53 protein-coding genes, 7 tRNA genes and 3 pseudogenes (2 of these 63 running past the window's edge) are annotated in these 57671 nt (G+C 52.4%); 22 read left to right on the top strand and 41 right to left on the bottom strand.

Going from position 1 to position 57671, the window contains the following annotated elements:
• The 5 genes from lnt to miaB form a co-directional block, all read right to left on the bottom strand.
• A protein-coding gene (gene lnt, locus OGV98_RS16215) for an apolipoprotein N-acyltransferase (RefSeq protein WP_048241389.1) crosses the window boundary here: on the bottom strand, window positions 1-834 show its 5' portion. It extends 705 nt beyond the left edge of the window; the window shows 834 of its 1539 coding nt (coding positions 1-834); it begins with the start codon at window positions 832-834; the stop codon falls past the left edge of the window.
• Window positions 835-858: 24 nt separating this feature from the next.
• Entirely contained in the window at window positions 859-1737 is an 879-nt protein-coding gene (gene corC / locus OGV98_RS16220; protein ID WP_003847383.1) for a CNNM family magnesium/cobalt transport protein CorC, read from the bottom strand.
• A gap of 157 nt (window positions 1738-1894) precedes the next feature.
• On the bottom strand, window positions 1895-2368 hold the full coding sequence (ybeY, locus tag OGV98_RS16225; RefSeq protein ID WP_003022773.1) for an rRNA maturation RNase YbeY: 474 nt from the start codon (window positions 2366-2368) through the stop codon (window positions 1895-1897).
• Window positions 2365-3411, bottom strand: coding sequence for a PhoH family protein (locus tag OGV98_RS16230; protein ID WP_003022776.1), 1047 nt, complete (start codon window positions 3409-3411; stop codon window positions 2365-2367). Before OGV98_RS16230 ends, ybeY begins: the two co-directional genes overlap by 4 nt.
• 206 nt (window positions 3412-3617) lie before the next feature.
• Window positions 3618-5048, bottom strand: a complete 1431-nt coding sequence (miaB, locus tag OGV98_RS16235; protein WP_003022779.1) for a tRNA (N6-isopentenyl adenosine(37)-C2)-methylthiotransferase MiaB — start codon at window positions 5046-5048, stop codon at window positions 3618-3620.
• Window positions 5049-5193: 145 nt separating this feature from the next.
• Between miaB and ubiF the strand changes: the two genes are divergently transcribed.
• On the top strand, window positions 5194-6369 hold the full coding sequence (gene ubiF, locus OGV98_RS16240) for a 3-demethoxyubiquinol 3-hydroxylase (protein ID WP_003022782.1): 1176 nt from the start codon (window positions 5194-5196) through the stop codon (window positions 6367-6369).
• Between the two features lie 5 nt (window positions 6370-6374).
• Here ubiF and OGV98_RS16245 read toward each other — a convergent pair whose 3' ends face one another.
• From OGV98_RS16245 to nagB, 13 genes are all read right to left on the bottom strand, one after another.
• A complete protein-coding gene (locus OGV98_RS16245) occupies window positions 6375-6947 on the bottom strand; it encodes a hypothetical protein (RefSeq protein WP_048216702.1) in 573 nt (190 codons plus the stop codon).
• 121 nt (window positions 6948-7068) lie between these two features.
• Window positions 7069-7143 (bottom strand) — tRNA-Gln (locus OGV98_RS16250).
• Window positions 7144-7179: 36 nt separating this feature from the next.
• Window positions 7180-7254: transfer RNA gene (locus OGV98_RS16255), tRNA-Gln, on the bottom strand.
• Window positions 7255-7297: 43 nt separating this feature from the next.
• Window positions 7298-7374, bottom strand: a tRNA-Met gene (locus tag OGV98_RS16260).
• A 21-nt stretch (window positions 7375-7395) separates the two neighbouring features.
• A tRNA-Gln gene (locus OGV98_RS16265) sits at window positions 7396-7470 on the bottom strand.
• A gap of 37 nt (window positions 7471-7507) precedes the next feature.
• A tRNA-Gln gene (locus tag OGV98_RS16270) sits at window positions 7508-7582 on the bottom strand.
• 23 nt (window positions 7583-7605) lie between these two features.
• Window positions 7606-7690: transfer RNA gene (locus tag OGV98_RS16275), tRNA-Leu, on the bottom strand.
• Between the two features lie 9 nt (window positions 7691-7699).
• Window positions 7700-7776: transfer RNA gene (locus tag OGV98_RS16280), tRNA-Met, on the bottom strand.
• Between the two features lie 224 nt (window positions 7777-8000).
• Window positions 8001-9665: an asparagine synthase B gene (gene asnB / locus OGV98_RS16285; RefSeq protein ID WP_003835552.1), complete on the bottom strand. Its 1665-nt coding sequence runs from the start codon at window positions 9663-9665 to the stop codon at window positions 8001-8003.
• Between the two features lie 299 nt (window positions 9666-9964).
• A complete protein-coding gene (gene nagD / locus OGV98_RS16290; RefSeq protein ID WP_003022792.1) occupies window positions 9965-10717 on the bottom strand; it encodes a ribonucleotide monophosphatase NagD in 753 nt (250 codons plus the stop codon).
• Between the two features lie 166 nt (window positions 10718-10883).
• The gene (gene nagC, locus OGV98_RS16295) at window positions 10884-12104 is read right to left on the bottom strand and encodes a DNA-binding transcriptional regulator NagC (RefSeq protein ID WP_003022796.1); all 1221 of its coding nucleotides are present in this window, start codon (window positions 12102-12104) and stop codon (window positions 10884-10886) included.
• Between the two features lie 8 nt (window positions 12105-12112).
• Window positions 12113-13261 (bottom strand): N-acetylglucosamine-6-phosphate deacetylase, encoded by a 1149-nt coding sequence (gene nagA / locus OGV98_RS16300; RefSeq protein WP_003022800.1) that lies wholly within the window; start codon window positions 13259-13261, stop codon window positions 12113-12115.
• A gap of 60 nt (window positions 13262-13321) precedes the next feature.
• A complete protein-coding gene (gene nagB / locus OGV98_RS16305) occupies window positions 13322-14122 on the bottom strand; it encodes a glucosamine-6-phosphate deaminase (RefSeq protein ID WP_003022803.1) in 801 nt (266 codons plus the stop codon).
• A 342-nt stretch (window positions 14123-14464) separates the two neighbouring features.
• Here nagB and nagE point away from each other — a divergent pair, with 342 nt between their 5' ends.
• The 4 genes from nagE to OGV98_RS16325 all read left to right on the top strand — a co-directional run bounded on the left by nagE (window position 14465) and on the right by OGV98_RS16325 (window position 20492).
• Window positions 14465-16414 (top strand): PTS N-acetyl glucosamine transporter subunit IIABC, encoded by a 1950-nt coding sequence (nagE, locus tag OGV98_RS16310; RefSeq protein ID WP_286551704.1) that lies wholly within the window; start codon window positions 14465-14467, stop codon window positions 16412-16414.
• 186 nt (window positions 16415-16600) lie between these two features.
• The gene (gene glnS / locus OGV98_RS16315; protein ID WP_003022809.1) at window positions 16601-18268 is read left to right on the top strand and encodes a glutamine--tRNA ligase; all 1668 of its coding nucleotides are present in this window, start codon (window positions 16601-16603) and stop codon (window positions 18266-18268) included.
• A gap of 435 nt (window positions 18269-18703) precedes the next feature.
• A complete protein-coding gene (gene chiP, locus OGV98_RS16320) occupies window positions 18704-20110 on the top strand; it encodes a chitoporin ChiP (RefSeq protein WP_003835544.1) in 1407 nt (468 codons plus the stop codon).
• 49 nt (window positions 20111-20159) lie between these two features.
• Window positions 20160-20492, top strand: coding sequence for a ChiQ/YbfN family lipoprotein (locus OGV98_RS16325; protein ID WP_003022817.1), 333 nt, complete (start codon window positions 20160-20162; stop codon window positions 20490-20492).
• A gap of 51 nt (window positions 20493-20543) precedes the next feature.
• Here OGV98_RS16325 and OGV98_RS16330 read toward each other — a convergent pair whose 3' ends face one another.
• The 9 genes from OGV98_RS16330 to ybfF form a co-directional block, all read right to left on the bottom strand.
• Window positions 20544-21839 carry an MFS transporter gene (locus tag OGV98_RS16330; protein WP_003847370.1) on the bottom strand — a complete coding sequence of 432 codons (1296 nt, stop codon included), beginning with the start codon at window positions 21837-21839 and terminating at the stop codon, window positions 20544-20546.
• A gap of 53 nt (window positions 21840-21892) precedes the next feature.
• On the bottom strand, window positions 21893-23032 hold the full coding sequence (gene tcuB, locus OGV98_RS16335; RefSeq protein ID WP_138828314.1) for a tricarballylate utilization 4Fe-4S protein TcuB: 1140 nt from the start codon (window positions 23030-23032) through the stop codon (window positions 21893-21895).
• Window positions 23019-24422: an FAD-dependent tricarballylate dehydrogenase TcuA gene (tcuA, locus tag OGV98_RS16340; protein WP_286551706.1), complete on the bottom strand. Its 1404-nt coding sequence runs from the start codon at window positions 24420-24422 to the stop codon at window positions 23019-23021. Before tcuA ends, tcuB begins: the two co-directional genes overlap by 14 nt.
• 97 nt (window positions 24423-24519) lie before the next feature.
• On the bottom strand, window positions 24520-25446 hold the full coding sequence (gene tcuR / locus OGV98_RS16345) for a tricarballylate utilization LysR family transcriptional regulator TcuR (RefSeq protein WP_016149789.1): 927 nt from the start codon (window positions 25444-25446) through the stop codon (window positions 24520-24522).
• Window positions 25447-25575: 129 nt separating this feature from the next.
• Window positions 25576-26022: a ferric iron uptake transcriptional regulator gene (gene fur / locus OGV98_RS16350; RefSeq protein ID WP_003022836.1), complete on the bottom strand. Its 447-nt coding sequence runs from the start codon at window positions 26020-26022 to the stop codon at window positions 25576-25578.
• Window positions 26015-26101 (bottom strand): ryhB-regulated fur leader peptide, encoded by an 87-nt coding sequence (locus tag OGV98_RS16355; protein ID WP_049259739.1) that lies wholly within the window; start codon window positions 26099-26101, stop codon window positions 26015-26017. Before OGV98_RS16355 ends, fur begins: the two co-directional genes overlap by 8 nt.
• A gap of 210 nt (window positions 26102-26311) precedes the next feature.
• Window positions 26312-26842, bottom strand: coding sequence for a flavodoxin FldA (gene fldA / locus OGV98_RS16360; protein WP_003022839.1), 531 nt, complete (start codon window positions 26840-26842; stop codon window positions 26312-26314).
• 155 nt (window positions 26843-26997) lie between these two features.
• Entirely contained in the window at window positions 26998-27285 is a 288-nt protein-coding gene (ybfE, locus tag OGV98_RS16365) for a LexA regulated protein (protein WP_003022842.1), read from the bottom strand.
• A 128-nt stretch (window positions 27286-27413) separates the two neighbouring features.
• Entirely contained in the window at window positions 27414-28187 is a 774-nt protein-coding gene (gene ybfF, locus OGV98_RS16370; protein ID WP_138828316.1) for an esterase, read from the bottom strand.
• Between the two features lie 194 nt (window positions 28188-28381).
• Here ybfF and seqA point away from each other — a divergent pair, with 194 nt between their 5' ends.
• Entirely contained in the window at window positions 28382-28924 is a 543-nt protein-coding gene (seqA, locus tag OGV98_RS16375; RefSeq protein WP_003022848.1) for a replication initiation negative regulator SeqA, read from the top strand.
• Window positions 28925-28948: 24 nt separating this feature from the next.
• The gene (gene pgm, locus OGV98_RS16380; protein ID WP_003022854.1) at window positions 28949-30589 is read left to right on the top strand and encodes a phosphoglucomutase (alpha-D-glucose-1,6-bisphosphate-dependent); all 1641 of its coding nucleotides are present in this window, start codon (window positions 28949-28951) and stop codon (window positions 30587-30589) included.
• A 100-nt stretch (window positions 30590-30689) separates the two neighbouring features.
• Here the strand turns inward: pgm and kdpE are convergent, their stop codons facing one another.
• From kdpE to kdpF, 6 genes are read right to left on the bottom strand one after another with little or no spacing between them, the layout of a single operon-like run.
• Window positions 30690-31367: a two-component system response regulator KdpE gene (gene kdpE / locus OGV98_RS16385; protein ID WP_003022856.1), complete on the bottom strand. Its 678-nt coding sequence runs from the start codon at window positions 31365-31367 to the stop codon at window positions 30690-30692.
• Complete coding sequence (kdpD, locus tag OGV98_RS16390) at window positions 31364-34048, bottom strand: two-component system sensor histidine kinase KdpD (protein WP_046669868.1); 2685 nt, start codon at window positions 34046-34048, stop codon at window positions 31364-31366. The genes kdpE and kdpD overlap by 4 nt, the downstream gene beginning before the upstream one ends.
• A gap of 10 nt (window positions 34049-34058) precedes the next feature.
• Complete coding sequence (kdpC, locus tag OGV98_RS16395) at window positions 34059-34625, bottom strand: potassium-transporting ATPase subunit KdpC (protein ID WP_003835531.1); 567 nt, start codon at window positions 34623-34625, stop codon at window positions 34059-34061.
• An 8-nt stretch (window positions 34626-34633) separates the two neighbouring features.
• Window positions 34634-36682: a potassium-transporting ATPase subunit KdpB gene (gene kdpB, locus OGV98_RS16400; RefSeq protein WP_138828318.1), complete on the bottom strand. Its 2049-nt coding sequence runs from the start codon at window positions 36680-36682 to the stop codon at window positions 34634-34636.
• Window positions 36683-36702: 20 nt separating this feature from the next.
• Complete coding sequence (gene kdpA / locus OGV98_RS16405) at window positions 36703-38382, bottom strand: potassium-transporting ATPase subunit KdpA (protein WP_102190739.1); 1680 nt, start codon at window positions 38380-38382, stop codon at window positions 36703-36705.
• On the bottom strand, window positions 38382-38471 hold the full coding sequence (kdpF, locus tag OGV98_RS16410; RefSeq protein ID WP_001670793.1) for a K(+)-transporting ATPase subunit F: 90 nt from the start codon (window positions 38469-38471) through the stop codon (window positions 38382-38384). The genes kdpA and kdpF overlap by 1 nt, the downstream gene beginning before the upstream one ends.
• A 308-nt stretch (window positions 38472-38779) precedes the next feature.
• Here kdpF and OGV98_RS16415 point away from each other — a divergent pair, with 308 nt between their 5' ends.
• The 4 genes and pseudogenes from OGV98_RS16415 to OGV98_RS16430 all read left to right on the top strand — a co-directional run.
• Entirely contained in the window at window positions 38780-38986 is a 207-nt protein-coding gene (locus OGV98_RS16415) for a YbfA family protein (protein WP_003022870.1), read from the top strand.
• 89 nt (window positions 38987-39075) lie between these two features.
• On the top strand, window positions 39076-40029 hold the full coding sequence (locus tag OGV98_RS16420) for a YbgA family protein (RefSeq protein ID WP_138828319.1): 954 nt from the start codon (window positions 39076-39078) through the stop codon (window positions 40027-40029).
• A 20-nt stretch (window positions 40030-40049) separates the two neighbouring features.
• Window positions 40050-41468, top strand: coding sequence for a deoxyribodipyrimidine photo-lyase (gene phrB / locus OGV98_RS16425; RefSeq protein WP_202580684.1), 1419 nt, complete (start codon window positions 40050-40052; stop codon window positions 41466-41468).
• Window positions 41465-41780: pseudogene (locus OGV98_RS16430) on the top strand (Rpn/YhgA-type helix-turn-helix domain-containing protein); the annotation flags it as partial. The gene phrB and the pseudogene OGV98_RS16430, both read left to right, overlap by 4 nt.
• 50 nt (window positions 41781-41830) lie before the next feature.
• On the opposite strand, the gene dtpD reads toward OGV98_RS16430, so the two are convergent.
• The gene (gene dtpD / locus OGV98_RS16435; protein ID WP_003847348.1) at window positions 41831-43312 is read right to left on the bottom strand and encodes a dipeptide permease DtpD; all 1482 of its coding nucleotides are present in this window, start codon (window positions 43310-43312) and stop codon (window positions 41831-41833) included.
• 289 nt (window positions 43313-43601) lie between these two features.
• On the opposite strand from dtpD, the gene ybgI reads away from it, so the two are divergent.
• The 8 genes from ybgI to nei are packed head-to-tail and all read left to right on the top strand — an operon-like array spanning window position 43602 to window position 49895.
• Window positions 43602-44345, top strand: a complete 744-nt coding sequence (gene ybgI / locus OGV98_RS16440) for a radiation resistance protein YbgI (RefSeq protein WP_003022887.1) — start codon at window positions 43602-43604, stop codon at window positions 44343-44345.
• Between the two features lie 15 nt (window positions 44346-44360).
• Entirely contained in the window at window positions 44361-45017 is a 657-nt protein-coding gene (pxpB, locus tag OGV98_RS16445; RefSeq protein WP_202580683.1) for a 5-oxoprolinase subunit PxpB, read from the top strand.
• On the top strand, window positions 45011-45943 hold the full coding sequence (gene pxpC / locus OGV98_RS16450) for a 5-oxoprolinase subunit PxpC (RefSeq protein WP_032938517.1): 933 nt from the start codon (window positions 45011-45013) through the stop codon (window positions 45941-45943). Before pxpB ends, pxpC begins: the two co-directional genes overlap by 7 nt.
• Complete coding sequence (gene pxpA / locus OGV98_RS16455) at window positions 45933-46667, top strand: 5-oxoprolinase subunit PxpA (protein ID WP_149912016.1); 735 nt, start codon at window positions 45933-45935, stop codon at window positions 46665-46667. The genes pxpC and pxpA overlap by 11 nt, the downstream gene beginning before the upstream one ends.
• A gap of 53 nt (window positions 46668-46720) precedes the next feature.
• Complete coding sequence (locus OGV98_RS16460) at window positions 46721-47443, top strand: DUF969 domain-containing protein (protein WP_003835449.1); 723 nt, start codon at window positions 46721-46723, stop codon at window positions 47441-47443.
• Window positions 47440-48435 carry a DUF979 domain-containing protein gene (locus OGV98_RS16465; RefSeq protein WP_202580681.1) on the top strand — a complete coding sequence of 332 codons (996 nt, stop codon included), beginning with the start codon at window positions 47440-47442 and terminating at the stop codon, window positions 48433-48435. Before OGV98_RS16460 ends, OGV98_RS16465 begins: the two co-directional genes overlap by 4 nt.
• A gap of 9 nt (window positions 48436-48444) precedes the next feature.
• Window positions 48445-49089: a pyroglutamyl-peptidase I gene (pcp, locus tag OGV98_RS16470; RefSeq protein ID WP_058842508.1), complete on the top strand. Its 645-nt coding sequence runs from the start codon at window positions 48445-48447 to the stop codon at window positions 49087-49089.
• 14 nt (window positions 49090-49103) lie between these two features.
• A complete protein-coding gene (gene nei / locus OGV98_RS16475) occupies window positions 49104-49895 on the top strand; it encodes an endonuclease VIII (RefSeq protein ID WP_049003266.1) in 792 nt (263 codons plus the stop codon).
• Here nei and OGV98_RS16480 read toward each other — a convergent pair.
• The 7 genes and pseudogenes from OGV98_RS16480 to OGV98_RS16510 form a co-directional block, all read right to left on the bottom strand.
• Window positions 49892-50938, bottom strand: a complete 1047-nt coding sequence (locus OGV98_RS16480) for an AbrB family transcriptional regulator (protein ID WP_016149800.1) — start codon at window positions 50936-50938, stop codon at window positions 49892-49894. The two genes, nei and OGV98_RS16480, sit on opposite strands and share 4 nt — an antisense overlap.
• Before the next feature lie 122 nt (window positions 50939-51060).
• Complete coding sequence (locus OGV98_RS16485) at window positions 51061-51465, bottom strand: DUF2251 domain-containing protein (RefSeq protein WP_003847328.1); 405 nt, start codon at window positions 51463-51465, stop codon at window positions 51061-51063.
• 134 nt (window positions 51466-51599) lie between these two features.
• On the bottom strand, window positions 51600-51824 hold the full coding sequence (locus OGV98_RS16490; protein ID WP_237665903.1) for a bacteriocin immunity protein: 225 nt from the start codon (window positions 51822-51824) through the stop codon (window positions 51600-51602).
• Window positions 51825-51885: 61 nt separating this feature from the next.
• Window positions 51886-52224, bottom strand: a complete 339-nt coding sequence (locus OGV98_RS16495; RefSeq protein WP_046669878.1) for a hypothetical protein — start codon at window positions 52222-52224, stop codon at window positions 51886-51888.
• Window positions 52221-53864, bottom strand: a pseudogene (gene tssD / locus OGV98_RS16500) (type VI secretion system tube protein TssD). Before tssD ends, OGV98_RS16495 begins: the two are co-directional and overlap by 4 nt.
• A gap of 220 nt (window positions 53865-54084) precedes the next feature.
• Window positions 54085-55368 carry a citrate synthase gene (locus tag OGV98_RS16505; protein ID WP_003831404.1) on the bottom strand — a complete coding sequence of 428 codons (1284 nt, stop codon included), beginning with the start codon at window positions 55366-55368 and terminating at the stop codon, window positions 54085-54087.
• 203 nt (window positions 55369-55571) lie between these two features.
• Window positions 55572-55682, bottom strand: a pseudogene (locus OGV98_RS16510) (hypothetical protein).
• Between the two features lie 383 nt (window positions 55683-56065).
• Here OGV98_RS16510 and sdhC point away from each other — a divergent pair.
• The 3 genes in view from sdhC to sdhA are tightly spaced (each overlapping or abutting the next) and all read left to right on the top strand, a layout consistent with a single transcriptional unit that may run on beyond the window.
• A complete protein-coding gene (gene sdhC / locus OGV98_RS16515; protein WP_202580679.1) occupies window positions 56066-56470 on the top strand; it encodes a succinate dehydrogenase cytochrome b556 subunit in 405 nt (134 codons plus the stop codon).
• Window positions 56464-56811, top strand: a complete 348-nt coding sequence (sdhD, locus tag OGV98_RS16520) for a succinate dehydrogenase membrane anchor subunit (RefSeq protein WP_003022916.1) — start codon at window positions 56464-56466, stop codon at window positions 56809-56811. Before sdhC ends, sdhD begins: the two co-directional genes overlap by 7 nt.
• Window positions 56811-57671, top strand: partial view of a succinate dehydrogenase flavoprotein subunit gene (gene sdhA / locus OGV98_RS16525; RefSeq protein WP_003022919.1) — the start only. Its footprint extends 906 nt past the window's final position; the window shows 861 of its 1767 coding nt (coding positions 1-861); it begins with the start codon at window positions 56811-56813; the stop codon falls past the right edge of the window. Before sdhD ends, sdhA begins: the two co-directional genes overlap by 1 nt.

Below are 57671 nucleotides of genomic sequence, written 5' to 3' on the forward strand. Positions count from 1 at the left end.
CTGCTGGTTAATTTCCAGATCCGGAATAGCGGATTCTGGCCAGATGATTAGCTGTGATTTGCCCATCTCGGGTTGGGTGGCGTCGAGATAAATCTTCAGGGTGTTGAGTAACTGACCTTCATCCCATTTAAGCGACTGCGGAATGTCGCCCTGCACCATCGAGACCTGGGTGGTTTTTTCCGGCTCAAGCGTGTACCACTGGATATAGCGCAGTGGAAAAGGCAGAGCAAAGAGCACGAATGCGAAAACCAGCGGCTTCCAGTTACGCGTCACCAGCGCCAGCGCCAACAGGCCGCTAACCATCATCAGCAGGAAGTTAATCGCCTCAACGCCCATTACCGGCGCCAGCCCCTTTAACGGACCGTCGATCTGGCTATAACCGAACTGCAGCCACGGGAAGCCGGTCAGTACCCAACCGCGCAGGAATTCCGTGATTTGCCAGACTACCGGCGCGGCAATTGCCACCCGCAGCCAGGTGGTTTTCGGCCACAAGCGCGCCAACACGCCGGCAAACAGACCGGTGTAGAGGGAAAGGTATGCGGCAAGCAGAACCACGAGGAAAATGTTAACCGGGCCGGGCATACCGCCAAACTGCGCGATACTGACGTAAACCCAGTTGATGCCTGAGCCAAATAGTCCCAGTCCCCAGAAATAGCCGATAGCGGCAGACTGGAGCGGACGGCGGTTGAAGGTGAGAGCCTGCAGGCCCATCAGCGAAACAATCGCAGCGGGCCAGATGTCATACGGTGAGAAAGCCAGTGTCCCGCAGGCACCGAATAATAACGCCAGCAGCAGGCGAATGCGCTGGCGTTCAATTAATGGGGCAAATGCCATGTAGTCTTAGATCCAGTTTCGGGTTTATTCGTCCAGTTTTGGCTGGGGTGAGTCGTCCGGAATTCTGACATGAACCTGAATAATACGGCGGCTGTCGGCCATTGCCACTTTAAACTGGTAACCATCAATGTCGATAGTTTCCCCACGCGCGGGCAGATGACCAAAGGCCTGCATGACCAGCCCGCCAATGGTATCGACTTCTTCGTCGCTAAAGTGGGTCCCGAAAGCTTCGTTGAAGTCTTCAATCGATGCCAGCGCGCGAATAGTCCAGGTGTGGCGACTGAGCTGACGGAAATCAATATCGTCTTCTTCGTCGTACTCATCTTCAATTTCACCGACAATCAGTTCAAGGATGTCCTCAATGGTCACCAGACCTGAGACACCGCCAAACTCGTCGATGACGATAGCCATATGATAACGCTGGGAGCGGAACTCTTTCAGCATGCGGTCAACCCGCTTGCTTTCAGGTACGACAACCGCCTGGCGTAACACTTTCTCCATGCTGAAGGCTTCGGCATCGCTGCGCATAAACGGCAGCAAATCTTTGGCCATCAGAATCCCTTCAATGTGATCCTTGTCTTCGCTAATCACCGGGAAACGCGAGTGAGCAGACTCGATAATGACATCGAGACATTCATCCAGGGTCTGGTTGCGTTTCAGGGTAATCATCTGAGAGCGAGGGATCATGATGTCGCGCACGCGTTGGTCCGCAATATCCATTACCCCTTCGAGCATATCGCGCGTATCTTCATCGATAAGGTCGTTTTGCCCGGAATCACGGATCAGCTCCAACAGTTCGTCGCGGTTTTTCGGTTCACCGTGGAAAAGTTGGCTCAGTAACAGGGAAAAAAATCCCTTTTTGCTGTTTAAGGTGTCACTACTGTGTGAATTGTCGTCGCTCATGGCGTCGTATGGGTTCTCATGTTAGTTAATACAAAGCGCGTCATGCGTATACTCAGCTGTTGACGGCATGTTTTGCCTGATGCGCAACGCTTATCAGGCCTACGAAAGGCATGAATGTAGGCCGGATAAGGCGCAAGCGGCGCCATCCGGCAAGCTACTATTCTGCAATCTTCTCGGCAATGTACGGATCCTCATAGCCCAGAGCAAGCATAATCTCTGTTTCGAGGGATTCCATTTCTTCCGCTTCATCGTCTTCAATATGGTCGTAGCCGAGTAAATGCAAGCTTCCGTGCACCACCATGTGCGCCCAGTGGGCCTCAAGCGGCTTACCTTGTTCCTGCGCTTCTTTCTCGACGACCTGACGGCAGATGATCAAATCACCCAGCAGCGGCATCTCAATGCCCGGCGGGGCTTCAAACGGGAAAGAGAGCACGTTGGTGGATTTATCTTTCCCGCGATAGGTCAGGTTGAGCTCATGGCTTTCCGCGTCATCGACCAGACGAATGGTTACTTCAGACTCTTCCTGAAACTGCGGGATCACCGCATCCAGCCACCCCTGAAACTGACTTTCTGTGGGTAAACCGGATTCGTCTTCACATGCCAGCTGTAAATCGAGAATAACCTGACTCATTTTTGTTCCTGCTCCTGAGCTTCGCGCTTGCGTTCTGCAGCCTGCTCGGCTTTACGTTTCTGTTCTGCTTCTTCCCAGGCTTCATACGCCGTGACGATACGAGCCACCACCGGATGGCGAACCACGTCTTCGCTATGGAAGAAATTAAAACTAATCTCGTCGACCTCAGCCAGCACTTCAATGGCATGACGCAGACCGGACTTGGTGCTACGCGGCAGGTCAATCTGGGTGATATCGCCGGTGATAACCGCTTTGGAGTTAAAGCCGATACGGGTCAGGAACATTTTCATCTGTTCGATGGTGGTGTTCTGGCTCTCATCAAGAATGATGAACGCATCGTTGAGTGTACGTCCGCGCATATAGGCCAGCGGTGCAACTTCAATGACGTTACGTTCAATCAGCTTTTCAACCTTCTCAAAACCGAGCATTTCGAACAGCGCGTCATACAGCGGTCGTAAATAGGGATCGACTTTCTGGCTGAGATCCCCCGGCAGGAATCCCAGTTTTTCGCCCGCTTCCACTGCCGGACGGGTCAGCAGAATACGACGGATCTCCTGACGCTCAAGCGCATCAACCGCAGCGGCAACAGCGAGATACGTTTTACCCGTACCCGCAGGGCCAACGCCGAAGGTGATGTCGTGATCGAGGATATTCGCAATGTACTGTGCCTGGTTCGGCGTACGCGGCTTAATTACCCCGCGCTTGGTTTTGATGTTCACCGCTTTGCCAAATTCAGGCACGCTGTCTGCGCTTTGCTCAAGCACACGCGCTTCTTTGATCGCCAGATGAATTTGTTCAGGCTCGATGTCCTGCGTCTGACCGCGCATTGGGGCGGTATCGACGTACAGACTACGTAAAATATCTGCCGCAGCGGTGACGCAAATTGGGCGGCCGGTCAGTTTAAAGTGGTTATCACGGCGGTTAATTTCGATGCCGAGGCGACGTTCCAGCTGTTTGATGTTGTCATCAAATGGGCCGCAAAGGCTCAACAGGCGGGCGTTGTCTGCGGGTTCAAGGGTGATTTCGCGAGTGTCTATGTTCAAACTGTTCCTCTTATGCATGTCTCGCCGGACGCTGAACATTTACCGGCATCTAAGGAAATTATTCACGCCATGGGGGAAAGGCGCAAGCATTGCAATAAATATGGGGATGCCAGGGAAGATTACAAGGCCTGCCGGGACAGCGAGCCCAGAAGTGTAGGCCCGATAAGTGTAGCGGTATCGGGCCTTTTTTACGTCTTTCAGCAGGATTAAGGCTGATAAATACCAACACCCAGATCGTTTTCTTTGCGGGTACGCGCAATGACCGATTCAGGGGATTCTGCGATGCGCAGGCCCATTTCGTCTTCGGTACGCACCACTTTTCCGCGCAGGGAGTTCGTCCAGACATCGGTAATTTCAACATCCACAAACTTACCGACCATATCCGGGGTACCTTCAAAGTTCACCACGCGGTTATTTTCGGTACGCCCTGACAGTTCCATAATGCTCTTACGCGATGTGCCTTCAACCAGGATGCGCTGGGTCGTACCAACCATACGACGGCTCCAGGCCATAGCTTGCTGGTTAATACGCTCCTGTAGAATGTACAGACGCTGTTTCTTCTCTTCTTCTGGTACGTCATCAACCATATCGGCGGCAGGGGTGCCAGGACGCGCAGAGAAGATAAAGCTGTAGCTCATGTCAAAATTGACGTCAGCGATCAGCTTCATGGTCTGCTCGAAATCCTGCGTGGTTTCACCTGGGAAGCCAACGATGAAGTCGGAGCTAATCTGGATATCCGGACGCGCAGCGCGCAGTTTGCGGATGATCGCTTTGTATTCCAGCGCCGTGTGGGTACGTCCCATCAGGTTCAGTACGCGGTCTGAGCCGCTCTGTACCGGCAGGTGCAGGAAGCTCACCAGCTCTGGCGTATCGCGATAAACTTCAACGATATCATCGGTGAATTCGATCGGATGGCTGGTGGTGAAGCGGATACGATCAATGCCGTCGATCGCTGCTACCAGACGCAGCAGATCGGCAAAGGATCCGATCGTGCCGTCGTAGTTTTCACCACGCCAGGCGTTCACGTTTTGCCCCAGCAGGTTCACTTCACGCACGCCTTGGGCTGCCAGTTGGGCGATTTCAAACAGAATATCATCCGCCGGACGGCTGACTTCCTCACCGCGGGTGTAGGGAACCACGCAGTAAGTACAATATTTATTACAACCTTCCATGATGGACACAAACGCGCTTGGACCTTCAGCACGCGGTTCCGGCAGGCGGTCGAACTTTTCGATCTCCGGGAAACTGATATCAACCACCGGGCTACGGGTCGTGCTTCCACGCACTTTGTTGATCATTTCCGGCAGGCGATGCAGCGTTTGCGGCCCAAAAATAATATCGACGTAATGCGCACGCTGGCGAATATGATCGCCTTCCTGAGACGCAACACAGCCACCGACCCCAATGATGAGCTTGGGATTTTTCTCTTTTAACAGTTTCCAGCGGCCCAGTTGATGGAACACTTTTTCCTGAGCCTTCTCACGGATTGAGCAGGTATTCAGCAGCAGCACATCCGCTTCTTCCGCCACGTCAGTCAGTTGATACCCATGAGTGGCATCCAGCAGATCGGCCATCTTCGATGAATCGTATTCGTTCATCTGACAGCCCCAGGTTTTAATATGGAGTTTTTTGGTCATCGACTTGCTCTTGCGAAATTGTGGCTGAAATGCAGGGCGCATAGTGTACTGCTTTGGCGCGGTTGTGACCAGTATGACGGATGTCAGCCTCAAGGGGTAAAAAATCCTGTAAACTTACACAATACATGTAACTGGAAAATTGACCATGACAAATCAACCAACGGAAATTGCCATTGTCGGCGGGGGGATGGTCGGCGGCGCGCTGGCGCTGGGACTGGCGCAGCATGGATTTTCGGTAACGGTGATTGAACATGCCGCTCCTGCGCCGTTTGTTGCTGGCGGACAGCCTGATGTCAGAATTTCGGCTATTAGCTCCGCCTCCGTGTCGTTGCTGAAAGGGCTGGGCGTCTGGGATACGGTTCAGGGAATGCGTAGCCATCCTTACCGTCGTCTGGAAACGTGGGAATGGGAAAATGCCCATGTGATGTTTGATGCCGCCGAGCTTAAGCTGCCTCTGTTGGGCTATATGGTGGAGAACACGGTCCTGCAACAGGCGCTCTGGCAGGCGCTGGAAGTTCACCCTAAAGTTACGCTGCGCGTGCCGGCGTCGCTTCTCTCTTTGCATCAACATCACGATCGGCATGAACTTGAACTGGCAGACGGTGAAAAAATCAGCGCGAAGCTGGTTATCGGCGCGGATGGTGCAAATTCTCAGGTGCGGAAAATGGCCGGGATTGGCATTCATGCCTGGCAGTATGCGCAGTCCTGTATGTTGATTACCGTGCAATGCGAGCATTCGCCGGGAGACAGCACCTGGCAGCAATTTACCCCTGACGGTCCGCGCGCGTTTTTACCGTTGTTCGATAACTGGGCCTCGCTGGTGTGGTACGACTCACCAGCTCGCATCCGCCAATTGCAAGCGCTAAATATGCCGCAACTGCAGGCGGAGATCGCTAAACATTTCCCTTCACGACTCGGTAACGTTACGCCTGTGGCGGCGGGGGCATTCCCACTTACGCGTCGTCATGCGCTGCAATATGTGCAACCGGGGCTGGCGCTGGTAGGTGATGCCGCGCATACCATTCACCCACTGGCGGGGCAGGGCGTTAATCTGGGTTTTCGTGATGTCGATGCGTTGATTGATGTGCTGGTGAATGCGCGCAGCTACGGTGAATCCTGGGCCAGTCAGCCGGTGCTCAAGCGTTATCAGAATCGCCGTATGACTGACAATTTCATCATGCAAAGCGGTATGGATCTGTTCTATGCCGGATTCAGCAATAACCTGCAGCCGCTGCGTATCATGCGTAATCTCGGGCTCATGGCCGCAGAGCGCGCTGGCGTACTGAAACGTCAGGCACTGAAGTATGCGTTAGGGTTGTAGTGCCGTTAAACCAGGCGCGAAAACAGAGTTTCTCTACCTTCCTTACCTGGAAAGAACCCTTGATACCAAACACTTCCGGTGTTGGTTGTCAGGGGTTCACATTGCCATTGATGAGTGGCAACGCAATACAAAGCTCTGGTGCTAATACCTGCGAAGATGAGCAGGCAAGCCAGCACAAACAGCGCCGCAACCGTATTTCCCCCATTGGCATAATCATGCGCCAGTATGGCAATACAGGCAATTTGCAGGCAGAGCTTGCCGCTAAACCCATAGATAAAAAACTGGCGAAGCCGTGCTTGTGAAAAGAAGCAGGGATTTTTCAGTACAGATCGCTGTTCCTGAGCGGGAAAGCCGTGGATATAGACCATCCACTGAGTATTCTCCGTCAGCGTTAAGGCCGTACCGGCTTCATTAAGTCGGTGAAGATGCATTGACACAATAACCGGGAATACGATGCCAATCAGAACGAAGTAGGTTATCAGTGACGAAATGCCGATAAAGCTGAGACCAACCGCGAGAAGAAAAAACAACAGGGCAGTTATTCGCATGAAAAACAGAGGGAAAATCTGATAATTCATCACAAGCTCCTTTTGTGCAAAAAAGGCATTCTAGCATTAAGCTTTTGGGCGCTTGTGCAGGAGAGGGTGTTTTTAGGATTTTATAAAAGCAAAAAGCTCGCCGAAGCGAGCTTTTTTAATATGGCTGGGGTACGAGGATTCGAACCTCGGAATGCTGGTATCAGAAACCAGAGCCTTACCGCTTGGCGATACCCCAACGGGTGCACCCACAAAGTGGACGACTTTTTGAAATTGGCTGGGGTACGAGGATTCGAACCTCGGAATGCTGGTATCAGAAACCAGAGCCTTACCGCTTGGCGATACCCCAACAATTTTTTGGATTTACCGAACGAGTCGATACGTCCTTAATATGGTGGCTACGACGGGATTCGAACCTGTGACCCCATCATTATGAGTGATGTGCTCTAACCAGCTGAGCTACGTAGCCAGATACTATCATATTCTTCGATGGCTGGGGTACCTGGATTCGAACCAGGGAATGCCGGTATCAAAAACCGGTGCCTTACCGCTTGGCGATACCCCAATGACCGTTGCGGTGAACCGCTATATCGAAGAAAAAATGGCTGGGGTACCTGGATTCGAACCAGGGAATGCCGGTATCAAAAACCGGTGCCTTACCGCTTGGCGATACCCCATCCGTGCAACGCTTACGGGTGAATGGTGCGGGAGGCGAGACTTGAACTCGCACACCTTGCGGCGCCAGAACCTAAATCTGGTGCGTCTACCAATTTCGCCACTCCCGCAAAAAAAGATGGTGGCTACGACGGGATTCGAACCTGTGACCCCATCATTATGAGTGATGTGCTCTAACCAGCTGAGCTACGTAGCCATCTTTTTTTTCGCGTAACCTTATCGGCGTTGCGGGGCGCATTATGCGTATTGAGCCTTGAAGCGTCAACCCCTTTTTCATTGAAAATAGCTGGAATGTGACTGTTTGGTTAGGTTGCGAACAGCATGACGCAATATTCGGCAATTATTAGTTATTAATTGTTTTTTTGCACAGAAAACAGACATAAAAAAAGAGCCCCGCAGGGCCCTTTTCTCAGGATTAACTTATTTATAAGCGGACTGGTGTACGCCAACCGCACGACCAGACGGATCGTTCATGGTTTTAAACGCTTCATCCCATTCGATCGCTTTAGCGGAAGAACAGGCTACAGACGGCCCGCCAGGTACGCATTCCGCAGCGCTCGCAACCGGGAACAACTCTTCGAAAATCTCACGGTACAAATACGCTTCTTTAGATGATGGCGTGTTGTATGGGAAACGGAAGCTGGCGGTTTCCAGTTGTTGGTCAGAAACTTGTTCAGCAGCGACTTCTTTCAGTGTATCAATCCAGCTGTAACCGACACCGTCAGAGAACTGCTCTTTCTGACGCCACGCGACGCTTGCTGGCAGGTAGGACTCAAAACATTCGCGCAGAACGTGTTTTTCCATTTTGCCGTTGCCGCACATTTTGTCCTGCGGGTTGATGCGCATCGCCACATCAAGGAATTTCTTATCCAGAAACGGCACGCGTGCCTCCACGCCCCAGGCTGACATCGCTTTGTTGGCACGGGCGCAGTCGAACATATGCAGTGCCTGCAGCTTGCGCACGGTTTCTTCGTGCAGTTCTTTTGCATCTGGCGCTTTGTGGAAATAGAGATAACCGCCAAATACTTCGTCCGAACCTTCGCCCGACAGCACCATTTTAATGCCCATCGCTTTAATTTTACGCGACATTAAGTACATTGGCGTCGAGGCGCGAATCGTCGTGACATCGTAAGTTTCGATGTGATAAATCACGTCGCGGATAGCATCCAGACCTTCCTGCACGGTGAAGTGGATCTCGTGGTGCACGGTACCCAAATGGTTTGCCACCTCTTGCGCAGCTTTCAGATCCGGAGCGCCTTCCAGGCCGACGGCGAAGGAGTGCAGCTGTGGCCACCAGGCTTCGCTACGTTCCTGATCTTCAACACGGCGTGCCGCGTATTTTTTAGTGATCGCGGAAATGACGGATGAATCCAGACCGCCGGACAGCAGTACTCCATAAGGAACATCAGACATCAGGTGGCTTTTCACCGCATCTTCCAGCGCCTGGCGCAGCTCGTTTTTATCGGTAACGTTGTCTTTGACTGCATCGTATTCAAACCAGTCGCGCTGGTAGTACTGACGAATTTCGCCGTCTTTACTCCATAAATAACTACCGGCCGGGAATTCTTTGATTGTGCGGCAGACAGGAACCAGCGCTTTCATTTCAGACGCAACATAGAAGTTACCGTGTTCGTCGTAACCCATATACAGCGGGATGATCCCAATATGATCGCGACCGATCAGATAAGCGTCCTGCTCGCTGTCATACAGGGCAAAAGCAAACATGCCTTGCAGATCATCCAGAAACTCTGGGCCTTTTTCCTGATACAGCGCGAGGATAACTTCGCAATCGGAACCGGTCTGGAACTGATAGCGATCGCCGTACTCAGCGCGCAGCGCCTGGTGGTTATAAATTTCACCGTTAACCGCCAGGATATGCGTTTTCTTCACGTTGTACAGCGGCTGAGCACCGGCGTTGACGTCGACGATGGACAGACGTTCGTGTGCCAGAATGGCGTTATCACTGGCATAAATACCCGACCAGTCCGGGCCGCGATGGCGCATCAGACGAGACAATTCCAGGGCTTTTTTACGCAGTTCAACTGCGTCAGTTTTAATATCGAATACGCCAAAAATAGAACACATAACCTTCTCCGTTAACCTGTTGCGTGATGCTTTTTATGTTTGCTTGATAAAGAAAATGCCGCAAAGCGGGAGAGGGCGCAAGCGAATTGCGGGTCAGAAAATAAAAACTGCAATGGTCATTGTGGATTGGTGAAAAAAGATTACAGAATAGACGTGTTTATTGATGAATCGACAGTTTTATGGCGGTTTTATTGAATGGAGGGGCTTCGTGGGGCGGATAAGACGATGACGCCGCCATCCGGCAATAACGCTGCATAATTGCCGAATAAGACGAACTTATGTCTTATCCGGCCTGCGAATCAAATCACATCAATTTCAGCAACAGACGGGTAAATCCAGCTTGGTCTGAACGGCATGTTGTCAATATCATCGAGCTTGGATACGCCAGACAGTACCAGGATAGTTTCCAGACCCGCCTGAAAACCTGCCAAAATATCGGTGCGCAGGTTGTCGCCAACAATGACGGTTTCTTCTGAGTGCGCCTGCATTTTGTTGAGCGCCGCGCGAATAATCCACGGGCTTGGTTTGCCGACATAAAATGGTTTACGACCTGAGATCTTCTCAATACCGGCACAGAGTGCTCCACAGGCGGGATAAAAGCCGCGACCGTGGGTATCCGGGTTAGTGGCGATAAAACGAGCGCCGTTGGCGACAAAATACGCCGCTTTATGCATCATGTCCCAGTTATAGGAACGCGTCTCGCCAACAATCACAAAATCGGGGTTCACGTCGGTAATGGTAAATCCAGCTTTATACAGTTCGTGAATTAACGCGCCTTCACCAACCACATAGGCCTTTTTTCCTTCCTGGCGACGAAGAAAATCAGCGGTAGCCATCGCGGAAGTATAAAAGACGCTATCAGGGACATTCACACCTGCGGTGGCGAAGCGGTTTGCCAGATCTTGCCCGGTCTGCGAAGGGTAGTTAGTCAGCAGGACTAACGGCAGACCTTTTTCCAGGATCCCAGTCAGAAATTCTGCCGCACCCGGTACAGCAACATTGTCGTGCATCAGCACGCCGTCGATATCACAAATTACATTCTTAATGGCCATGGACAATCCGACATTAAAAAAAGAAGGCATTACTATACACAAAATACACTACATCATTCGAGTCGCATCAAGGCGGCAAGTCTGCGAACCTCCGGAGCTTACTGAAGTAAGTGACCGGGGTGAGCAGATGCAGCTAACGCAGAGGCAGCTTGAAGGATGAAGTGTATTAGCTTTCCAGCAAACGTTGCAGCAAAGTCCCGTTAAGCATTGCGCGTTTCACCAGCGCAAAGGCGCCAATGGCGGAGCGGTGATCCAGCGTGGACCGAACCACCGGTAAATTATGGCGAAACGCCTTCAACGCCTGCGTGTTGATACAGCTTTCTATTGCAGGCAGCAGCACTTTATCAGCCTCGGTAATTTCGCCCGCAATGACGATTTTCTGCGGATTAAAGAGGTTGATGGCGATAGCGATGGTTTTACCCAGATGGCGGCCAACATGCTCGATGACTTCTGCTGCCAGATTATCGCCTTTATTCGCTGCCTTACAGATGGCTTTGATACTGCAATCATCCAGCGTGAGCCGGCTTGGATAGCCTTGCTTTAGCAAGTTTTGTACGCGGTGTTCGATAGAGGCGTTGGCCGCAATGGTTTCCAGACAGCCGAAATTACCGCAGTGACAGCGCTCACCCAGCGGCTCAACCTGAATATGACCAATCTCACCGACGTTGCCATTGCGACCGATGAAAATGCGGCCATTGGAAATAATTCCCGCGCCGGTTCCGCGGTGCACTCGCACCAAAATGGAGTCTTCGCAATCCTGGCTTGCCCCGAAATAGTGCTCAGCCAGAGCCAGGCTGCGAATATCGTGACCAACAAAGCAGGTAACTTTGAAGCGTTTTTCGAGCGCTTCGACCAGCCCCCAGTTTTCGACCTGAATGTGTGGCATATAGCGGATGACGCCGCTTTCAGGATCGACAAGGCCTGGCAGAATGACAGAAATTGCGATCAACTCGCGGATTTTCCGCTGGCAGCTCTCAATAAAGATGGCAATGGTGTTGAGCAGCGCATATTCCAGCGTTTCCTGGGTGCGCTCCGGGAGAGGGTAATGCTCTTCGGCGACCACTTTACTGCTCATATCATAGAGAGTGAGCGTCGTATCGTGGCGACCCAGGCGTACGCCAATGGCGTGGAAATTGCGGGTTTCTGTGACGATAGAGATAGCGCGGCGGCCCCCGGTGGAGGCCTGCTGATCGACTTCTTTGATCAGCCCGCGTTCGATCAACTGACGCGTAATTTTGGTTACGCTGGCGGGGGCAAGCTGGCTTTGCTCGGCAATTTGAATTCGCGAGATTGGCCCATGCTGGTCAATCAGGCGATAAACCGCCGCGCTGTTAAGCTGTTTTACGAGATCAACATTACCTATTTGAGCTTGTCCGCCTGGTGTCATTCTTTCTCTTACTCAGTAACGACCTCGTTGCCATTAACGATGGTCTTGATAATTTTAAAGTCGTGCGTGAACGCAGTCAGGTTGGCTACTTTGCCTGGCGCGATACTGCCGAGTTGTTTGTCGACGCCAATGGCGCGAGCAGGGTAGAGCGTTGCCATGCGCAGGACTTCGTCGAGAGCGATATTCGCATGTTCGACCAGATTGCGTACACCTTCAATCATGGTTAATGATGAACCGCTCAACGTACCGTTCTCATCAACACACAGTCCATTGCGGTAGTATATTGTTTTACCAGCGAAAATGAACTGTTCAATGTTTGCACCTGCTGGCGCGGTCGCGTCAGTGACCAGGCACAGCTTGTCGCCTTTCAGGCGCTTAGCATTACGAATGTTAACGTAATCAACGTGCAGGCCATCGGCGATGATACCGCAGTAGATATCGGCTTCATCAAGAATTGCGCCCGCCAGACCTGGTTCACGACCGGTAATGTACGGCATCGCGTTGAACAAATGGGTCGCAAAGCTGATGCCTGCGCGGAAACCGATTTTGGCTTCTTTGACCGTTGCATTGGAGTGACCCGCAGAAACCACGATACCGGCATTAACCAGTTTGGTGATGACCTCTACCGGGACCATTTCTGGTGCCAGTGTGACTTTGGTGATCACATCCGCATTATCGCACAGGAAATCAACCAACGCAGCGTCCGGCTGACGGACAAATCCAGGATTATGGGTACCTTTTTTCACAAGGTTCAGCCACGGGCCTTCAAGATGAAGTCCTAATGCCTGATTCGGGTGTTTCGCCAGGTATTCACGCATCACGCGAACACCCTGTTTCATCAGGTCATCGCTGGTGGTGATAAGCGTTGGTAAATAGTTGGTGCAGCCAGATTTTTCATTGGCTTTCTGCATGATTTCCAGCGTTTCAACGGTCACGGCTTCTGCCGTATCGTTAAACTGTACACCGCCGCAGCCGTTGAGCTGTACATCAATAAAACCGGGGGAAACAATGGCCCCATTCAGTGAGCGCTGTTCAATTCCTGATGGTAACTCAGCCAGTGGGCAAACGCTGTCAATCAGGCCATTGGCGACAACAATCGCATGGTCATCAAGAATTTCGTGACCGGTAAAGATCCGGCCCTGGGTTAAAGCATACATTCCGACCCCCGATTTCAAAAAATGCCGCCCTGCAACTCATCGACAGGGCGGAGACATCAATTACAGACCTTTAATATTTTCCGCTTCTAACTCGTTGAAGTATTTCAGCGTCTTCACTTTCAGTTCCATGGTGGAAGGCTCATCGCAGACCACAACGGCTTTTGGATGCAACTGCAAGCAGCTGATGGTCCACATGTGGTTAACGTTGCCTTCAACGGCGGCTTGCAGCGCCTGTGCTTTCTGGTGGCCCAGAACCAGGATCATCACCTCTTCGGCATCCAGCAGGGTACCCACGCCAACGGTCAGCGCATATTTAGGCACCTGGCTTACGTCGCCGTCAAAGAAGCGTGAGTTAGCAACACGTGTGTCGTGAGTCAACGTTTTGATACGGGTACGGGAAGCCAAAGAGGAAGCCGGTTCGTTGAACGCGATGTGACCATCGTTGCCTACACCGCCCATAAACAGGTGGATTTTACCGTAAGAACGGATTTTTTCTTCATACTGACGGCATTCTGCATCAATATCCGGCGCATTACCATTGAGGAGGTTGATGTTTTCTGCTGGAATATCAACGTGATCAAAGAAATTGCGGTGCATAAAGCTGTGGTAGCTTTCCGGATGCTCTTTCGGCAGGCCAACATATTCGTCCATATTGAAAGTAACAACATGCTTGAAGCTCACCTGGCCCGCTTTGTGCATTTCAACCAATGCTTTATAAGCTGTCAGCGGAGTACCGCCAGTCGGCAGGCCCAGAACGAACGGACGATCTGCCGTTGGTTTGAACGCGTTAATACGGTTAACGATATGGCGAGCAGCCCATTTGCCGACTTGTTCAGCGGTATTCAGGGGGATCAGTCTCATTCTTCACCTCAAAAGTAAATGTAAGCAATTGGCGGATTGAGTCTCTGTGCAGTATTAAGCGTAACCTGGTTTTGCATCGGTAAGGATCAATCCGTTTCGATTTTTTGAATGATAAAATAAGTTTTCGTAGTTAGCCAGTGGAAGGGAGGGTTAATAACGATATTTGGTGACTGAAATCACAAAAAACACGCGTTTAATTTGCGATACGAATTAATTTTTCACACACTCTGAATGTAGATGAATGGTTAATATCGTTGTTCCAGAATCTTGCTGTCAGGAATGGTCACACAATAAAAATATGGCTTCAAAGAAGCCTAATCGGGGTCTCGTAGGGGGAATAAAATGAATATTTTAGGTTTTTTCCAGCGGCTGGGTAGGGCGTTACAGCTCCCCATCGCTGTGCTGCCAGTCGCGGCACTGCTGCTGCGATTCGGCCAACCAGATTTACTTAACGTACCCTTCATCGCGCAAGCGGGTGGGGCCATCTTTGATAACCTCGCGTTAATATTTGCGATCGGTGTTGCTTCCAGTTGGTCAAAAGACAGCGCAGGTGCAGCAGCGCTGGCAGGTGCGGTCGGTTATTTCATATTGACCAAAGCAATGGTTACCATTAACCCTGCAATCAATATGGGCGTGCTGGCTGGTATCATCACCGGTCTGGTCGGCGGTGCCGTGTATAACCGCTGGTCTGGTATCAAACTGCCTGACTTCCTGAGCTTCTTTGGCGGCAAACGCTTCGTGCCGATCGCCACTGGCTTCTTCTGTCTGGTGTTGGCTGCTATCTTCGGTTACGTATGGCCACCGGTACAGAATGCCATCCATGCGGGTGGTGAGTGGATCGTGGACGCTGGCGCGCTGGGTTCCGGTATCTTTGGTTTCATCAACCGTCTGCTGATCCCAACCGGTCTGCATCAGGTGCTGAATACTATCGCCTGGTTCCAGATTGGCGAATTTACTAACGCTGCAGGTACCGTATTCCACGGTGACATCAACCGCTTCTACGCGGGTGACGGCACTGCGGGTATGTTCATGTCTGGCTTCTTCCCGATCATGATGTTTGGTCTGCCGGGTGCGGCGCTGGCGATGTACTTCGCGGCTCCGAAAGCACGTCGTCCGATGGTTGGCGGTATGCTGCTGTCCGTTGCGATCACCGCGTTCCTGACCGGTGTTACCGAGCCGCTGGAATTCCTGTTCATGTTCCTGGCTCCGCTGCTGTACCTCCTGCACGCACTGTTAACGGGTATCAGCCTGTTCGTTGCAACACTGCTGGGGATCCACGCAGGCTTCTCCTTCTCCGCAGGTGCTATCGACTACGTGTTGATGTACAACCTGCCGGCAGCAAGCCAGAACGTCTGGATGCTGGTGGTGATGGGTCTGGTGTTCTTCGTTATCTACTTTGTGTTGTTCAGCGCGGTTATTCGTATGTTTAACCTGAAAACGCCGGGCCGCGAAGATAAAGAAGACGATATCGTTACTGAAGAAGCCAACAGCAACACTGAAGAAGGTTTGGCTCAACTGGCAACCAGCTACATTGCAGCGGTTGGCGGCACTGATAACCTGAAAGCGATTGATGCCTGTATCACTCGTCTGCGTCTGACCGTTGCCGACTCCGGTCGCGTAAACGATGCGATGTGTAAACGTTTAGGAGCATCGGGTGTCGTTAAGCTGAATAAGCAAACAATTCAGGTCATCGTGGGTGCGAAAGCTGAATCCATCGGCGACGAAATGAAGAAAGTTGTCGCGCGTGGCCCGGTGGCAGCAGCGTCTGGTGAAAGTGCGCCAGCAGCAGCGGCTCCGGTAGCAAAACCGCAGGCTGTAGCGAATGCAGTCACCGTTGAAGCGCTGGTTTCTCCGATTACCGGTGACGTAGTTGCGCTGGAGCAGGTTCCTGATGAAGCCTTCGCCAGCAAAGCTGTAGGCGACGGCGTGGCGGTGAAACCAACGGATAAAATCGTGGTTGCTCCGGCTGCGGGCACCATCGTGAAAATCTTCAACACTAACCATGCGTTCTGCCTGGAAACTGTTAAAGGCGCGGAAATCGTGGTCCATATGGGCATCGACACCGTCGCGCTGGAAGGTAAAGGCTTTAAGCGTCTGGTTGAAGAAGGTGCGGAAGTTACTGCAGGCCAACCGATTCTGGAAATGGATCTGGAGTTCCTGAACGCTAACGCACGTTCTATGATAAGCCCGGTTGTGTGCAGCAACAGCGATGATTTCGGCGCTCTGGTCATTAAAGCCGAAGGTCATGTGGTTGCCGGTCAAACACCACTGTATGAGATTAAAGGTAAGTAACTGCTCCTGAGTAAAGTGAGTTAAGTGCCTTAAGCGGCGGGGGATAGTCCTCCGCCGCTTTTTTTTGCAGCAATCGGCCCCAATATTTTCGTTTGATACGTATTTTACGTAACTAAGGGTTGTCAGTCTGCCTGGCTTATAAGATCATACTCCGTTATACGTTGTTTACGCTTTGAGGAATCCACGATGAGTGAGGCTGAAGCCCGCCCGAGTAACTTTATTCGTCAGATCATCGATGAAGATCTGGCCAGTGGTAAGCACACCACTATCCATACCCGTTTTCCGCCGGAGCCAAATGGCTATCTGCACATTGGCCACGCGAAATCCATTTGTCTGAACTTTGGCATTGCGCAAGATTACCAGGGCCAGTGCAACCTGCGTTTTGATGATACGAACCCGGTTAAAGAAGATATCGAGTACGTTGAGTCGATTAAAAACGACGTTGAATGGTTAGGTTTCCACTGGACTGGCGACATTCGCTACTCTTCGGATTACTTCGATCAGCTTCACGCCTATGCGGTAGAGCTTATTAATAAAGGGCTGGCGTACGTTGACGAACTGTCAGCGGACGAAATCCGCGAATACCGTGGCACGCTGACTCAGCCAGGCAAAAACAGCCCGTACCGCGATCGTAGCGTTGAAGAGAACCTGGCGCTGTTCGAAAAAATGCGTACCGGTGGCTTTGAAGAAGGTAAGGCCTGCCTGCGTGCGAAAATCGATATGGCTTCGCCGTTTATCGTGATGCGCGATCCGGTGCTGTACCGCATTAAGTTCGCCGAACACCACCAGACCGGCAACAAGTGGTGCATCTACCCGATGTACGACTTTACCCACTGCATCAGCGATGCGCTGGAAGGCATTACGCATTCACTGTGTACGCTGGAGTTCCAGGATAACCGTCGTCTGTACGACTGGGTGCTAGACAACATCACCATTCCGGTTCATCCGCGCCAGTACGAATTCTCGCGCCTGAATCTGGAATACACCGTGATGTCTAAGCGCAAGCTGAACCTGCTGGTGACCGACAAGCACGTTGAAGGCTGGGACGATCCGCGTATGCCGACGATCTCTGGCCTGCGTCGTCGCGGTTACACCGCTGCCGCGATCCGTGAGTTCTGCAAACGCATTGGCGTGACCAAACAGGACAACACCATTGAGATCGCTTCTCTGGAATCCTGCATCCGCGAAGATCTGAACGAAAATGCTCCGCGCGCGATGGCGGTTATCGATCCGGTGAAACTGGTTATCGAAAACTACCCGCAGGGCGAAAGCGAGCTGGTCACTATGCCTAACCATCCGAATAAACCGGAAATGGGCAGCCGTGAAGTACCGTTTAGCGGTGAAATTTGGATCGATCGCGCAGACTTCCGCGAAGAAGCGAACAAGCAGTACAAGCGTCTGGTGATGGGTAAAGAAGTACGTCTGCGTAATGCATACGTGATCAAGGCCGAACGTGTTGAGAAAGATGCAGAAGGGAAGATTACCACCATTTTCTGCACCTACGACGCTGACACCCTGAGCAAAGATCCGGCCGATGGTCGTAAAGTTAAAGGCGTTATTCACTGGGTGAGCGCGTCCCATGCGCTACCGATTGAAATCCGTCTGTACGACCGTCTGTTTAGCGTGCCAAACCCAGGTGCGGCGGAAGACTTCCTGTCCGTTATTAACCCGGAATCGCTAGTCATTAAGCAGGGTTACGGTGAGCCGTCGCTGCAGGCTGCGGTTGCAGGTAAAGCGTTCCAGTTTGAGCGTGAAGGTTACTTCTGCCTGGACAGCCGTTATGCAACGGCTGACAAGCTGGTGTTTAACCGTACCGTTGGTCTGCGTGATACGTGGGCTAAAGCGGGTGAATAAGTCGCAACACATCCTCTCTAAACGCCGCTTCATGCGGCGTTTTTTTTCGCAAAAAAACCGTTTGACAGGCTCCGTTTGCGCAGCGAATTAATTACATGTCTGTAATAATAAATCGGCTGAATGTTTTTACGTTTAAATAACTTACCTCAATGTGAAATGGGCTGAAACCGATTTCATCTCTATGGAAAACAAGCGATTTTTTCATTTTATCAACGCTTTTTTATCTCCCAATGAAAATGTAACAGAAAGCAATGAAATATGTGCGGTTGCTCATACTATTACATACTCGTTACAGAAAGAGATTGATAATTCGCGTCGCGAAAAATAGTCTATTCATTGTAGTCACTGAGGTTTTCTTGGCGCTACTTTTTTAATTTTTGTTTTTTCGCTGTCCGCTTATATCGGCAGCATTTTTATGTCAAAGAGGATTAACATATGCGTACGTTTAGTGGCAAACGTAGTACGCTGGCGCTGGCTATCGCCGGTATCACAGCAATGTCGGGTTTTGTTGTCGCTCCGCAGGTACACGCCGAAGGATTTATTGATGACTCAACCTTAACCGGCGGCATCTATTACTGGCAGCGTGAGCGTGACCGTAAAGATGTGACCGATCATGACAAATACAAAACCAACCTTTCTCACTCCACCTGGAACGCTAACCTCGACTTCCAGTCCGGTTATGCGGCCGATATGTTTGGTATTGATATCGCAGCATTTACCGCTATTGAAATGAACGAAAGTAGCGAAAGCGGCCATCCAAACGAAATCGCATTCTCTTCCAAAAATAAAGGCTATGACGAGGATTACTCCGGCGATAAGAGCGGGATTAGCCTTTATAAAGCAGCAGCTAAATTTAAATACGGCCCAACCTGGGCGCGTGCCGGTTACATTCAACCAACCGGGCAGACTTTGCTGGCACCGCACTGGAGCTTTATGCCAGGTACCTATCAGGGGGCTGAAGCCGGTGCCAACTTCGACTATGGTGATGCTGGCGCACTAAGCTTCTCCTATATGTGGGCTAACGAATATAAAGCGCCGTGGCACACCGAAGTCGATAAATTCTATCAGGCTGATAAAAAGACCAGCGTTGATTACCTGCATTCAATCGGCGCGAAATATGACTTCAAAAATAACCTGTTACTGGAAGCGGCATTTGGTCAGTCTGAAGGCTACGTCGATCAGTACTTCGCCAAAGCCAGCTACAAATTCGATTTAGGCGGTAACCCGTTTACTACCAGCTATCAATTCTACGGCGCACGTGACAAAGTTGACGATCGCACCGTGAACGATATTTATGACGGCACGGCCTGGCTGCAGGCGCTGACCTTCGGTTATAAAGTAGCGGAAGTGGTTGACCTGCGTCTGGAAGGCACATGGGTTAAAGCAGATGGGCAGCAAGGCTACTTCCTGCAGCGTATGACCCCGACCTACGCCTCATCAAACGGTCGCCTGGACGTGTGGTGGGATAACCGTTCTGACTTCAACGCCAACGGCGAAAAGGCAGTCTTCTTCGGCGCAATGTATGACCTGAAGAACTGGAACCTGCCGGGCTGGGCAGTGGGCGCGTCCTACGTTTATGCATGGGATGCCAAACCCGCTACCTGGCAGCTCAACCCGGATGCGTACTACGACAAAAACCGCACTATCGAAGAATCTTCTTACAGCCTGGATGCGGTCTACACCCTGCAGGATGGTCGTGCGAAGGGCACTATGTTTAAACTGCACTTCACCCAGTACGACAACCATTCAGATATTCCGAGCTGGGGTGGTGGTTACGGCAACATCTTCCAGGATGAGCGTGACGTGAAATTCATCGTTATTGCTCCGTTCACTATCTTCTAATGCCAATAGCGGCAGGCCGTGTGCCTGCCGCCTCGTTGAGGAACGTGCTATGAAAAAACTGATACTCATCGCCGTTATGGCATCAGGGCTGGTGGCTTGTACGCAATCCCCTGCACCGAAAGAAGACAGCCGTCTGAAAGAAGCCTACAGCGCGTGTATTAATACCGCTCAAGGATCGCCGGAAAAAATAGAAGCCTGCCAAAGCGTGTTGAATGTACTGAAGAAAGAAAAACAGCACCAGCAGTTTGCCAATGAAGAAAGCGTACGCGTGCTGGATTATCAGCAGTGTATCCAGGCCACGCGTACGGGTAACGATCAGGCCGTTAATGCTGATTGCGATAAAGTCTGGCAGGAAATTCGCAGCAAGAATGCCGCACAGTAATTCAAAAAATGAAAAAGATAACGGGCGGAGAATTTTCCGCCCGTTTGCATTTCAGAGCTTATTTTCCACTGGTTGATAACCCCGACTTAGCCGGACAAACAGCATTGCCGTGGCGGCGAGTCCGCAAAGTGCCGCGCACATCAGCCACCATCCCGGTGAGCTTTTATCCCCGGTTAGCTGAACCAGTGCCGTGGATATGACCGGCGTTAGGCCGCCAAAAATCGCTGTGGCAAGACTGAATGCCAGTGAAAAGCCCACTGTACGCACATAGACCGGCATCACCTCGGTGAGTGCGGCTACCATTGCCCCGTTATACATACCAAAAAAGAATGAGAACCAAAGCAGGACCAATGTCATGCGTGTAAAATCTGGTGCGGCGGTGAGCCAGTGCATTACCGGCCAGGTGGTGATCAGAGCGAGTACGGTAATCCCCATTAACACCGGACGACGACCAATTCGGTCAGAAATGGCCCCGCCAATGGGCAGCCAGATAAAGTTAGAAATACCGACCAGCATGGTGACCACCAGGCTGTCGCGAGCGCTCAGGTGGAGTACAGCCCTGCCGTAGGTCGGGGTGTAGACGGTGATGAAGTAAAATGTCGTTGTGGTCATCGCCACCAGCAGCGTACCTGCAGCGATAAGACGCCAGTTTTTGACGATAGTGGTGAAAATTTCCCGAGTGTCGGGGCGGTGCGTGCGTTGTAAAAATGCGTCTGTTTCCTGCAGCGAGCGGCGGAGCACGAAGATCAAAGGAATAATCATGCAACCAATAAAGAAGGGAATGCGCCAGCCCCATTCCGAGATCTGATCGTGTCCCAGGGTAGCGTTCAGACAGTAACCAATCAGCGCCGCCACCACAATGGCGACCTGTTGACTGGCCGACTGCCAACTGGTGTAGAAGCCTTTATTGCCAGGCGTGGCGATTTCCGAAAGATAAACCGAGACACCGCCTAACTCTACGCCTGCAGAAAATCCCTGTAATAATCGTCCAAGTAATACCAGCACGGGAGCCAGCAGGCCAATACTGTGATAGCCAGGTACCAGGGCTATCAGCAGGGTACCGCAGCCCATAATCGCCAGCGTCACCATCAGGCCTTTACGACGACCAATTCTGTCGATGTAAGCACCCAGCACAATGGCGCCAACGGGTCGCATTAAGAAACCCGAGCCAAAAACGGCGAAAGTTAACATTAGCCCGGCAAATTCACTCTCCGCGGGAAAGAAGGTCTTTGCAATATAGGTGGCGTAAAACCCGAACAGAAAAAAGTCGAACTGTTCGAGAAAATTACCGCTGGTTACCCGCAGTATTGCGCCGAAAGTTCCGGCGCGCGATGGTTGTTGTGTCATTGGGTTTGCTCCACTGTCTTATCATAATATTTATAGAGGTAAGAGTGTGCGGGTTAGTTGTCTGTGACCCCCGCCTGTTTGCCGCGCCGTTTCTCAATCGCCCACTTGAGTAAGGCTGCGCAGCGGTAAAATCCATGGGCAAATTTTCCGTAAGGAATGGTCAGAAAGAGCGCCATGACCACGCCGAGGTGAATGGCGAGCAAAATAGCCATCCAGGACGAGTCTCTTCCTGCCAGCAGGGCTAAACCGGTCAGACTGGTCAGCAGCAGCAGCAAAATAAAACCGCGATCCATCGGTTTTTGCCGTGCGTCGCCATGTAGCGGTGAGCGCTTGAGATTGAGCCATAGCAAGCCAGCCGGGCCGACAACCAGGCCAATGCCACCCAACGTGCCCAGCATGACCGGAACGCTGAAGAACGGATAGGGTGCTTCTATACCTGCGAAATAGTGATAGCCCGTCGCCACCACGGTGGCGGCAAAGCAGAGCAGAAAACCGTAGAAAGTGAAGTGATGAAAACGGCGCCGCATCAGAGTGAAGGCATCATCTGCTTCATTACAACCTTTACCGTGCCCACCATCGAGATACTTTAGTGTCAGCGCATCGTGTGAAGCTTCTGCAATTTCGACGGAACGTGGCATACCGGGAGAAATCTCGCGCCAGAAGCGGATAACGCCCGTCATCAGCAGACCTATCGCCACAATAAATACCGAACCAAACATCCAGGCCAGCAGGTTATGCGGGAAAATTTGGTAGAAATCTCCGGCCAGCGGTGGATGGAGTAACGAGCCTTTTAACCCCATGGCGAGCAGTAAAAACAGGATCAGACCGAAAACCAGCGCCAGCGTCACGGTGACGCCTGCGCGACGATAAAGCGCGCCAAAGGCCGCGGGTTGCGCGTAGTGCTGATAGGTTTCAAGCCGGACTTCTGCCATCGCCTTCGGCACGTTGATGGCAAACTCATGAGGCGGGGCATACTGACAGGCGTGCAGGCAGGCACCGCAGTTATGGCACAAGTTTGCCAGATAATTGATATCCGCTTTACCGAATTCCAGGCGCTGCGTCATTGCCGGGAACACGGCGCAAAATCCTTCACAATAGCGACAGGCGTTGCAGACCTGCATCACGCGTTCAACTTCCGCTTCCGGTTCGGTGATAATTTGCGCGTCGATAATCAGTTTCTCAAGCTGCCTCATGACGAGTCTCCTTACGTGCGGCCAGCGCGGCTTCTTTTCCGGCAATACGGCCAAAAGTGGTACCGATTGACATGCCCACGCCTGCGGTGTAGCCCTTGCCCAGCACGTTGCCCGCCATCATCTCTCCGGCGACGAACAGGTTGCGGCTTGGCTGCCCGTCAAAGTGTACGGCAGCGCGTTCATTTACTTTTAACCCGAGATAGGTGAAGGTGATCCCTGGCCGCAGGGCATAGCCGTAGTAAGGCGGCTGGTCCAGTGGTCGCGCCCAATGTGTCTTCGCGGGGGTTAACGCTTTTGTCGTGCAGTTATCCAGAATGGTATGGTTGAACTGGCCGGGCTGGCAGGCGTTGTTGTACTCCGTCACGGTGTGGGTAAAGTGTTCGCCATTCAGCCCCAACTGATGAGCCAGCTCCGCCAGCGTATTGGCCTGTGCGCCAGGAAAGACCGGAGGCATGAAGTGGCCGATGGCTTTACTGTCGATAATGGAGTAGCCAATCTGCCCGGGCTGTTGGGCGACCAGTCGTCCCCAAATGGCGTAGCGTTTGGGCCAGAAATCTTCGCCTTCATCATAAAAACGCTCAGCGTCACGGTTGACGACTATGCCGAGCGAAACACAGTCCACGCGGGTACAAATCCCGCCGTCATATAACGGCGCTCTGGCGTCAATAGCTACGCAATGTGACTGGGAGGGGTCGCCGATGATGTCGGCTCCGGCATCGATCATAAATTTGAGCAGTACGCCCTGGTTAAAGCGCGTGCCGCGAATCAGAAAGTTATCTGCAGGCCATTCGCCGCGCTCGTTCTCTCCCCACGCTTCTCGTAGCCATTCGCGGTTTGACTCAAACCCGCCAGCGGCAAGCACGCAGGATTTAGCTGTGATGCGCTCTTCACCTGCCAGCGCCGCCACGAACTCCCCATTACGCAGTTCAAGCGCCTGAACGGGGGTGTTATAGCGGATCTGCACTCCCAGTTTTTCTGCGCTGCGATAATAGGCATTCACCAGGGCCTTGCCACCGCCCATAAAAAAGGCGTTGGTTCGCGCCACGTGTAAAGCGCCAGAGAGAGGAGGTTGAAAATTGACGCCGTGTCGGCGCATCCAGTCGCGACACTGTGAAGAGGTGCGGATCACCAGACGAGCCAGGGCTTCGTTGGTATTTCCTTCCGTGACGCGCTGCAGATCTTGCCAGAACTCCTCTTCCGGATAGCTTTCCACCAGCACATCCTGCGGTGCATCATGCATACAGCGCAGGTTACGCGTGTGTTGGGAATTTCCCCCACGCCATTCCCGGGGAGCCGCTTCGAGTAGTAAAACGGAAGCGCCTTGCTCCCGGGCGGTAAGGGCAGCGCATAAGGCAGCATTGCCACCGCCAATCACCAGAACATCAACCATCGTATACTCCATTACCATTTAACTAATTGTTAAATTTGTAATTGAAATGTATGCGAACGGCTTGTGCTGGCGCTATGACGTAGTGCTAAAGAGGGCTTTAGTTATTGTAAAGGATGGCACCTGGCCAGCTTCCTGCTTCCACCAGTTGATGCATCACTTTCGTCAGCACCACGCGGGCTGCGAGGCCCGCCGGGGTGAGCTCATCGTCAGAGAGGCTCACCAGAAAGTTGGGGCGGCTAAGTATCGGATTATGGACGCCGATCACTCTTAGCGTCTCTTTATCGAGATGGGAAATCGCCGCTCCGGGTTGAAGAGTGGCGCCAATGCCACTGCGCACGGCGCGCATCAGCAGCGCCAGACCATCAATTTCTGTAGCGATCTCAATGTTCAGCGAGTGTTCCTGACAAATTGCTTCCAGCCTGCCGCGCAGACCGTGGCCTGGGCTGGGCATTATCAATGGAATACTCGCCAACTGGGCTGGGGCAATATTGTCATCGGTAATATCAGCCAGTAGGGCATGGGTCCCAATCAAAAACAGCCGTTCTTCGAGAATCGGTCTGGCACTCCAGCGCAGGATCTTTTCTTTTTGAAACACCACAGCCAGATCAATCTGGCGGGTATTAATCATCCGTTCCAGATTACCTGAGAGACTTTCCACTACATGCAGGCGAACATCGCTATAGCTTTCCCGCATGGCGTGAATAAAAGGCATACCGAGAACTGAAGCGGTACTGGGAGCCATGCCGACGCTGACGTGCCCGGAAAGCCGGGATTCACGCGCGGCGAGGATTGCATCGTCTGCGTGACGGAGCGCCAGCTGCGCCTGGGAGTAAAAAGCCAGTCCGGCGCTGGTGGGGGTCACGCCTCGCGAAGTGCGCTGCAGCAGGCGAATAGCGAGTTCGTTTTCCAGACGCGACATTTGCTGGCTGAGTGCCGAAACTCCGATATTGAGATCGAGCGCCGCGCTACCCATGCTGCCGGTTTCTACAATGCGCACAAAATAGCGTAGCTGGCGAAGTTCCATTTCGACTCTCCGGAAGGGGGCAATTGATTTTTACATTAAAGCAACACAGGAGCGGAGGGAAGGGGAAAAGGGCAGGTAACGCCCATAAAAAAAGCCAACCGGATGGTTGGCTTTTCAGAAAGCATTACATTATTTGCCGTCGTGGGCGTGCTCATCTTCGCGGCAATCGCCTTCGGCACAGTGACCGTAAAGATAGAGGCTATGGTTAGTTAAGCGAATGCCATGTTTAGCCGCAATCTCACGTTGGCGGGCTTCGATGGAATCATCGCTGAACTCGACCACTTTGCCGCAGTCAAGGCAGATGAGGTGATCGTGATGATGCTGTTGAGTCAATTCGAAGACGGATTTACCACCTTCAAAATTATGGCGGGTCACGATACCGGCATCATCAAACTGGTTCAGCACGCGATACACGGTCGCCAGACCAATTTCTTCACCCATATCGATCAGGCGTTTGTATAAGTCTTCCGCACTGACGTGATGGTTATCCGGTTCCTGAAGAACTTCCAGAATTTTTAAACGAGGAAGCGTTACTTTCAGGCCAGCCTTCTTTAATGCGGTATTGTTGTCAGTCATGCGGAATCTGTCCTGTAGCTAAACGATTCACTTCATTAACAGAAGTGACAGAAATTGCACTTGAGATAATGCGATTCATTATAGAACTGCCATGGCTAAATGAAAACTGCAAGTCTCTGGCATATATTGTTAATCAAAACGTGGTATCGCCGACAAACACACTGTGCAACACCCGATTGGCATCCAGCCATTGTACAGGGTCAGACGAAAAAGTTACAAATTTGTAGCAATTATTTTGATTGGTTTTATCTATTGATGCGGCGCAGATGGAAATCTGCGCCACACGAAATCAGGCATTAATGATTTCGTCGAGGTGCAGCTCTTCAGAGATCTGCTTAACCCATTTTTCTACGCGTTCTGCGGTCAGTTCAGGTTGGCGATCTTCATCGATAGCCAGACCGACAAAATGGTCGTCGTCAGCCAGACCTTTGGACGCTTCAAAGTGATAACCCGCCGTTGGCCAGTGACCAACGATGGTTGCGCCGCGCGGTTCGATGATGTCGCGAATGGTCCCTAACGCATCGCAGAAATATTCTGCGTAATCTTCCTGGTCGCCACAGCCGAACAATGCAACCAGTTTGCCGTTAAAATCAATGTCTTCGAGGGTAGGGAAGAAGTCGTCCCAGTCGCACTGCGCTTCACCGTAGTACCAGGTTGGGATGCCGAGCAGCAGAATGTCATACCCTTCGAGGTCTTCTTTGCTGCTTTTTGCAATGTCATGAACATCGGCAACGTCTTTACCAAGCTGTTTTTGAATCATTTTTGCGATGTTTTCGGTATTACCGGTGTCGCTGCCGAAAAAGATGCCAGTGATTGCCATGAGTAAAATAACCTCTTGAAACTTATTGAAATGGTGGTGGCGCATTGCCCACGGATAAGGGCAATCATAGCAGAACAGTCTGGCATGCGGAAACAGCAAACACGCAGGACTGCACTCTGTGCTACACGATTTATGATTTAGAGCAGAAATTCAGACTATGCCTGACCGCGCAATGCGCTGAGTTGGTTCATCAGCATCTCTTCGATGAGTTCACTGCGACTCATGTTGCGTGCCTCAGCCAGCTCGTTCAGAGCGTCAACGGCATCAGCGTTCAGTTTCAGTTCGACACGCTTAAGCCCGCGAACTTTGTCACGCTTAAGCTGATTACGTTTATTAATACGTAACTGTTCATCACGCGAGAGCGGATTAGTTTTGGGTCGTCCCGGGCGACGCTCCTGCGCGAACAGATCTAATGTCGTACGGTCCGTTTGTTCTTTGGCCATGATCTTGGTGACTTCGGGGAAACAATCAGCCAGGCGTCTGCCCGGATGGATAGCGCGCCATAATACATCAGCAGGGGATACACGCCAACGCCCGCGCGCGTAATCGCGCGCAGACGCTGAGTTTTTAATCAGTTAGCCTGCTCGCTCAGATAACGACGGATGGCGCGCAGCACCGCCTCCGGTTTTTCGGCATGCACCCAATGCCCGGCACCTGCTATAACGTGCGCACGAGCTTGTGGGAATTGCGCCAGCAGTTGTTCGCGATACTCTTCGGTAACATACGGTGAGTTGCCGCCTGGGATAAACAGCGCCGGGTGCTCCCACGCAGGAATGGTTTCCCAACCGACGATATGCGGATATTGATCCCACAATACGGGAACGTTAAAGCGCCACTCGCCGTCAACAAAAGATTTCAGCAGAAACTGGATAACACCTTCCTCTTGCAGGTGCTGGCGCATGACGCTTGCCGCCTGCTGGCGTGAGGACGCTTGTGCATCGGTTACGGCATTGATTGCCGCAAAAATCTCATCGTGGCGGCGAACATGGTAGTCAACGGGAGCAATGTCGATGGCGACCAGCCGTTCGACACGTTCCGGAGCCAGCGCAGTCAGCGCCATGACAGCTTTACCGCCCATCGAGTGGCCAATAAAGATCGCTTTTTCGATCTGCCGATCGTCCAGCGTATCCAGCAGATCTTGCGCCATGGCCGGATAATTCATCTCAGGTGAACGAGGGGAGAGGCCATGGTTTCGCATATCGACCTGGATGATGTCGTAGTCGGTTACTAGATCGCGTGCCAGGATCCCCAGGTTATCCAGACTGCCAAACAAGCCGTGAACCAGGACGATGGGAGAATTATTGTGCAGGTTTTGCGCAGATTGCGCTCGGATATTCAATTTCATGGCAAAGTTCTTTTTTTCACACTCACGGGTTAGGGTATCATGTTGACCATTCTGCCACATGGCTGCAACAACTACGGTTACTCTGAGTTTTGCTGGCCACCAGGCTTGACGCTATCCGCTGTTGGGATTTGCCTTTACACTACGTGTGTTTACCCCGACAACTTGTATTCAGCTAAACACTGCACTGGATTAAGATGAAAACGATTGAAGTTGATGATGAACTCTATAGCTATATTGCCAGCCACACCAAGCATATTGGCGAGAGCGCATCCGACATTTTACGGCGTATGTTGAAATTTTCCGCCGCATCACAGCCTGTCACTCCGATAGTCAAAGAAGTCCGCGCTGTGCAACCTGTCGTGGAAGCCAAGCCGGTTAACCCCGTAAAAGATAAAGTGCGCGCGATGCGTGAACTGCTGCTGTCCGACGAATACGCGGAACAGAAGAAAGCAGTAAATCGCTTTATGCTGGTGCTGTCTACACTCTATTCACTGGATCAAAACGCGTTCGCCGAAGCAACGGAATCGTTGCATGGTCGTACGCGTGTTTATTTTGCAGCTGATGAACAGACGCTGCTGAAAAATGGTAATCAAACCAAACCGAAGCACGTGCCAGGCACGCCGTACTGGGTGATCACCAATACCAATACCGGCCGTAAATGCAGCATGGTTGAACACATCATGCAGTCAATGCAATTCCCTGCGGAATTGATTGAAAAGGTTTGCGGAACAATTTAATCCTTGCATTAGAAGGACCAGGCAATGGCAATCCACAATCGTGCAGGTCAACCTGCGCAACAGAGTGATTTGATTAACGTCGCCCAACTGACGGCACAGTACTATGTACTGAAACCAACAGCAGGGAACGCTGAGCACGCTGTTAAGTTCGGTACGTCCGGACATCGCGGCAGTGCAGGTCGTCATAGTTTTAACGAGCCGCATATTCTGGCTATCGCCCAGGCGATTGCTGAAGAACGTGCGAAAAACGGGATTACTGGCCCGTGCTATGTGGGCAAGGATACCCACGCGCTGTCTGAACCGGCTTTTATCTCTGTACTGGAAGTGCTGGCGGCGAACGGCGTTGACGTCATCGTGCAGGAAAATAACGGCTTTACGCCAACCCCTGCTGTATCGAACGCTATCCTGGTCCACAACAAAAAAGGCGGCCCGCTGGCTGACGGCATTGTGATCACGCCGTCCCACAACCCGCCGGAAGATGGCGGCATTAAATACAACCCGCCAAACGGTGGTCCGGCAGACACCAATGTCACCAAAGTGGTGGAAGACAGAGCCAACGCGCTGCTGGCGGCCGGTCTGCAGGGCGTGAAGCGTATGTCGCTGGACGCTGCGCTGGCATCTGGTCATGTGAAAGAGCAGGATCTGGTTCAGCCGTTTGTTGAAGGACTGGCTGACATCGTAGACATGGCGGCGATCCAGAAAGCGGGTCTGACGCTGGGTGTCGATCCGCTGGGCGGTTCCGGTATCGAATACTGGAAGCGTATTGCAAAGCACTACAACCTGAACCTGACTATCGTTAACGATCACGTTGATCAGACTTTCCGCTTTATGCATCTCGACAAAGATGGCGCAATCCGCATGGACTGCTCCTCCGAGTGTGCGATGGCGGGGCTGTTGGCGCTGCGCGACAAGTTCGATCTGGCCTTTGCCAATGACCCAGACTACGACCGTCACGGTATCGTCACCCCGGCAGGGCTGATGAATCCGAACCACTATCTGGCCGTGGCGATCAACTACCTGTTCCAGCATCGTCCGCAGTGGGGCAAAGATGTTGCCGTCGGTAAGACGCTGGTGTCATCGGCGATGATTGACCGTGTAGTGAATGATTTAGGGCGTAAACTGGTTGAAGTGCCGGTTGGCTTTAAATGGTTTGTTGACGGTCTGTTTGACGGCAGTTTTGGCTTTGGTGGGGAAGAGAGCGCGGGGGCATCTTTCCTGCGTTTCGACGGTACACCGTGGTCAACCGACAAAGACGGCATCATCATGTGCCTGCTGGCGGCAGAAATTACCGCAGTGACCGGTAAGAACCCGCAGGAGCACTACAACGAACTGGCTGCTCGCTTTGGCGCACCGAGCTACAACCGCCTGCAGGCAAGCGCGACCTCCGCGCAGAAAGCGGCGCTGTCTAAGCTGTCTCCGGAAATGGTGAGCGCCAGTACGCTGGCGGGCGACCCGATCACCGCGCGTCTGACGGCTGCACCGGGCAACGGCGCTTCTATCGGCGGTCTGAAAGTGATGACTGACAACGGCTGGTTTGCCGCGCGTCCTTCTGGTACGGAAGACGCTTACAAGATCTACTGCGAAAGCTTCCTCGGTGAAGAACATCGCAAGCAGATCGAAAAAGAAGCGGTTGAGATCGTCAGCGAAGTGCTGAAGAACGCGTAAACCGTAGGCCGGATAAGACGCTAGCGTCGCTATTCGGCATGAATAATGAAAAAGCCGGACAGCAAATACGCTGGTCCGGCTTTTTATATTCAACTTAACGTCATGGCATGAACCGATAACCAATCCCGGTTTCGGTCAGAAAATGACGCGGACGTGCCGGGTCCAGTTCCAGTTTCTGGCGCAGGTGTCCCATGTAAATTCGCAGATAGTGGCTGTGTTCGACGGCGTTTGGTCCCCAAACCTGATTGAGCAACTGGCGCTGCGTCAGTACCTTTCCGGCATTATTCAGCAGTACCGCTAACAGGCGAAACTCAATCGGCGTCAAATGAATCTCTTCATCACCACGATGTACTAGCCGGGCGGCGATATCTACTTTTACGTTGGAAAAATGCACCACCGGCTCGGGAGACGTGCCGCTGGCGTGGCGACGCAATGCCACGCGCAATCGCGCCTGTAGCTCGCCAATACCAAAGGGTTTACTGAGATAGTCATCGGCACCGGCATCCAGGGCGGCAATTTTATCACTTTCTTCGCTGCGGGCTGAAAGCACAATTACCGGTATCGCGCTCCATTGTCGCAGGTCACGAATAAAATCAATGCCGTCACCGTCCGGCAGACCGAGATCGAGAATGATGAGATCGGGTTTTCGCGTGGCGGCTTCCAGCAGACCACGTTGCAGCGTTTCCGCTTCATATACACGCAGACCATCGGCTTCCAGCGCGGTGCGCAGAAAGCGACGGATAGCCTGTTCATCTTCAACAATCAGTACGTTCGTCACATATCCTCATGAAAATCTTCAAGTTCAGGGGGGATTTCCTGGGGCAGTGTAACACGGAAACATGCTCCTCCCTGTGCGCGATTGTGGACGGAAATTGTACCGCCGTGCACGTCCACAATGGCCTGGCAGATTGCCAGCCCCAGCCCAACGCCCGGTACAGATGACTCTTTGTTTCCCCGGGAGAACTTGTCAAAAACTCGTTGCTCCATTCCCGATGGAATGCCAGGGCCATTATCCCAGACGTCCAGTTGCAGATGTTCGCCATCGACGCTGGCATCAATACCGATTTGCGCCGCTGGACCTGCGTATTTAACAGCGTTTTCCAGCAGGTTAATCAGCACCCGTTCAAATAGCGGGCCATCGACGTGGATCAGCGTCAACGGCGCGGGTAGCGACAAATTAATAGGAGCAGAGAGTCCTGGCTCCAGCATCTGCAGGGCACTACCGACCACCTCTTCCAGCGTTAACCACTCTTTCTTAAGATTAAAGCCGCCAGACTGAATTCGCGCCATATCCAGTAGGTTATTAACCAGTCGGGTCGTATTCAGGACGTGCTGGCGAATTTCGCTGGCCTGGCGTGCGTGCGGCGATCCTTCACTTGCCAGATCCAGCGTTAAGATCTCTGCCTGACCAAACAACACCGTCAGCGGCGTGCGCAAATCGTGGGAAAGGGCGGCGAGCAGGGCATTGCGAATGCTTTCACGCTCGCTGGCAAACCGGGCCTGCTCTTCGCTGGCGGTGAGCGTCAGGCGTTCCAGCGCACTGGCGACCAGTAAAGTGAAAGTTTCCAGCAGGCGCTGCTGTTCGGGGATCATCAGCTGGCGTAAATTTCCTGGCTCCACAACCAGCAGCCCATGCGTTTTGTCGGCGCTTTTTAACGGTAAAATTTGATATGGCACACCCGGTAACGTGTCAGTGCCTGCGCCGGCCGGTTGCCCTTTATCAAAGCTCCATTGGGCAATGGCGTCATCCCACGGCGTCATGCCCTGTTGATGAGTGAGAGGGGCCAGCTTCCCGTTCTCACCGGGCAGTAAAACCTGGCTGCGGGCCTGGAACGTTGAGGCAATAAACTGTTCGCTGGTGGCGGCGATATCCTGCTGGCTCCGTCCGACGGCCAGCGCTTTCGACATCTCATATAAATGACGCGTACGCTGTTCACGATAACGCGCTACCCGTGCTTGATAACGCACTCCAGCGGTGAGATTACCGATAACCAACCCTACCGTTAGCATCACGGCAAAGGTAAGCAGGTACTGGACGTCGGAAACGGCCAGCGTACCGCGTGGGGCAATAAAGAAGAGATCGAAGCTGGCAACGTTAATAAAGGTTGCCAGCACTGACGGCCAGCGTCCGTAAAAGAGGGCGATAACCACCACACCCAATAAATAGATCATCACCAGGTTGGCGGCGTCAAAGGCCATCAACCACTGCATGGCAATCAACGTAATGATGGCGCACAGCGCGACGGCAACTACGCAACCCTGAATTTGAACCCGCCACTTATCCTTAAAGGTGCGGCTATCTGCAGTTTGCAGCACAGGGCGCGAAGGTGGTTCGTCGAGCGCAACAATCATCAGGTCGAGATCCGGTGCGCGATGGGCCAGTTTGTCAGCAAAGGAATCACTGCGCCACCAGCGTCGCGTAGTCGGACGTCCGAGGACAATTTTTCCCAGATTATGCTCACGGGCGTAGCGGATTACTGCTTTGTCTTCAGCGGGATCGGAAAGGGTGGCGGTTTCTGCACCCAGCTCCTGGGCTAATCGCAGGGCGCTTAAAATTGCGCGGCGTTGTTTTTCGGGCAGTCGGTGCAGCGCTGGCGTTTCGACATACACTGCATGCCATACGCTGCCGAGGCGCGCTGCCAGACGCGCGGCGGCACGCACGAGCTTTTCGCTGCCGGTGTTGTGTCCAATACACAGCAATATGGCGTCGCGGGTATGCCAGACTTTCTCCTCTCCCGGACGTCCACGCCAGGCACGCATCTGATCGTCAACCCGATCGGCCGTGCGGCGCAGGGCCAGCTCACGTAGCGCGATCAAGTTACCTTTGCGAAAGAAATGCTCGATGGCTCTTTCCGCCTGACCGGCGATATAGACCTTGCCTTCGTTCAGGCGCTGGCGCAAATCGTCGGGGGGAAGATCGACCAGCACCACATCGTCAGCGGCATCGAAAAAAGGATCGGGGACGGTTTCGCGAACCTGAATGCCGGTGACGCCGCTGACCACATCATTGAGGCTTTCCAGATGCTGCACGTTGACGGTAGTAAAAACGTCAATACCGGCTTCCAGCAGCTCTTCAATATCTTGCCAGCGTTTAGGGTGGCGTGAGCCTGGCGCATTACTGTGCGCCAGTTCATCCATCAAAATGAGTGCCGGGCGGCGGGCCAGCGCTGCGTCGAGATCGAATTCGCTGATATGACGACCATGGCGCGCCTGTCGCTTTAGCGGCAGGATGCTGAGACCGTCCAGCAGCGCGGCGGTCTCTTTGCGTCCGTGGGTTTCCACCACGCCAATCAGCACATCTAATCCCTGCGCCCGCAGCCGCTGGGCCTCTGCCAGCATGGCCCAGGTTTTACCGACGCCTGCACACGCGCCGAAGAAAATTTTTAGTTTTCCCCGGTGCGGAGCGGTGGTCTGCTCCAGCAGGCGATCGGGGTCGGGGCGTAAGGGTTCGTTATGCATGTCCTTTTTCTCAGTGCTTATCCAGCGCTAAATTAAGTTCCACCAGGTTCACCACCGGTTGGCCAATAAAACTGACCAACGGCTTTTGCGTGTATTGTGCAACCAGGCGTGTGACCTCTTCAACGCTGAGGTTGCGAGCCTGCGCCACGCGGGGGATTTGCCAGGCCACCGCAGCTGGCGTCAGGTTGTTATCCAGCCCGCTGGCGGAAGCTGTTACCAGCTCTACCGGAACGGCAGGATTTGCCTGCGGGTTAGCGGCACGCAGCGCGGCAATCCGGCTTTGCAGCTGTTTATCCAGTTCCGGGTTGCTGGCTGCCAGATTACTGCCGCCTGAAGCCATTGGATTATAGGGCATTTCCGCTGTGGCTGAGGGGCGTCCCTGAAAATAACCGGCAGCGGTAAACTGTTGCCCAATGAGCTCGGAGCCGCGAACAATCTGACCTTCGCGGAGAAGCGAACCGTTAGCCTGGTGGGGAAACCACCATTGCCCCAGCGCAGTGGTCAGCAGCGGGTATGCCCCGCCGGTGATAAGCATCAGGAAAATCAATGTTGATAATGCAGGACGTAATCCACTCATCTGAAACCTCACACCAGACCCAGCAGGGTCAGCAGTAAATCAATTGCTTTGATACCGATAAACGGCACAACCAGACCACCCAGGCCATAGATCCACAAATTGCGGCGCAGCATCGCGGAAGCGGATAACGGTTTGTAACTCACGCCTTTCAGCGCCAGTGGGATCAGAAAGACGATAACCAGTGCGTTAAAGATAACCGCGCTGAGGATCGCCGAGTCCGGCGAATGCAGCCCCATCACGTTCAGCGCATTGAGCTGCGGGTAGGTGGCGGCGAACGCGGCCGGGATAATGGCAAAATACTTCGCTACGTCGTTGGCGATACTGAAGGTGGTCAGCGAACCGCGCGTCATCAGCATCTGTTTACCAATGTGCACCACTTCAATCAGTTTGGTGGGGTTGGAGTCGAGGTCCACCATGTTGCCCGCTTCTTTCGCTGCCTGGGTTCCGGAGTTCATGGCAACGGCCACATCGGCCTGAGCAAGGGCTGGTGCGTCGTTAGTTCCGTCGCCGGTCATCGCCACCAGACGACCTTCCGCCTGATACTGACGAATCAACGCCAGCTTGGCTTCCGGTGTGGCTTCGGCTAAGAAGTCATCCACTCCGGCTTCCGCGGCGATTGCGGCGGCGGTCAAACGGTTGTCGCCAGTGATCATCACCGTTTTGATCCCCATTTTACGCAGCTGGGCAAAACGCTCTTTAATCCCGCCTTTTACGATATCTTTCAGGGCAATCACGCCAAGTACGTGGGAGCCTTCGGCCACCACCAGCGGCGTAGCGCCAAGGCGTGCGACGTTTTCGACCTTCTGCTCAACGTCGGCGGGGAAGTGGCCGCCGTTGGCTTCGACGTGACGACGAATAGCATCGACCGACCCTTTGCGGATCATACGGTTGTCGATGTTGATCCCGCTCATCCGACTTTGGGCGGTAAACGGTACAAAGGTGGCGTGTAGCGATTGCACGTCGCGTATACGCAGATTAAAGCGCTGTTTAGCCAGAATCACGATGCTGCGGCCTTCCGGCGTTTCATCGGCCAGGGATGAAAGCTGCGCGGCATCGGCCAGCGTTTTTTCGTCCACGCCGTGGGCGGGCAGAAAATCTGAAGCCTGGCGGTTACCCAGCGTAATGGTGCCGGTTTTATCCAGCAGCAGTACATCCACGTCACCCGCCGCTTCTACTGCACGTCCGCTGGTGGCAATGACGTTCGCTCCCAACATGCGGCTCATCCCGGCGACGCCAATCGCGGAGAGCAGCCCGCCTATCGTCGTAGGGATTAAACACACCAGCAGCGCAACCAATACCGTGACGCTGACCGCGCTACCGCCCCAGGCGGAAAACGGCCACAGCGTGGCCGTAGCCAGTAGAAAGACGATGGCCAGGGCTATCAACAGGATCGTCAGGGCAATTTCATTGGGCGTTTTACGCCGCTGTGCACCTTCAACCATGGCGATCATCCGGTCGAGGAACGTTTCACCAGGGTTTACGCTGCATTCGATAACCAGCCAGTCGGAGAGGATGCGAGTCCCGCCGGTGACGGAGGCGAAATCACCACCGGATTCACGAATCACCGGCGCGGATTCACCGGTAATGGCGCTTTCATCTACCGACGCGCCGCCTTCGATCACCTCGCCGTCACACGGGATAATATCGCCAGCTTCCACCAGCACGATATCGCCTTTACGTAAATCATCGGCAGGGACGTGATCCATTGCCGCGCCGTATTTCGGTTCGCGAAGCTTGCGGGCAAAGGCGGTTTTTTTGACGCCTTTCAGGCTATTGGCCTGAGCTTTACTGCGTCCTTCCGCCAGCGCTTCAGCAAAGTTGGCGAACAGAACGGTAATCCACAGCCACAGACTTATCGCGCCGGTAAACCAAGGATTACCCGGCATATGGCCTGTTGCCATCGCCACGGTTAACAGGGTCGTTAACAGACTGCCCAACCAGACGATAAACATCACCGGATTACGCCACTGGGTATGTGGGCTTAATTTTTTCACGGCGTCCGTCAGCGCCTGTGCGACCAGAGAGGGTTCGAACAGCGCCAGTTGCTTGCGACTCATAGTAATGTGCTCCGCATCACTCAGTGTAATGACAGGTATTCTGCGACCGGGCCAAGCGCCAGGGCAGGAACAAAGGTGAGAGCGCCAACCAGTAACACCGTACCGATCAACAACCCGACAAACAGCGCTCCGTGGGTAGGTAGCGTACCGGAGCTGGCTGGCTGGATCTTTTTACTGACCAGCGATCCGGCAATCGCCATCACGGGAATGATCACGCCGAAGCGACCGAAGAACATGCATAAGGCCAGCAGGCAGTTCCAGAACGGGCTGTTGGCGCTTAACCCGGCGAAGGCGCTACCGTTGTTGTTCGAGGCGGACGACACGGCATACAGCACTTCGCTAAACCCGTGTGGACCCGGGTTTAGCATGGCGCTGCGGCCAGCTTCGGTCATCATGGCGATTGCTGTACCGATCAGGACCAGCGCAGGGGTGACCAGAATCGCCAACGCGGTCATTTTCATTTCGCGCACGTCGATTTTCTTACCCAGATACTCTGGTGTGCGGCCAATCATTAACCCGGCGATAAATACTGCCAGCAGCACGAACAGCAACATACCGTACAGACCTGAACCCACGCCGCCGAAGACCACCTCACCAATCTGCATTAACCACATTGGCACCATGCCGCCCAGCGCAGTAAAGGAGTCATGCATCGCATCAACAGCACCGCAGGATGCAGCTGTCGTGACGACGGCAAACAGACTCGTGGCCAGCACGCCAAAGCGGCTCTCTTTGCCTTCCATGTTGATATTACTGTCTGCGCCGAATGCCATCAGGTGTGGGTTGCCCTGAACTTCAGCCCACATCACGACGGCCACGCAGACCACAAAAATCAGTGACATGGCCCACAGCAGAGTCCGTCCCTGGCGACGATCGCCCACCACATCACCAAAGGCAAAACACAGCGCGGTAGGAATTAAGAAAATAGCCAGCATCTGTACCAGATTGGTCAACGCGGTAGGGTTTTCAAACGGATGTGATGAGTTAGCGTTAAAGAAACCGCCCCCGTTAGTGCCAAGCATCTTAATCGCTTCCTGTGAGGCGACGGGCCCCATCGGCAGCAGTTGTTTCACCCCTTCAAGGGTGGTGATGGGCTGATAGGGCAACACGTTTTGCAGCACACCTTGCTGAATGAAGAACAGCGCAATGAGCAATGCAATGGGGAGCAAGATCCACAGCGTAATGCGAATCAGATCGACCCAGGCGTTGCCCAAGGTGTTCATACTCTGGCGCGTGAAGGCGCGGGTCAGGGCAAAAATCACCGCAATCCCGGTTGCCGCTGACAGGAAGTTTTGTACGGTCAGCCCGATCATCTGGCTGAAGTAGCTTAAGGTGGTTTCACCAGCATAGGATTGCCAGTTGGTATTAGTGACAAAACTCACCGCGGTGTTAAGCGCCAGATCCCACGAAAGCCCTGGCAGTTGCTGGGGATTTAACGGCAGCAGGTTTTGCGCCATCAGCATCGAAAACAGGACCAGCAGGCCCAGTACATTGAGCGCGAGGATCGCCAACAGATACTGCCGCCAGTTCATCTCCTGCTGCGAGATGCCCAGAGAGCGCCACAGCATATGTTCCACGCCAGTCAGGCCCGGCAGGGACGTATTATTGATCAGTCGAGCCAGCCCAAAGCCCAGCGGTCTGGCGATGACAAACAGCACCAGCAAGAAACTGACAATGAGTAAAAATCCTTGGGCCGCCATCAGAACGCCTCCGCATTAATCAGGGCATACACCAAATAACCTAATAATAAAAAGACCAGCACAATGCCGGTTATCACGCCTGCACTCACGGTGCACCTCCAGTGGCATAAATGTGATAACCAGAGCGTAGATTTTTGCTTGCAAAGATTTCGCAAAAATCAGTGGGTGGGGTGTAAAAAAAGTATAAAAATGGCAAAGACCATTATTTAACTAATGATTAGTATTAATTTAACTTTTATGTAACTTAATTACAGTTTTTAGCTAAACGGAGCATCAATAGATAAAAATAAGTGGTCGGATGAGTAGCAAAATTACACACAAGGCGGTATTATTTTCATCAGTTAACCAAGTTTATTTTTCCGGTGCGATTCACCGAACAGATATATGGGAGAGGATTATGGACTTTTATAAAGAATATCCAGCACACATTGTTTTCTTGCGCCGTACCTTTGCCGTTGTGGCGGGCGTGTTGGCGCTGCCGGTCATGTTGTTCTGGAAAGACCGCGCCCGTTTTTACAGCTACCTGCACCGCGTCTGGTCTAAAACCAGTGATAAACCGGTGTGGATGGAGCAGGCTGAAAAAGCCACCTGCGATTTCTACTGATAGCTAATAAATCCCCAAAAGCCGCTGATATCAGCGGCTTTTTTGTTCATGATAGCTACACTTATCTCAGGAATGAGAAAGGAGCGATCATGAGCGAGAAAATCCCTGTTGGTATAAGTGCCTGTCTGTTGGGGGAGGCGGTTCGCTATGATGGTGGGCACAAGCGGCTGGCCTTTGCTGTGGAAGAACTGTCGCCGTGGGTCGCTTTCGAACCCGTATGCCCTGAAATGGGTATCGGGTTACCGGTCCCGAGACCTGCGCTGCATCTGGTCAAAGAGGGCGAGGCTGTCTCCCTGCGTTTTAGTGATAAGCGCGAGGGTGATTTGACAGACGTAATGACGGCTTTTAGTCAGCGACAAAGCGAGCGTCTGGAGCATTTGTGTGGCTATATTGTCTGTGCAAAATCGCCTAGTTGCGGTATGGAACGGGTGCGGGTCTACGACGCGGAAGGCAAAAACAACCGTAAAGCGGGACGAGGGATCTTTACATCTGTGCTGATGTCGACGTTACCCTGGCTTCCCGTGGAAGAGGACGGGCGTTTGCACGACCCGCAGATTCGGGAAAATTTTGTTGAGCGCATTTATGCCTTGCACGAGCTCAACGGTATCCGTCAGCAAGGGTTAACGCGCGGAGCACTAATCGATTATCACAGCCGTTACAAGCTATTACTGTTGGCCCATTCCCAGCCGGAGTATCGCGAACTCGGGCGTTTTGTCGCGGCGATCGGCGAATGGCAAGATTTGCAGGCTTATTTTGTCGAGTATCGCTTAAGGCTGATGAGTTTGCTGGCGCATCTTCCCTCCCGGCGCAACCATACCAACGTGCTGATGCATGTCCAGGGCTATTTCCGTACGCAATTAAATTCTCGTCAGCGGCAGGAGCTGGCCTCTCTCATTGACGGGTATCGACGTTCGACTCAACCGCTGCTTGCGCCAATAACATTACTCAAACACTATATGGCGGAATATCCGGATGCTTATCTCTCCGGGCAGCGCTATTTCAATCCCTGGCCAGAGGCTCTGCGTTTGCGCTACGGGCGTTAAGTTTTTTCTTCAGGAGTGTTATGACCACCCATTTGGTCTGGTTTCGGCGTGATTTACGCCTGCACGACAACCTCGCGCTGGCGGCGGCTTGTCGGGATCGTTCTGCGCAGGTGCTGGCGTTATATATCGCTACCCCCGAGCAGTGGAAGGCCCACGATATGGCCCCGCGCCAGGCGGCATTTACCTGCGCGCAGTTGAATGCGTTACAAACAGCGCTGGCAGAAAAAGGCATCCCTTTACTGTTTTACGAAGTGGCTGATTTTGCGGCCAGCGTGGACACCATCAAAAATGTCTGCCTGCAGCATGACGTCAGTCGATTATTTTATAACTATCAATATGAAATAAACGAACGCCAGCGTGATGCCGCCGTCGAAAAGTCCTTACCTCAGGTGGTGTGCGAAGGGTTTGACGACAGCGTGATCCTGCCCCCGGGGGCTGTGATGACCGGCAATCATGAGATGTATAAAGTGTTCACGCCGTTTAAAAATGCCTGGCTGAAGCGGATTAAAGACGGTATTCCAGAATGCGTTAGCGCGCCGAAAATGAGGGACAGCGGCGCACTCAGCACGTCGTTAAGCGCAATAACGCTGAGCTATCCGCAGCAAGATTTTGATGCGCAGAGGTTTGTGGCAGATGAAAAATTGGCCATCGCGCAATTACGTCAGTTTTGCCAGCAGGCGGCGGGAGAATACGAGCAGCAGCGTGATTTTCCTGCGATTGACGGGACCAGTCGATTATCCGCGAGCCTGGCGACAGGAGGACTATCACCGCGCCAGTGCCTGAATCGACTGCTCGCGGAGCAGCCGCAGGCGCTTGAGGGCGGCAGGGGTAGCGTCTGGCTGAACGAGCTTATCTGGCGTGAATTTTATCGTCATCTGATGACTTACCATCCGGCGCTGTGTCGGTATCAACCCTTTATCCGCTGGACCGATCGCGTGCAATGGCAGAATAATCCGACGCATTTGCAGGCCTGGAAAACGGGTAGTACGGGTTACCCTATTGTGGATGCGGCGATGCGTCAGCTCAACGCCACGGGCTGGATGCATAATCGATTACGCATGATTACCGCCAGTTTTTTGGTGAAGGACCTGCTGATTGACTGGCGTAAAGGCGAACAATATTTCATGTCGCAACTGATTGATGGTGACCTCGCGGCCAATAACGGCGGCTGGCAGTGGGCAGCCTCAACCGGAACCGACGCCGCACCGTATTTCCGTATCTTTAACCCCATGACGCAGGGCGAAAAATTCGACTGTGACGGTGAGTTTATCCGCCAGTGGGTGCCGGAACTGCGCGACGTGCCGGGTAAAGCCATTCATGACCCGTGGTCGTGGGCAGAAAAAGCGCAGGTAACACTAAGTTATCCTCGCCCGATTGTGGATCATAAACAGGCAAGGCTGGCGACGCTGGCGGCATATGAGGCGGCGCGTAAGGGATAGCGCTGCTGGAATTAATGCAAAAACATATCCGTCAGCGGGATTTGATGGGGCTGGTAGAGCAACTGACCACGCTACTACTTACCGGATGCGCTAATGACACGCAACTGCAGGCGATGCTTAATTACATCCTACGATCCGGCGATTAATCTCGCTTTAATGAGTTTATGCAAAAAATGGCACAACGGATCCCCCAACACAGGAGAAGTTGCATTACGTATAGCGCAAACTATGTTGGAGCAGGGAATAGATCGCGCAATGGTACTACTAGTGACGGGGCTTACTGAAGAGGAACTCGCTGCAAGTTATGCGTAATTACCCGAAAAAACAGGCCCGAATCGTATTACATCATCGGGCCCTTACACTCAGGATTCTACCGCCAGCGGACGGTTTCTGAACTTAAGCGACTGGTACAGCCAAATCAGCAGCACCAACACCACGCAGGCCAGCGCGCCCCAGGTAATTTCGCTAAAGACATCAATATACGCATTGATGGAGTAGTTGATAGCGCCTGCTGCATCAAACGAGCCTTGCGACGTCTGATCGGCGATAACGCCTGCCAGATAGTTGGCGATGGCGCCGGACAGCAGCATATAAATGCCTGTTAATACGCCAGTCACCCCAGGGATCTCAATACGCGTAATTTGCGACATCGCCACCGGGTCGATAAACAGTTCGGCAAAGCCCATGACCGCCAGCCCCAATACCATCAGCGGCATGGAAGAGTGGCCGTAAGCTGCGGACCAGCGGGCGCTTAAGGTCAGAATGCAGAACCCTGCGCTCATTAAACCGAGGCCAAGGGCGAATTTACCCCAAATACGTACGGTACGATTGCCGCCAACGCTTTCTTTGATTACCCAGGCCAGCACGATACCGCACAGCATAACGGCAAAGGCGTTAACCGACTGGAACATCGCGGTCGGGACGGAATACCCCAAAATATCGCGATTTACGAAGCGGTCAATATACAGGCTAATCGAGCTGCCGCCCTGTTGAGCAAAGGCCCAGAACAGCAAGCTGAAGAAGGTCAGCGTGACGATAAGCCCCAATTCTTTGCGCTGCTTTTGGGTTTGCGCCTGACGGTAAATCTTCGCCAGAACCGCCAGACCAATAACCGTGGCAACAATCAGTGCGTAAACGGACCACTCTTTCCAGAACAGGACGGTAATCAGTAACGGTGCTGCAACCAGCAGAACTAACAGCCAGGCCCAGTTTGGCAGCATATACTTTTTCGCACACAGCACAGCCTTGTTGACGCCAGTGGTATGAGCGAAATGGCGATTACCGCATAAGAAAATCACCAACCCTGCCAGCATGCCAATCGCAGCCAGCGCAAAGCCCATCGCCCAGCTGTACTCTTCCTGCACGTATCCGCAGGCAATCGGTGCGATGATCGAACCGATGTTACCGGCTGCGTAGAGCAGAGAGAATCCACCGTCGCGACGCGGATCTTCAGGCTGATATAACTCGCCCAGCAGGCAACTAATGTTGGATTTAAACAGACCGTAGCCGCAGACAATGATCGCCAGCGACAAATAAAGGAACGCCGGAGCCATTTCGCTTGCGCCCAATACCAGATGTCCCACCGCCATTAAAAATGCGCCGATCATCACCGCCATTCGATTCCCGAGCACTTTATCTGCCAGGTATCCCCCGAGAATGGGGGTGACGTAGACCAGTGAACAGTAGGCGCTGAACAGTTCATATGCGTGATTATCGTCGTACTTGAGCTGGTTAGTGAGATACAGGATCAGCAGCGCACGCATGCCGTAAAAACTGAAATATTCCCAGATTTGTAGCGCGACGACGTAATAAATCGCCCGTGGTTGAGATGCTTGTTTATTCATTATTTTCTCGAAGTAAATGCCTCGCGACAGGCTGAGCGTACTGCGCGAGCGTGTTTCCTTAAAGTTGTAACTTTGATACAGATCTGATTATTTTTGCAATATGCTGTCTGATTGCATAAATATACATGAATTGGATCGCGTAGTGGTAAGCAAATCATGTTCAAAGCGGGTGTGATTGTTTCTTGATGTGTCAGTGAAATGGCTATCGACGAACGCAGGCGAGGACGCTATTTTAACCTAAGCTGTGTTGCTGATTAGGCAGGCAGAATTAATGACTACGAGGACGATGATGAAAAACACCGAACTGGAACAACTGATCAACGACAAACTGAACAGCGCCGCCATTAGCGACTATGCGCCGAATGGTTTGCAGGTTGAGGGCAAAGAGACGGTGCATAAAATCGTGACCGGCGTGACCGCAAGTCAGGCGCTGCTGGATGAGGCGGTGCGCCTGCAGGCAGATGCGGTTATCGTTCATCACGGTTATTTCTGGAAAGGCGAATCTCCGGTAATTCGCGGCATGAAGCGCCATCGTCTGAAAACGCTGTTGGAAAACGATATCAACCTGTATGGCTGGCACCTGCCGCTGGATGCTCACCCGGAACTGGGGAATAACGCGCAGTTGGCCGCGCTGTTGGGGATTACCGTGATGGGTGAGATCGAACCGCTGGTGCCATGGGGAGAACTCTCCATGCCGGTTCCGGGACTGGAGTTGGCATCGTGGATTGAAGCGCGTTTAGGCCGTAAACCGTTATGGTGTGGTGATACCGGTCCGGAAAAAGTTCAGCGCGTCGCCTGGTGTACCGGGGGCGGTCAAAGTTTTATTGATAGCGCAGCCCGGTTTGGCGTCGACGCTTTTATCACTGGTGAAGTTTCAGAGCAAACCATTCACTCAGCCCGCGAGCAGGGGCTGCATTTTTATGCTGCCGGTCACCATGCGACCGAACGCGGCGGCATTCGCGCATTAAGCGATTGGCTTAATGAAAATACCGATCTGGACGTGACTTTTATCGATATTCCTAATCCAGCGTAATAAAGAGGGACGAAAGTGCAGCGAGCGCGTTGTTATCTGTTAGGTGAAACGGCAGTGGTTCTTGAACTGGAACCGCCCATTACGCTGGCGACTCAGAAACGCATCTGGCGTCTGGCCCAGCGTCTGGTTGATGCCCCGAATGTACTGGAAGCTATTCCAGGCATGAACAATATCGCGGTGACCTTGCGCGACCCGCAAACGCTGGCGCTGGATGCGATTGAGCGCCTACAACGCTGGTGGGAAGAGAGCGAAGCACTGGAGCCGGATTCGCGCTTTATTGAAATTCCTGTTACCTATGGCGGTGAGGCCGGCCCCGATCTGGCAGAGGTCGCCCGGCACAGCGGATTAAGTGACAAGCAGGTTGTGGAACTTCATGCGTCGGTTGATTACGTGGTGTGGTTTATCGGTTTTCAGCCGGGATTCCCCTATCTCGGGAGCTTACCTGAACAACTACATACCCCAAGACGTGCGGAACCGCGTTTGCTTGTTCCGGCAGGTTCTGTCGGTATCGGTGGATCTCAAACGGGGATCTACCCGCTTTCCACGCCTGGCGGGTGGCAATTGATTGGGCGTACCTCCGTTTCGTTATTTGATCCAAAACGGGAGGAGCCGATTCTGTTACGGGCTGGCGATACCGTGCGTTTTGTCCCGCAGAAGGAGGGGATATGTTAAACATCATCCGCGCTGGCATGTACACCTCAGTACAGGACGGGGGACGTCATAGTTTTCGTCAATCCGGAATCAGTCACTGTGGGGCGCTGGATAAACCGGCGCTGAACGTGGCTAACCTGCTGGTGGGTAATGATGCTAATGCCGCAGCGCTGGAAATCACGCTGGGGCAACTGGTGGTGGAGTTTGAAGCCGATGGCTGGTTTGCCCTGACCGGTGCCGGATGCGAAGCGCATCTGGATCGTACGCCCGTGTGGAGCGGATGGCGGTTACCGGTAAAAGCCGGGCAGCGCCTGACGCTAAAACGTCCGCTTCATGGCATGCGCAGTTATCTGGCGGTAGCGGGCGGTATTGATGTTCCCGAAGTGATGGGCTCGCGTAGTACCGATCTGAAAGTGGGCATTGGTGGGTTTGAAGGGCGTCTACTGCGTGATGGCGATCGACTGGCGATTGGCGTATCTACCCGGAAATTCAGCGAGCCGCAAGGTGTTAAGCAACTGATGTGGGGTAATCTCATTCGCGCGTTGCCCGGACCTGAATATCAGGAGTTTGATGAGGTATCGCAGGCTTCGTTCTGGCGCTCACCGTGGCAACTTAGCCCACAAAGTAACCGTATGGGGTATCGTCTTCAGGGGCAGCCGCTGACGCGCACGACCGATCGCGAGCTGCTATCACATGGCTTGCTCCCCGGCGTGGTGCAGGTTCCACATAATGGCCAGCCAATTGTGCTGATGAACGATGCGCAGACGACGGGCGGTTATCCGCGCATCGCCTGTATCATCGAGGCAGATATGTATCATCTGGCGCAGATCCCGCTCGGTCAACCGATTCATTTTGTGCAGTGTTCGCTGGAGGAAGCGCTGAAGGCGCGGTACGACCAGCAGCGTTACCTGGAACAGTTAGCATGGCGGCTTAACAATGAAAATTGATCTCAATGCAGACCTCGGTGAGGGATGTGCGAACGATGCAGCGTTGCTGCAATTGGTGTCATCGGCCAACATCGCCTGTGGGTTTCACGCAGGCGATGCGCAAACTATGCTCTCAAGCGTGCGCGAAGCGCTAAAAAATGGCGTAGCGATAGGTGCGCACCCCAGCTTTCCGGATCGGGAAAATTTTGGCCGTAGCGCCATGGCACTGCCTGCGCAAACGGTGTATGCGCAGACGCTGTATCAAATTGGCGCGCTGGCTGCCATCACGCGGGCGGAGGGCGGTGTGATGCATCATGTCAAACCGCATGGCATGCTCTATAACCAGGCAGCGAAAGATCCTCAACTGGCTGATGCGATTGCGAAAGCGGTTCATGCCTGCGATCCGTCGCTGATTTTAGTGGGACTGGCGGGAAGCGAACTGATTCGTGCTGGAGAACACTATGGCCTGGTAACGCGTCAGGAGGTGTTTGCCGATCGGGGTTATCAGGCCGATGGCAGCCTGGTGCCGCGTAGTCAGCCGGGCGCACTGATTGAGGATGAAGAGCAGGCGTTGGCGCAAACGTTAGAAATGGTGCAATCCGGCAGAGTAAAAAGCCAAAGTGGGACATGGGCGAGCGTGACTGCCCAGACGGTATGCATTCATGGGGATGGCGAGCACGCACTCGCTTTTGCCCGCCGCTTGCGTAGCGCCTTTGAAGCATGCAATATTCAAATTAGCGCATAAATTTATTCATACAAAACAATAATATATTACACAACAACATAAGGGATTTAATTATGGGAGAGGCTATTTCTCTCTGGCCATTGACGGGGATCGCCGTCATCGTGGTCGGATTTCTTTTACGTTTTAACCCGGTATTGGTGGTTATTATTGCCGGGATCGTCACGGGACTGGCGGCGCATATGCCTATCGCCACTATTCTCGAGAAACTGGGTGAAGGTTTTCTCAACACCCGTAACCTGCCATTTATCTTATTGATCCCGCTGGCGGTTATTGGCCTGCTGGAACGTCACGGTCTGAAAGAGCGTGCGCAGGCGTGGATTGCAAAAATCCGCAGCGCTACCAGCGGCCGTCTGCTTATTGTCTATCTGTTCATTCGCGAAGCGACCGCTGCATTAGGACTCACCAGTCTGGGGGGGCATCCGCAAATGGTGCGTCCGCTGCTGGCGCCGATGGCGGAAGGGGCCGCTGAGAAAAATCACGGCGAGATACCTGGGGCGGTACGCTATCGACTGCGCGCAATGTCAGCGGCGACCGATAACGTCGGGCTGTTTTTCGGTGAAGATATCTTTGTTGCTTTCGGCGCCATCATCTTCATGCATAACTTTATGCTGGAGTCTGGTGGGATCCAGACCGAACCGCTGCATATCGCCCTATGGGGGATCCCAACGGCAATTTGTGCTTTCCTGATCCACGGCACACGTTTGTGGCGTCTGGATAGCTATTTGCAACGTGAGGTGGCGAAAGCGAATGCCGCAGCGAAAGGGGAAGCGCAATGAATTTTCAACAAAGCTATCTCTACTGGCTGGCGGGCGCGGTATTACTGATTGTGGCCGTCATGTCCTGGCAGGATAAAGCGAACCCGCGTCGTTTCACCACTGGCCTGTTTTGGGGCATATACGGCGTACTGTTTCTGCTTGGCGACTGGACATTCTCGCTGTTTGGCGACAAGCGCGCGGTGCATATTGCCGTCGGTATTGCGGTGGTCGTCCTGGCGCTGATCGCCGGTTTCGGCGGCGTAAAGCTGGGAAGCTATCATCAACGGACGCAGCAACAGCGCGAAGAAAGTGCCAGTCGCTTGGGCAACCGCCTGTTTTTCCCGGCGCTGGCGATCCCGGTGGTAACGGTTATTGGCGTGCTGATGTTCAACCATATTCCGGGCTTACAGGATGCGCTGTTTGGGCCGGGTAATCACGCCACGCTGGTGACGCTTTTTTCCATGACCGCAGGTTCGTTGATTGGCCTAGCGATGGCAATAAAAATGACCCATGAGCGTGTGCATCAACCGATCCAGGAGGCGCGCCGTCTGCTGGACTCCATCGGCTGGGCGTTCATCCTGCCACAGATTCTGGCCACGCTCGGGCTGTTGTTTACGGCAGCGGGCGTAGGCAACGGCATTTCATATCTGACGCAGGAATATCTGGCGGTAGACAGTCGCTTTATCACAGTGGCGGTGTACACCATCGGCATGGCATTGCTGACTATGGTGATGGGCAATGCGTTTGCTGCTTTTCCGATCGTGACCGCTGGGATTGGTATTCCGATTCTTGTACTGCAACACGGCGGTAATCCGGCGGTAATGGCGGCGATTGGTATGTTCTCCGGTTATTGCGGGACACTGATGACGCCGATGGCGGCGAACTTTAACATTGTCCCTGCTGCGCTGCTGGAACTACCGGACAAAAACGCGGTGATTAAGGCGCAGGTGCCAACCGGCATACTGCTGCTGCTGGTCAACGTGTTCCTGATGTATTTCCTGATGTTCTTGTAAGGTGACAGGATGAAAACAGTACTCATCACGGGATTTGAACCCTTTGGCGGCGAGTCAGTTAACCCTTCCTGGGAAGTGGTCTCGGGACTCGATAATGCTATCATCGGTGGATGCCGCGTCGTTGCCCGCCAACTGCCGTGCGTCTTTGGCGAGTCTCTTGCCGTACTCAATGGCGCGATTGACGCGCTGTCGCCATCGCTGGTTCTGGCGGTGGGGCAGGCGGGTGGTCGCACGGATATCACCGTGGAACGCGTGGCGATTAACGTTGACGATGCGCGTATTGTGGATAATCAGGGGCAACAGCCGGTAGATGTGCCGGTTGTAGCCGATGGTCCAGCGGCATGGTTTAGCACGCTGCCGATCAAAGCGATGGTTATGGCTATGCGCAACGCGGGAGTTCCGGCTTCGGTTTCCCAGACCGCTGGCACTTTCGTGTGTAACCACGTGATGTATGGCCTGCTGCATAAACTACGCGACGCACCGGCGGTGAAGGGCGGCTTTATTCACATCCCTTATTTGCCGCAACAGGCCGCACAGCATCCCGGGGCGCCAAGTATGGCGGCTGAAACAGTACGCCGGGCGCTGGAAGTCGCAATTGCCACCGCCTTGCAGGTGGAAAGCGATATCGCTGTGACGGGCGGCGCAACACATTAACAAAGGACAGTATTATGCCTGAAGGCCCGGAGATCCGCCGCGCGGCGGATAACCTGGAGGCGGCAGTCAAAGGCAAACCCCTGACGGAAGTCTGGTTTGCCTTTGAGCAGTTAAAACCGTATGAATCTCAACTAATTGGGCAGAGTGTTACCCAGCTTGAAACGCGAGGGAAAGCATTACTGACCCATTTTTCCAATGGCCTGACGCTGTACAGTCACAATCAGCTCTATGGCGTGTGGCGAGTGGTGGATACGGGCAACATCCCGCAGACCTCGCGGGTACTCCGTGTCAGATTGCAAACGCAAGACAAAACTATCCTGCTGTATAGCGCGTCTGATATCGAAATGCTGACGCCAGAACAGCTCGCCACCCACCCGTTCCTGCAACGGGTAGGGCCGGATGTACTGGATTTACGTTTAACGCCCGATGACGTTAAAGCGCGTCTGTTATCTCCGCGTTTTTGCAATCGCCAGTTTTCTGGTCTGCTACTGGACCAGGCTTTTCTGGCGGGATTAGGTAACTACCTGCGGGTAGAGATCCTCTGGCAGGTAGGGTTGACCGGGCAGCATAAAGCGTCGCAGCTTAGTGATGAGCAACTGGATCAACTGGCACATGCGCTGCTTGATATTCCGCGCCTGTCTTATAATACCCGCGGGCTGGTCGATGAGAATAAACATCACGGTGCGTTGTTTCGCTTCAAGGTCTTTCATCGGGACGGCGAAGCCTGTGAGCGTTGTGGTGGGACTATCGAGAAAACGATGCTCTCCTCGCGACCTTTTTACTGGTGTCCGGGATGTCAGCACTAAGCGGGCCGTTTTGGAGCGTGCACCGAAATAAACCGCGCGACTGCGGGGCCAGTTAACAAAATGCTGAACAGTCGCAGGGTTTGCATCGCCATGATGAGCGCCATATCAGCGTGGCTTCCTGCGGCAATCACCGCGACAGAATCCACGCCACCTGGACTGGTTGCCAGATAGGCAGTGAGAAAATCTATCTGCATGTAATGCGCCAGTCCCCAGGCCATAGCGGCGCAGATCGCCATCAGTGAAAAAATGGACAACAGGATCTGCGGCAAAGGGCGCAGCGCCATTAAAAATATCTGCTTGTCAAAGCCCAGGCCGATTTGCCAGCCGATGGCCATATAGGCTATCGCCAGTAGCCATTCCGGCAGTTCAATCACCATCACTCCGCTTGCATTCAGCAAGGCACCCACCAGCATCGGCAATAGCATGACGCCAGAGGGAATACGCAGTAAGCGTCCAGCCGTGCCGGCAACGGCGGCCAGCATCAGAGTGCTGAAAAGATTGCCGCTTAGAGGCGGAAACCAGATGATTTGTTCACTGACCGCCTGCGCCTGGTCGCCCATCACCAGACGGGTGACCATCGCCGCCGCGCCGACCACCAACAGTACGCGCAGATACTGCATAAACGCCACCAGTCGGATGTCGGCACCATAATCCTGCGCCATCGCCACCATTGCCGCTGCGCCGCCTGGTGACGAGCCCCATGCGCCGGTGTTACCCGGTAGCGTACTGTAGCGAACCAGCAGCCAGCCGATTATCGCGCTGCTGATAAGGGTTGCCAGCAGGATAACAATCACCATCGGCCAGTGGGCTGCAAGGGTTGTGAAGATTGAACCGGTCAGATTTTGGGCAATCATGCAGCCGAGAATCGCCTGCGCGCCAAGAAATGTGCAGCGGGGAGGATGCAGAGAGATGCCGCGCAGACTGAAGATGATGCCGACGATCATCGAACCGAGCAGCAAGGGTCCTGGAAGATGAATAAGCAGAAAGAGCAGGGAAAGCAGGAGCGATAGCACAAACAACAGGCTCCACTGCAAAACAGGCATCCCATGCTCCTGAGTTATATGTTGCGTTTAACGTGTTGATACAGCATAGAGAAAAAGTCCGCTGAAAAAAATATCAAGTATCAATAAAAACGGACTAACCGGTGATCGGGTATTGATGCCTGTTATCTGAATAAATCATCGACAGCATCATTCCATGCATGCCCAAAGACAGACCATTCCTGACTGATTGTAGGTGGAAAACCGCTCCGGCAGTATCCATTTTTAGATTCAAAATCAAAGACACCGTGTGGGTAACCATTTATTAGCAACACACATTTCTTACTGTCTTCTGACCAACCGATCTTCACATCTGATGGGATATGCCCATCTGACACATCTTCTGCATTGTAAATATGCAGTGCATCTTTGATAGGATTTCCGTCTGCTGATTCATCAAGTGCATAGAAGTACCCTGTTTGGCCATCATCTTCAAATACAGCTGTGTAAGAACCTTCTGGGGCCAAACTTTCTATTACCTGCTTTTCACCGACGATGAGTTGAGTTTGAACAGTGACCGTTATTGTCATTTTAATTTCCCTGGATGTATAAAACTACGTTGTTCTGAAATTGATATTGATGATTTAAGTGCTTGATTTGGAATGTTTAGATGAATTGTTTAAATGATGGGCGTCCTTGGAACTTACGCCATCTTTTGATTTCATTAATGACAGCCTTGCAGGCTGTCTTCACTGTCATCTGGGGGATAAAAAATCAATCCATTACTTTCCGGATGGTCCACGATTTTATCGAAATGATCGACTAATGAGTCGATGTAAGATTCACGATCCATTTCTCCCTGGTAGCGCGGGTTTGCAGAGAATTCATTTAGGAAGTCTAAGAATTCGGATTCAGTGTAGTCTTCGAGTTTTTGCTTAAGATGATTCATATATTCACCTTTATAATAAGATGCTTTGCAGAGTGTTATTATTTGTTTTCTGAATGCTTATTCAACTTTTAAGACAAAAAGGTAACTGTTCTAAAACTATGTTTAACTTTTCAATTAACTCATTTTTATCCCATCCAGAAGATATTTTTATTATAGGGTGATCCCAATCACTATTTTGTATCATTTGAATGATAAATTCACCACCTTCTTCAAATGAAGGATACCAACCAATGTCTACAACAACTCCATCATTTAAAGCTAGCTGAAATAAATCTTCATCTAATCGTGTTACCTCTTCTAACTCAGTTTTGTTGAAATCTAAAGCAGATATTTCGTCGTAAATATTCTCTACATTTTCGATGTGATAGTTATTTCCTAAAATGCAGTAATTTGTTTTCATTTTGTTAATTTCCTGGCCTCATTTGAACCTATTGGATGAGAGTGAATAGTTCCTTGTGATTCTTTGGTAACCACCCATTTCGTTTCCTTTCCTTTGTAAGCGCCTTGGACATTATTGAATTCTTTAACTTTCCAGTTTTGTCCATTAGTTGTTGGAGTACCATTCTCCCATACCTCCTGGTCTACAGATTCGATATGGACTTCTGGTTTGAATTTTGCTGGACCAGACTTCGTATTTTTTATCACTTCCTCCCAGGGTCTATTTTTGGAAGGATAGTGCTTATGTCTATGAGTATAAGATGTTTTTCTCTCGCTGAGGTATACATATATCGGCTGAATGCCTGAATCGGCCGGAAAAATCAGAATATAATCGTTAAAATCGGCGACATCCGGCACAAGGAACGGCGGCGTGGTGTATTCGTTTTTGCCATCCGGGATTGGTGTCACCAGAATGGTTGGCTGATCCAGCGGTGGAACATTGCTACCCGTATGTGTGGGTAAATCGCCGGTCGCAGGATTTTCCGGCGTCCATGTGATTAACGGCCCGTCTGCGTCGTGGGCAGGCGTAAATTCATAGCGATGATGTTCATCGTTCCACAGCATATTCGCGACGCGCACGTTTTCATAAGGAGTACCTTCGCCGGTATGCACGCCGTAGACTTGCGATTTACCGTGAATGTCGGTTCCCCAGAAAAAACGAACCCGGGTGGTGGCAGTGCCACCTACCAGCGCCTTTTTCCGCAGTTCTTCCTCATACCAGAACTCATCACGTCCGGGAACGCGTGCGCTGCCCGTACCCGCGGACGGAATATACAGCGCGGAAGCTAGCGCTCCGATATAAGGAACGCCGCGTGCGGCGCTGAGCATGCCACTGAGTGACCACTCGCCCCACACCTGCGTCAGCCCACCTAAGATCGGCAGCGCGGCCGAGGCTTCTGCGGGCTGTGCATATCCGCAACAATCATCGACGGAAGATTGTGCGAAAACCGCCATCTGTCCGAAGTTTTCAGCCGATTCTTCACGGCTCCCCGCGTCTGTACAGCCTTTTTCTTTCAGACAGGATTTAGCATAGACCGGCGTAACTGCTGGAATGTGTGGTGCAGGGGGAGGAGGGCGTTTCACTATGGGTTTTATCGTACTGACCGGCTGAGGGCGGGGTGGTATAAACAAACGGTTGTACTCAGCAGGCAATGCCAGGTAGTCAACCTCAGTGTTGGCAATCAGGTGTTTGCAAAGAATATAGTCATACGATACTGCAATTTCTTCGGTATCCAGCTCGTTTAGGGCCACATAGGTTTGTATGCTTTTTACCGATGCATTTCTTAATTGAATATAATAGAAGCGTTCCCATCTACCAAATCTGTTTATTCTCCATAAATCAATTTCAATAAACAGACGTTCATTATTATTGATGGCGTTAATCAATAATGGTGTGCTTTTATCAATTAGTTTTGTGAAGTTCAGTAGCTGGGTATTAATAACAGAATCAGTATTAGCTAATCCATTCGAAAGTGAAAAAGCAAAAATCTCATCAGGATGATTTTCCTGTCAGCGATTCCCTACTGACGCGGAAGTGCCGCAGCCGGAAGAAATATTTCCTTGTTGTTCACCTGTTATCTTCAGGTAAATAAAATCGCCCATGCCATTTAATCCAGAGATGTATTTTATAAGGCCGAATTAAATAGCTAATAAATTTAAAAATCAAATTATGCGTTGGCGATTGATGCTATATAAAAGGGGGTGCATGTCTGAAATTTATTATGGAGCGAATTAGCTGATGAAAATAATATTGATGAGATGAATGCGGTAATTTGAGCAGGGTCTGAGAAAAGCCACCGGAATTACCCGGTGGCCTGAACAATTAACGCTTAATATCAGATTTAAAATCGCGCTTGTCGTAGCCGGTGTACAGCTGACGCGGACGGGCGATTTTCATGCCGTCGGTGTGCATTTCGTTCCAGTGTGCAATCCAGCCAACGGTACGCGCCATGGCGAAGATAACGGTGAACATGGAGGACGGAATACCCATCGCTTTCAGGATTATGCCGGAGTAGAAGTCTACGTTCGGGTAGAGTTTCTTCTCGATGAAGTATGGGTCGTTGAGCGCAATGTGCTCAAGTTCCATCGCCACTTCCAGCAGATCATCTTTGGTGCCCAGTTCTTTCAGCACTTCGTGGCAAGTTTCACGCATGACGGTAGCGCGCGGGTCATAGTTTTTATAAACACGGTGACCAAAGCCCATCAGGCGGAAGGAATCATTCTTGTCTTTCGCGCGGCGAACAAATTCCGGAATGTGTTTAACAGAGCTGATTTCTTCCAGCATTTTCAGCGCAGCTTCGTTTGCGCCGCCGTGTGCCGGTCCCCACAGGGAAGCGATACCAGCCGCGATGCAGGCAAACGGGTTAGCGCCAGAAGAGCCCGCGGTACGTACGGTAGAGGTTGAGGCGTTCTGTTCGTGGTCAGCGTGCAGGATTAAGATACGGTCCATGGCGCGTTCCAGAATCGGATTCACTTCGTATTTTTCGCACGGCGTTGAGAACATCATGTTCAGGAAGTTACCGGCGTAGGAGAGATCGTTACGCGGGTACACGAACGGCTGCCCGATGGAATATTTGTAGCACATCGCTGCCATGGTTGGCATTTTGGACAGCAGACGGAAAGCGGCGATTTCACGGTGACGTGCGTTGTTTACATCCAGCGAGTCATGATAAAACGCTGCCAGCGCTCCGGTGACACCGCACATAACGGCCATCGGGTGAGAGTCGCGGCGGAAACCGTGGAACAGACGCGTGATCTGCTCGTGGATCATGGTATGGCGAGTGACTGTGGTTTTGAACTCGTCGTACTCTTCCTGCGTCGGTTTTTCGCCGTACAGCAGGATATAACACACTTCCAGATAGTTGGACTCGGTCGCCAACTGGTCAATCGGGAAGCCGCGATGCAGCAAAACACCTTCGTCACCGTCGATGAAAGTAATTTTGGATTCGCAGGATGCGGTAGAGGTAAAACCTGGGTCAAAAGTAAACATCCCTTTTGAGCCAAGACTACGAATATCAATAACGTCCTGACCGAGCGTACCTTTCAGCACATCCAGTTCAATAGCAGCGTCACCATTTAGAGTGAGTTTTGCTTTAGTATCAGCCATTTACGGTCTCCTTAGCGCCTTATTGCTTAAGACTGCCGGAACTCAAATTTGCCTTCGTGCATCAATAAACCGTTACCAGTTTGTTATTTGGCTCGCCGCTCTGCGAAAGAGGGGATGACCTGGGTACAGAGCTATGGGCGCTTGCAGGTAAAACGGTCTTTTTATGGCGAATAAACTGCAAATCAAGAACTTAGCAATCCGAATTATTTAACCTGTCTATCACTAATAACTGTCCTGAAGGTATTGGTCAATACTTCCACACTGTTACATAACTAAATCTCCGGTGAAAGAGTGACCCCATAACTTTTACGCATTATATGCTTTTTCTGGTGTCGTTTGTAACAACTTTGTTTAATGATTGTCAAATCAGATGATTAAAAATTAAAATAATGTTGTTATCGTGACCTATGTCACTGTTCGGGATAAAACCCGACAAACTATATGTAGGTTAATTGTAATGATTTTGTGAACGTCCTATACTGCCGCCAGGTCTCCGGAATACCCTGCAATCCCGAGCCAACCAGCGTTGTAACGTGTCGTTTTAGCATCTGGAAGCAGTGTTTTATATGACGCGTAGTTATAGTAAGGACGCTGTCTGACCCGCACGCAGACCGGAGGAAGGAAATCCCGTCGTCTTTCAGGCTACAGGTGTCTTCATCTTCTGTACCCGAAGTCTAAAGGGAATAATAAGAACAGCATGTGGGCGTTATTCATGATAAGAAATGTGAAAAAACAAAGACCTGTCAATCTGGATCTGCAAACGATCCGGTTCCCAATCACGGCGATAGCGTCCATTCTCCATCGCGTATCCGGAGTGATCACCTTCGTGGCGGTCGGGATTCTGTTGTGGTTATTGGGTACCAGCCTTTCCTCCCCTGAAGGTTTCCTCACCGCGTCATCCATTATGAATAACTTCTTTGTGGAGTTAATTCTGTGGGGGATCCTGATTGCGCTGGCATATCACTCCGTAATGGGCATTCGCCATCTGTTGATGGATTTTGGCTATATCGAAGAAACCCTCGAAGCAGGGACACGCTCCGCCAAAATTTGTTTCGTTATCATTGTCGTGCTTTCACTTCTCGCAGGAGTCCTCGTATGGTAAGCAACGCCTCCGCATTAGGACGCAACGGCGTACATGACTTCATTCTGGTCCGTGCTACCGCTATCGTTCTGACGTTATACATCATCTTTATGGTCGGTTTCTTCGCCACCAGCGGCGAGCTGACGTATGAAGTCTGGACCGGTTTCTTCTCATCGGCATTCACCAAAGTCTTCACCCTGCTGGCACTTTTCTCCATCTTGATTCATGCCTGGATCGGCATGTGGCAGGTGTTGACCGACTACGTTAAACCTCTGGCTGTGCGCCTGATTCTGCAACTGGCTATCGTTGTTGCGCTGGTGGTTTACGTCATTTATGGATTTGTTGTGGTGTGGGGTGTGTAATGAAACTGCCAGTCAGAGAATTTGATGCTGTTGTGATTGGTGCCGGCGGCGCAGGTATGCGCGCGGCGCTGCAAATTTCCCAGAGCGGGCAGACTTGTGCGCTGCTCTCTAAAGTTTTCCCAACCCGTTCCCATACCGTATCCGCGCAGGGTGGCATCACCGTTGCGCTCGGTAATACCCATGAAGATAACTGGGAATGGCACATGTACGACACCGTTAAAGGGTCGGACTACATTGGTGACCAGGACGCTATTGAATATATGTGTAAAACCGGTCCGGAAGCGATTCTGGAACTGGACCACATGGGGCTGCCGTTCTCTCGCCTCGACAATGGCACAATTTATCAACGTCCGTTTGGCGGCCAGTCGAAGAACTTCGGCGGTGAGCAAGCGGCACGTACTGCGGCAGCAGCAGACCGTACCGGTCATGCGCTGTTGCACACGCTGTATCAGCAGAACCTGAAAAACCATACCACCATCTTCTCAGAATGGTATGCGCTGGATCTGGTAAAAAATGCCGATGGCGCGATTGTCGGTTGTACCGCGTTGTGTATTGAAACCGGTGAGGTAGTTTACTTCAAAGCCCGTGCGACCGTGCTGGCGACCGGCGGTGCTGGCCGTATTTATCAGTCCACCACCAATGCCCACATCAATACTGGTGACGGTGTTGGTATGGCTATTCGCGCTGGCGTGCCGGTGCAGGATATGGAAATGTGGCAGTTCCACCCAACCGGTATCGCCGGTGCGGGCGTTCTGGTCACAGAAGGCTGCCGTGGTGAAGGTGGCTACCTGCTGAACAAACACGGTGAGCGCTTCATGGAGCGTTATGCCCCGAATGCGAAAGACCTTGCGGGTCGTGAC

It is taken from the genome of Citrobacter sp. Cf136, assembly GCF_030333815.1.
GTDB lineage: Bacteria > Pseudomonadota > Gammaproteobacteria > Enterobacterales > Enterobacteriaceae > Citrobacter > Citrobacter freundii.

What these genes read in the sequence shown, in the direction of transcription:
- kdpD (WP_046669868.1), bottom strand. Translation starts at nt 34,048, where the DNA reads ATGCATAACGAACCCTTACGCCCCGACCCCGATCGCCTGCTGGAGCAG.
- kdpC (WP_003835531.1), bottom strand. Translation starts at nt 34,625, where the DNA reads ATGAGTGGATTACGTCCTGCATTATCAACATTGATTTTCCTGATGCTT.
- nagD (WP_003022792.1), bottom strand. Translation starts at nt 10,717, where the DNA reads ATGGCCATTAAGAATGTAATTTGTGATATCGACGGCGTGCTGATGCAC.
- ubiF (WP_003022782.1), top strand. Translation starts at nt 5,194, where the DNA reads ATGACAAATCAACCAACGGAAATTGCCATTGTCGGCGGGGGGATGGTC.
- ybgI (WP_003022887.1), top strand. Translation starts at nt 43,602, where the DNA reads ATGAAAAACACCGAACTGGAACAACTGATCAACGACAAACTGAACAGC.
- corC (WP_003847383.1), bottom strand. Translation starts at nt 1,737, where the DNA reads ATGAGCGACGACAATTCACACAGTAGTGACACCTTAAACAGCAAAAAG.
- glnS (WP_003022809.1), top strand. Translation starts at nt 16,601, where the DNA reads ATGAGTGAGGCTGAAGCCCGCCCGAGTAACTTTATTCGTCAGATCATC.
- asnB (WP_003835552.1), bottom strand. Translation starts at nt 9,665, where the DNA reads ATGTGTTCTATTTTTGGCGTATTCGATATTAAAACTGACGCAGTTGAA.
- tcuR (WP_016149789.1), bottom strand. Translation starts at nt 25,446, where the DNA reads ATGGAACTTCGCCAGCTACGCTATTTTGTGCGCATTGTAGAAACCGGC.
- OGV98_RS16355 (WP_049259739.1), bottom strand. Translation starts at nt 26,101, where the DNA reads ATGAATCGCATTATCTCAAGTGCAATTTCTGTCACTTCTGTTAATGAA.
- phrB (WP_202580684.1), top strand. Translation starts at nt 40,050, where the DNA reads ATGACCACCCATTTGGTCTGGTTTCGGCGTGATTTACGCCTGCACGAC.
- fur (WP_003022836.1), bottom strand. Translation starts at nt 26,022, where the DNA reads ATGACTGACAACAATACCGCATTAAAGAAGGCTGGCCTGAAAGTAACG.
- OGV98_RS16420 (WP_138828319.1), top strand. Translation starts at nt 39,076, where the DNA reads ATGAGCGAGAAAATCCCTGTTGGTATAAGTGCCTGTCTGTTGGGGGAG.
- sdhD (WP_003022916.1), top strand. Translation starts at nt 56,464, where the DNA reads ATGGTAAGCAACGCCTCCGCATTAGGACGCAACGGCGTACATGACTTC.
- dtpD (WP_003847348.1), bottom strand. Translation starts at nt 43,312, where the DNA reads ATGAATAAACAAGCATCTCAACCACGGGCGATTTATTACGTCGTCGCG.
- OGV98_RS16505 (WP_003831404.1), bottom strand. Translation starts at nt 55,368, where the DNA reads ATGGCTGATACTAAAGCAAAACTCACTCTAAATGGTGACGCTGCTATT.
- nagC (WP_003022796.1), bottom strand. Translation starts at nt 12,104, where the DNA reads ATGACACCAGGCGGACAAGCTCAAATAGGTAATGTTGATCTCGTAAAA.
- tcuB (WP_138828314.1), bottom strand. Translation starts at nt 23,032, where the DNA reads ATGAGGCAGCTTGAGAAACTGATTATCGACGCGCAAATTATCACCGAA.
- OGV98_RS16465 (WP_202580681.1), top strand. Translation starts at nt 47,440, where the DNA reads ATGAATTTTCAACAAAGCTATCTCTACTGGCTGGCGGGCGCGGTATTA.
- OGV98_RS16330 (WP_003847370.1), bottom strand. Translation starts at nt 21,839, where the DNA reads ATGACACAACAACCATCGCGCGCCGGAACTTTCGGCGCAATACTGCGG.
- kdpA (WP_102190739.1), bottom strand. Translation starts at nt 38,382, where the DNA reads ATGGCGGCCCAAGGATTTTTACTCATTGTCAGTTTCTTGCTGGTGCTG.
- pcp (WP_058842508.1), top strand. Translation starts at nt 48,445, where the DNA reads ATGAAAACAGTACTCATCACGGGATTTGAACCCTTTGGCGGCGAGTCA.
- OGV98_RS16460 (WP_003835449.1), top strand. Translation starts at nt 46,721, where the DNA reads ATGGGAGAGGCTATTTCTCTCTGGCCATTGACGGGGATCGCCGTCATC.
- ybfF (WP_138828316.1), bottom strand. Translation starts at nt 28,187, where the DNA reads ATGAAATTGAATATCCGAGCGCAATCTGCGCAAAACCTGCACAATAAT.
- ybfE (WP_003022842.1), bottom strand. Translation starts at nt 27,285, where the DNA reads ATGGCCAAAGAACAAACGGACCGTACGACATTAGATCTGTTCGCGCAG.
- nagA (WP_003022800.1), bottom strand. Translation starts at nt 13,261, where the DNA reads ATGTATGCTTTAACCCAGGGCCGGATCTTTACCGGTCACGAAATTCTT.
- ybeY (WP_003022773.1), bottom strand. Translation starts at nt 2,368, where the DNA reads ATGAGTCAGGTTATTCTCGATTTACAGCTGGCATGTGAAGACGAATCC.
- OGV98_RS16480 (WP_016149800.1), bottom strand. Translation starts at nt 50,938, where the DNA reads ATGCCTGTTTTGCAGTGGAGCCTGTTGTTTGTGCTATCGCTCCTGCTT.
- pxpC (WP_032938517.1), top strand. Translation starts at nt 45,011, where the DNA reads ATGTTAAACATCATCCGCGCTGGCATGTACACCTCAGTACAGGACGGG.
- nagE (WP_286551704.1), top strand. Translation starts at nt 14,465, where the DNA reads ATGAATATTTTAGGTTTTTTCCAGCGGCTGGGTAGGGCGTTACAGCTC.
- OGV98_RS16490 (WP_237665903.1), bottom strand. Translation starts at nt 51,824, where the DNA reads ATGAATCATCTTAAGCAAAAACTCGAAGACTACACTGAATCCGAATTC.
- sdhC (WP_202580679.1), top strand. Translation starts at nt 56,066, where the DNA reads ATGTGGGCGTTATTCATGATAAGAAATGTGAAAAAACAAAGACCTGTC.
- fldA (WP_003022839.1), bottom strand. Translation starts at nt 26,842, where the DNA reads ATGGCAATCACTGGCATCTTTTTCGGCAGCGACACCGGTAATACCGAA.
- seqA (WP_003022848.1), top strand. Translation starts at nt 28,382, where the DNA reads ATGAAAACGATTGAAGTTGATGATGAACTCTATAGCTATATTGCCAGC.
- pxpA (WP_149912016.1), top strand. Translation starts at nt 45,933, where the DNA reads ATGAAAATTGATCTCAATGCAGACCTCGGTGAGGGATGTGCGAACGAT.
- OGV98_RS16415 (WP_003022870.1), top strand. Translation starts at nt 38,780, where the DNA reads ATGGACTTTTATAAAGAATATCCAGCACACATTGTTTTCTTGCGCCGT.
- OGV98_RS16495 (WP_046669878.1), bottom strand. Translation starts at nt 52,224, where the DNA reads ATGAAAACAAATTACTGCATTTTAGGAAATAACTATCACATCGAAAAT.
- nei (WP_049003266.1), top strand. Translation starts at nt 49,104, where the DNA reads ATGCCTGAAGGCCCGGAGATCCGCCGCGCGGCGGATAACCTGGAGGCG.
- miaB (WP_003022779.1), bottom strand. Translation starts at nt 5,048, where the DNA reads ATGACCAAAAAACTCCATATTAAAACCTGGGGCTGTCAGATGAACGAA.
- kdpB (WP_138828318.1), bottom strand. Translation starts at nt 36,682, where the DNA reads ATGAGTCGCAAGCAACTGGCGCTGTTCGAACCCTCTCTGGTCGCACAG.
- OGV98_RS16245 (WP_048216702.1), bottom strand. Translation starts at nt 6,947, where the DNA reads ATGAATTATCAGATTTTCCCTCTGTTTTTCATGCGAATAACTGCCCTG.
- pgm (WP_003022854.1), top strand. Translation starts at nt 28,949, where the DNA reads ATGGCAATCCACAATCGTGCAGGTCAACCTGCGCAACAGAGTGATTTG.
- OGV98_RS16485 (WP_003847328.1), bottom strand. Translation starts at nt 51,465, where the DNA reads ATGACAATAACGGTCACTGTTCAAACTCAACTCATCGTCGGTGAAAAG.
- chiP (WP_003835544.1), top strand. Translation starts at nt 18,704, where the DNA reads ATGCGTACGTTTAGTGGCAAACGTAGTACGCTGGCGCTGGCTATCGCC.
- tcuA (WP_286551706.1), bottom strand. Translation starts at nt 24,422, where the DNA reads ATGGTTGATGTTCTGGTGATTGGCGGTGGCAATGCTGCCTTATGCGCT.
- OGV98_RS16325 (WP_003022817.1), top strand. Translation starts at nt 20,160, where the DNA reads ATGAAAAAACTGATACTCATCGCCGTTATGGCATCAGGGCTGGTGGCT.
- nagB (WP_003022803.1), bottom strand. Translation starts at nt 14,122, where the DNA reads ATGAGACTGATCCCCCTGAATACCGCTGAACAAGTCGGCAAATGGGCT.